The 57,671-nt window shown below is 73.7% G+C and carries 31 protein-coding genes (1 of these 31 running past the window's edge); 15 read left to right on the top strand and 16 right to left on the bottom strand.

Annotated features, from left to right (window positions below):
- The first annotated feature begins 10 nt into the window (after positions 1-10).
- The 10 genes from K4G22_RS27765 to K4G22_RS27720 all read left to right on the top strand — a co-directional run bounded on the left by K4G22_RS27765 (position 11) and on the right by K4G22_RS27720 (position 9,830).
- Positions 11-1,063, top strand: a complete 1,053-nt coding sequence (locus K4G22_RS27765) for an ABC transporter substrate-binding protein (protein ID WP_228083209.1) — start codon at positions 11-13, stop codon at positions 1,061-1,063.
- Entirely contained in the window at positions 1,060-1,860 is an 801-nt protein-coding gene (locus tag K4G22_RS27760; protein WP_228083208.1) for an alpha/beta fold hydrolase, read from the top strand. The genes K4G22_RS27765 and K4G22_RS27760 overlap by 4 nt, the downstream gene beginning before the upstream one ends.
- 70 nt (positions 1,861-1,930) lie before the next feature.
- A complete protein-coding gene (locus K4G22_RS27755; protein WP_228083207.1) occupies positions 1,931-2,809 on the top strand; it encodes an ABC transporter ATP-binding protein in 879 nt (292 codons plus the stop codon).
- Positions 2,806-3,660 (top strand): ABC transporter permease, encoded by an 855-nt coding sequence (locus tag K4G22_RS27750; protein ID WP_228083206.1) that lies wholly within the window; start codon positions 2,806-2,808, stop codon positions 3,658-3,660. Before K4G22_RS27755 ends, K4G22_RS27750 begins: the two co-directional genes overlap by 4 nt.
- A 20-nt stretch (positions 3,661-3,680) precedes the next feature.
- Positions 3,681-4,913, top strand: coding sequence for an FAD-dependent monooxygenase (locus tag K4G22_RS27745; protein WP_228083205.1), 1,233 nt, complete (start codon positions 3,681-3,683; stop codon positions 4,911-4,913).
- A gap of 49 nt (positions 4,914-4,962) precedes the next feature.
- Positions 4,963-5,373, top strand: a complete 411-nt coding sequence (locus K4G22_RS27740; protein WP_228083204.1) for a Zn-ribbon domain-containing OB-fold protein — start codon at positions 4,963-4,965, stop codon at positions 5,371-5,373.
- A 3-nt stretch (positions 5,374-5,376) separates the two neighbouring features.
- The gene (locus tag K4G22_RS27735) at positions 5,377-6,525 is read left to right on the top strand and encodes a thiolase family protein (RefSeq protein WP_228083203.1); all 1,149 of its coding nucleotides are present in this window, start codon (positions 5,377-5,379) and stop codon (positions 6,523-6,525) included.
- 51 nt (positions 6,526-6,576) lie between these two features.
- On the top strand, positions 6,577-7,800 hold the full coding sequence (locus K4G22_RS27730) for a CaiB/BaiF CoA transferase family protein (protein ID WP_228083202.1): 1,224 nt from the start codon (positions 6,577-6,579) through the stop codon (positions 7,798-7,800).
- Entirely contained in the window at positions 7,797-8,618 is an 822-nt protein-coding gene (locus tag K4G22_RS27725; protein WP_228083201.1) for an IclR family transcriptional regulator, read from the top strand. Before K4G22_RS27730 ends, K4G22_RS27725 begins: the two co-directional genes overlap by 4 nt.
- Positions 8,619-8,660: 42 nt before the next feature.
- The gene (locus K4G22_RS27720) at positions 8,661-9,830 is read left to right on the top strand and encodes an MFS transporter (RefSeq protein ID WP_228083200.1); all 1,170 of its coding nucleotides are present in this window, start codon (positions 8,661-8,663) and stop codon (positions 9,828-9,830) included.
- A 13-nt stretch (positions 9,831-9,843) separates the two neighbouring features.
- Here the strand turns inward: K4G22_RS27720 and K4G22_RS27715 are convergent, their stop codons facing one another.
- The 11 genes from K4G22_RS27715 to K4G22_RS27665 all read right to left on the bottom strand — a co-directional run bounded on the left by K4G22_RS27715 (position 9,844) and on the right by K4G22_RS27665 (position 32,625).
- Complete coding sequence (locus K4G22_RS27715; protein WP_228083199.1) at positions 9,844-11,328, bottom strand: AMP-binding protein; 1,485 nt, start codon at positions 11,326-11,328, stop codon at positions 9,844-9,846.
- Positions 11,329-11,395: 67 nt separating this feature from the next.
- On the bottom strand, positions 11,396-12,175 hold the full coding sequence (locus K4G22_RS27710; RefSeq protein WP_228083198.1) for a phytanoyl-CoA dioxygenase family protein: 780 nt from the start codon (positions 12,173-12,175) through the stop codon (positions 11,396-11,398).
- A gap of 69 nt (positions 12,176-12,244) precedes the next feature.
- Positions 12,245-22,354: a non-ribosomal peptide synthetase gene (locus K4G22_RS27705; RefSeq protein ID WP_228083197.1), complete on the bottom strand. Its 10,110-nt coding sequence runs from the start codon at positions 22,352-22,354 to the stop codon at positions 12,245-12,247.
- On the bottom strand, positions 22,341-23,567 hold the full coding sequence (locus tag K4G22_RS27700) for an MFS transporter (RefSeq protein WP_228083196.1): 1,227 nt from the start codon (positions 23,565-23,567) through the stop codon (positions 22,341-22,343). The genes K4G22_RS27705 and K4G22_RS27700 overlap by 14 nt, the downstream gene beginning before the upstream one ends.
- Positions 23,564-24,067, bottom strand: a complete 504-nt coding sequence (locus tag K4G22_RS27695; protein ID WP_228083195.1) for a pyridoxamine 5'-phosphate oxidase family protein — start codon at positions 24,065-24,067, stop codon at positions 23,564-23,566. The genes K4G22_RS27700 and K4G22_RS27695 overlap by 4 nt, the downstream gene beginning before the upstream one ends.
- A complete protein-coding gene (locus tag K4G22_RS27690) occupies positions 24,064-25,302 on the bottom strand; it encodes an aminotransferase-like domain-containing protein (RefSeq protein WP_228083194.1) in 1,239 nt (412 codons plus the stop codon). Before K4G22_RS27690 ends, K4G22_RS27695 begins: the two co-directional genes overlap by 4 nt.
- Before the next feature lie 2 nt (positions 25,303-25,304).
- On the bottom strand, positions 25,305-26,051 hold the full coding sequence (locus K4G22_RS27685; RefSeq protein WP_228083193.1) for a class I SAM-dependent DNA methyltransferase: 747 nt from the start codon (positions 26,049-26,051) through the stop codon (positions 25,305-25,307).
- Positions 26,044-29,427 (bottom strand): non-ribosomal peptide synthetase, encoded by a 3,384-nt coding sequence (locus K4G22_RS27680; RefSeq protein ID WP_228083192.1) that lies wholly within the window; start codon positions 29,425-29,427, stop codon positions 26,044-26,046. The genes K4G22_RS27685 and K4G22_RS27680 overlap by 8 nt, the downstream gene beginning before the upstream one ends.
- The gene (locus K4G22_RS27675) at positions 29,424-30,512 is read right to left on the bottom strand and encodes an LLM class flavin-dependent oxidoreductase (protein ID WP_228083191.1); all 1,089 of its coding nucleotides are present in this window, start codon (positions 30,510-30,512) and stop codon (positions 29,424-29,426) included. Before K4G22_RS27675 ends, K4G22_RS27680 begins: the two co-directional genes overlap by 4 nt.
- Complete coding sequence (locus K4G22_RS27670) at positions 30,509-31,276, bottom strand: class II aldolase/adducin family protein (protein WP_228083190.1); 768 nt, start codon at positions 31,274-31,276, stop codon at positions 30,509-30,511. The genes K4G22_RS27675 and K4G22_RS27670 overlap by 4 nt, the downstream gene beginning before the upstream one ends.
- The gene (locus tag K4G22_RS27665) at positions 31,273-32,625 is read right to left on the bottom strand and encodes an SUMF1/EgtB/PvdO family nonheme iron enzyme (protein WP_228083189.1); all 1,353 of its coding nucleotides are present in this window, start codon (positions 32,623-32,625) and stop codon (positions 31,273-31,275) included. The genes K4G22_RS27670 and K4G22_RS27665 overlap by 4 nt, the downstream gene beginning before the upstream one ends.
- 890 nt (positions 32,626-33,515) lie before the next feature.
- On the opposite strand from K4G22_RS27665, the gene K4G22_RS27660 reads away from it, so the two are divergent.
- The 4 genes from K4G22_RS27660 (at position 33,516) to K4G22_RS27645 (ending at position 41,650) form a co-directional block, all read left to right on the top strand.
- Complete coding sequence (locus tag K4G22_RS27660) at positions 33,516-34,952, top strand: family 43 glycosylhydrolase (RefSeq protein ID WP_228083188.1); 1,437 nt, start codon at positions 33,516-33,518, stop codon at positions 34,950-34,952.
- 106 nt (positions 34,953-35,058) lie between these two features.
- Entirely contained in the window at positions 35,059-37,107 is a 2,049-nt protein-coding gene (locus K4G22_RS27655) for a protein kinase domain-containing protein (protein WP_228083187.1), read from the top strand.
- 83 nt (positions 37,108-37,190) lie between these two features.
- Entirely contained in the window at positions 37,191-39,443 is a 2,253-nt protein-coding gene (locus tag K4G22_RS27650; RefSeq protein ID WP_228083186.1) for an outer membrane protein assembly factor BamB family protein, read from the top strand.
- A 5-nt stretch (positions 39,444-39,448) separates the two neighbouring features.
- Entirely contained in the window at positions 39,449-41,650 is a 2,202-nt protein-coding gene (locus K4G22_RS27645; protein ID WP_228083185.1) for a protein kinase domain-containing protein, read from the top strand.
- Between the two features lie 13 nt (positions 41,651-41,663).
- Here the strand turns inward: K4G22_RS27645 and K4G22_RS27640 are convergent, their stop codons facing one another.
- Both K4G22_RS27640 and K4G22_RS27635 read right to left on the bottom strand, forming a co-directional pair.
- On the bottom strand, positions 41,664-44,438 hold the full coding sequence (locus tag K4G22_RS27640) for an AAA family ATPase (protein ID WP_228083184.1): 2,775 nt from the start codon (positions 44,436-44,438) through the stop codon (positions 41,664-41,666).
- 230 nt (positions 44,439-44,668) lie between these two features.
- The gene (locus K4G22_RS27635; protein ID WP_228083183.1) at positions 44,669-46,159 is read right to left on the bottom strand and encodes an MFS transporter; all 1,491 of its coding nucleotides are present in this window, start codon (positions 46,157-46,159) and stop codon (positions 44,669-44,671) included.
- 125 nt (positions 46,160-46,284) lie between these two features.
- On the opposite strand from K4G22_RS27635, the gene K4G22_RS27630 reads away from it, so the two are divergent.
- Positions 46,285-46,761: a winged helix-turn-helix transcriptional regulator gene (locus K4G22_RS27630; protein WP_228083182.1), complete on the top strand. Its 477-nt coding sequence runs from the start codon at positions 46,285-46,287 to the stop codon at positions 46,759-46,761.
- On the opposite strand, the gene K4G22_RS27625 is transcribed toward K4G22_RS27630, so the two are convergent.
- From K4G22_RS27625 to K4G22_RS27615, 3 genes are all read right to left on the bottom strand, one after another.
- Positions 46,692-47,570, bottom strand: a complete 879-nt coding sequence (locus tag K4G22_RS27625; protein ID WP_228083181.1) for a TIGR03621 family F420-dependent LLM class oxidoreductase — start codon at positions 47,568-47,570, stop codon at positions 46,692-46,694. The two genes, K4G22_RS27630 and K4G22_RS27625, sit on opposite strands and share 70 nt — an antisense overlap.
- Positions 47,571-47,647: 77 nt before the next feature.
- A complete protein-coding gene (locus K4G22_RS27620; RefSeq protein WP_425336818.1) occupies positions 47,648-51,463 on the bottom strand; it encodes a type I polyketide synthase in 3,816 nt (1,271 codons plus the stop codon).
- A 95-nt stretch (positions 51,464-51,558) separates the two neighbouring features.
- On the bottom strand, positions 51,559-57,671 hold the 3' portion of the coding sequence (locus K4G22_RS27615) for a type I polyketide synthase (protein ID WP_228083179.1). 2,314 nt of this gene lie beyond the right edge of the window; the window shows 6,113 of its 8,427 coding nt (coding positions 2,315-8,427); its start codon lies beyond the right edge, outside the window — the gene reads right to left on this strand; the stop codon is at positions 51,559-51,561.

Genomic DNA, 57,671 nt, shown 5'->3' with positions numbered 1-57,671 from the left:
GAGGACCACGATGGGAACACCGGCCAGGGCACGCCTTTACCGACTGTTGATCTTTCCGCTGGCCGCGCTGGTCACCGCCGGCTGCGGGGGCCCGGCCACCGGCGGGGACCAGGACGAGGGCGGGTTGACCACCGTCCGGTTCGGTTCGGTCGGCGGCCTGACCGACGCGGGGCTCTATCTGGCGGACGAGCGGGGCTATTTCGAGGAAGCCGGCATCGAGGTCACCTTCGAGCGGATGGACAGCGGGCCCGCGCTCACCAACGCCATCGCCACCGGACAGCTGGACGCGGCGGGCATCTCGGTGACCCCGGGGCTCTACAGCGCCTTCACCCAGAACATCGACATGCAGATCGTGGGCGACAAACAGAGCCTGCGCGAGGGGTTCTCCGCCACCCGGCTGGTGGCCAGCCCCGAACTGGTCGGCGGGAGCGCCGCGGAGTCGCTGGAGAACCTCAGGGGCCGCACCATCGCCGTCTCCGCCACCGCGTCCGGCGCCTATCTGCTCCTCAACGACCTGCTGGCGGCGCACGGGATGACCCTGGAGGACGTGGAGGTCACCGAGCTGTCCTACGCCAACATGTCGGGCGCCCTGGCCAGCGGCGCCATCGACGGAGCGGTGATGCTGGAGCCGTTCCTCGCCCAGGCGTTGGACTCGGGTGACGCCGAGCTGGCCTCCGATCTGCTGGAGGTGGTGCCGGCCGAGGGCATCACCCTGGTGCCGCTGGTCTACGGCCAGGACTTCATCGACGACGCCGAGACGGCACAGGGCTTCATGGACGCCTACGTGCGCGGGGTGCGTGACTACAACGAGGCCTTCGGCCAGGCCGAGGTGCCCAGGGACGTGATCGAGCTGATCGCCGAACGGGCCGACGTCCCGGCGGAGTTGGTGAGCGAGGCGGCGCCCGGCGGGCTCCACCCCGACCAGCAGGTCAACGTGGACTACCTCTCCCATCTCCAGGACTTCTTCGTCGAGCAGGACCTGCTGAGGGAACCCATCGACGTCGCCAACATGGTGGACGGCAGCTTCGCCGAGGCGGCCGTCGCCGCCCTGGGGGAGTCGTGACCGCCGACGCGTCCGTCCGGTTGGTCGCGCTGCACCCGGTGGGCCTCGACTCCCGGGTCTGGGAGCTGGTGCCGGGGCTCGGCCGCCTGGCCTCGGGGCGGGCGGGGACTTCCCCCTCCTGCACGGCGCTGGATCTGCGGGGCCATGGCTCGGGCCCCCTGGCCGACGGCCCTCCGGAGCTGGAGCGGCTGGCGGACGACGTGGCCCGGACGCTGGCCGCCTGGCCGACCGGCCCCCGCACCGTGCTGGTGGGCCTCTCGCTCGGGGGGATGGTCGCCCAACTCACCGCCGCCAGGCATCCGGAGCTGGTGGCAGGACTGGTGCTGGCGGACACGGTGGCCTGGGCCTCGCCGCCGCTGCGGCGGGCGGTCGAGGCGCGCGCCGAGCGCACCCTGGCCGGCGGGCTCGCTGCGGTGGTCGACGAGACGGAGGAACGCTGGTTCTCCGCCGGGTTCCGCCGCCGGCACCCCGAGAGGGTGGCGCGGGTGCGGGGCTGGCTCGCCGCCGCCGAGCCCCGCGCGCACGCCTGGACCTGGCGGGCGATCGGCGCCTTCGACGCACGCCCCGCCCTCCCGGAGCTGCGCCAGCCGACCCTGGTGGTGTGCGGCGGCGCGGACCGCTCCACCCCGCCGGCGGCGAGCAGGGAGCTGGCCGCGCTGATCCCGGGGGCGCGCTACGCCGAGCTGGCCGGCGCCGGCCATCTGGCCCCGCTGGAACGCCCGGACGAGTTCACCGGGTTGCTCGCCGAGGCCCTCACACCCGGCGGCCTCCTGGCCGCCGGTGACCGTACCCACTGAACGCCGACCAGACGCCGACCCCAACGCAGACCCCAACGCTGACCCCATCGCTGACCGAGAGAGGCATCCCATGGCCGATCCCAACCCCTTTGCCGTGACGGTGAGTGAACTCACCAAGGTCTTCCTGACCCGCAGGGACGAGACAGTGGAGGCCCTGCGCGATATCTCCCTGTCGGTGGAGCGCGGGCAGATCCTGGCCGTGCTCGGGCCGAGCGGCTGCGGCAAGAGCACCCTGCTGCGCATCCTGGCCGGCCTGGACCGGGGCTATGTGGGCCAGGTGGACTGGCGGGAGCAGCAGCCGGCCGGCGCGGCCGACCGGCTGCGCTGCGCCACGGTCTTCCAGACCGACTCCACGCTGCCCTGGATGTCCGTCGCCGAGAACGTCCGGCTCGGCCTGGCGAGCCTGCGGCTCTCCAGGGGCGAGGCCGAGGAGCGGGTCGGCTGGGTGCTCGGCCTGGTCGGCCTCGCCGACTTCGCCGGCGCCTATCCGCACGAGCTGTCCGGCGGCATGCGGCAGCGCGTCGCCATCGCCAGGGCGCTGGCGACCAAGCCGCGACTCCTCCTCATGGACGAGCCGTTGGCCGCGCTCGACGCCCAGACCAGGCTGGTGATGCAGCAGGAGCTGCTGCGGCTGTGGGAGGACACGGGCTCCACCATCGTCTATGTCACCCATGACATCGAGGAGGCCGTGACGCTGGCCCACCGGGTGGTGGTGCTGTCCGCCCGCCCGGGTCGGATCTGTCTCGACCAGAGCATCCCCTTCCCCTTCCCACGGCAGGTCACCGAGGTCCGCCAGCACGCGGAGTTCGGCCAACTCACCATGGGCCTCTGGCAGATGGTGGCCGACCAGGTCGGCCAGTCGCTGGCCACCGACGCCACCGAGGACCCCGACAGCGCCGACAGCGAAGCGGCGTCCGTCGGGTCGGCCGGACGGGTGGCGGCGCGATGACCACGATGACGGCCCGCCGGCCGAAGGCACAGTCGGCCGTGGTGGCGGAGATCTCCGAGGAGCTGCGCCTCGGGCGGCGGCGCGCGCGGGTGACCCGGCTGGTGTTGAGCGTCGCCACCCCGGTGGCCCTGCTGCTGCTCTGGGAAGTGCTGTCCCGCTCCGGGGTGTTGGACGCGCGGTTCTTCCCCCCGCCGACCGAGGTGGCCAGCCAGGCAGGGGCCTTCGTGACCGACGGCGAACAGCGGTCCGACCTGCTGCACAACCTGTCGGTCTCGGGCGTGCGGCTCTTCGCCGGCTTCGCCCTGGGCGCGCTGGCCGGCTTTGTCGTCGGCCTGGCCATGGGCCTGTCCAGGTTCGCCAGGGACGCCCTCGACCTGCTGATCAACGCGACCTACCCGCTGCCCAAGCTGACGCTCTTCCCCCTGATGATCATCTTCTTCGGGATCGGCGACGCCAGCAAGATCGCGCTGGTCGCGCTCGGCGTGTTCTACATGCTGGCCATCAACACCGCCCTCGGCGTACGGCAGTCCAACCCGGTCTACGGGGATGTCTCCATCGCCTTCCGGCTGCCGCTGTGGACCCGCTTCCGCCGGGTCGTGGTGCCGGCCGCGCTGCCGTCGATCCTGGCCGGCATGCGGCTGGGCTTCGGCCAGGCGCTGATCCTGGTCGTCTCCACCGAGTTCCTGTCGTCCAACGACGGCATCGGCTACTTCATCTGGAACTCCTGGCAGGTCCTCGACGTCCCGGCGATGTTCGTCGGGCTGGCCATCGTCGGCGTGGTGGGCGGCCTGTCCGCCTGGGCCTTCAACGCCCTCGGCCAGTGGCTGGCGCCCTGGGCCGAGCAGAAGTAGCCGGGGGAAGGACAGCGGCCATGAGCGGATACCGACAACGAACCAGCGGGGAGCCCCAGGTGAACACCAGCGACCAGTCGCGTCGACCACAGCCGGGAACCGTCCGACCTCGCGGCCGGGGGGACGGGCCCGAGATCGCCATCGTCGGCGCCGGCATCGGCGGCCTGGCGCTGGCCCGGGCGCTGCGCCGACGGGGGCTCGCCAGCACCGTCTACGAGCGCACCGCCCGTTTCGACCGCATCGGCTCGGGGATCAACGTGTCGCCCAACGCCACCGCGGCCCTCGCCGGGCTCGGGGTGCTGCCCACCGTCCGCCGCCACGCCTCGCTGCCGGGATCGTGGCGCAACTACGACGCGGGCACCGGCGAGTTGCGCCACGAGTTCCCGCTCGGCGAGAGCGCCGCGACCGCCTACGGACAGCCGTTCCTCCAGATGCACAGGGGCGACCTGCACGCCGCGCTCAACGCCGCGGTGCCCGCCGAGACCGTCCGGCTGGGCAAGCGCCTGGTGGGTCTTGCGGACCGCGGCGAACGGGTCGAGCTGCGCTTCCAGGACGGTTCCACCGCGGCGGCCGATCTGGTGGTCGGCGCCGACGGCATCCGTTCCCAGGTCAGGGCCGAGCTGTTCGGCCCGGACGCGCCCGCGTTCACCGGCCGGGTCGCCTACCGGGACGTGATCCCCACCGAGGGGCTCGACGTCTCGGGTCTCGACGACTTCGCCAAGTGGTGGGGCGAGGACCGGCACATCGTCCTCTACTTCATCAACGGCGGGCGCGAGATCTACTACGTGACCAGCGTGCCCGAGGACGAGTGGACCGACGAGTCCTGGTCGGCGCACGGCGATCCCGCCGAACTGCGCGCGGCCTTCGGCGACTTCCCCGAGCCGGTGCGCCGGGTCCTGGGGCATGGGACGCGCACCTACAAGTGGGCGCTCTGCGACCGTCCGCCGATGGAGAGTTGGGGCCGGGGCCGGGTGGTGCTGCTCGGCGACGCCTGCCATCCGATGACGCCCTACATGGCGCAGGGCGCCGCCATGGCGCTGGAGGACGCGGTGGTGCTCGGCCGGGCACTGGCCGACTCGCCGGACGACCTCGACGGGGCGCTGCGCGACTACCAGGCCACCCGGATACCGCGCACCGCCTGGATGCAGACCGAGTCCCACAAGAACACCTTCATGCGGGAGGCGGGCCCGGTGGCGGCCGTGTACGGCTACGACGCGTGGACGGCGGAGCTGACCCGGGCGACCACCGGCTGAACCCGCCCCTCCCCCGACCGATTCTCCCCACGAGCAAGGAGCCCTTGCCATGACCGAGGCCCTCGCGTCCGGTACCGACCATCCGACCGACTGGGAGCCGCGCGACGGCGGCTGGTGGCTGCTGGCCTCGCGCTGCGAGCGGTGTGCCAACCGCGCCTACCCGGCGGCCGACCACTGCCACCGCTGCGGCGCCGAAGGGCCGCTCCCGCGGGTGCCGATCGCCGCCAGCGGCCGGGTCTACACCCACACCAGGGTGCACGCCGCGCCCGCCGAGTTCCCCACCCCCTACACCCTGGCCTATGTCGATCTGGACGACGGGCCACGGGTGTTGGGCCGGCTGGCCGAGGAGCCGCCGACGGCGGGGATCGGCGACCGGGTGCGGGCCGTCCCCCGGGTGGTCGGCCGCACCGCCCAGGGCGAACCGCTGCACGCGCCGTACTTCATCCGACAGGAGGTCTGAGCCATGCCGGATCAGGACATCTATGTGACGGCGGTCGGCATGGCCCCGTTCGGCAAGCACCGCGACCGCGACTTCGAGAGCCTGGGCCGGGAGGCGGTGACCAGGGCACTCGCCGACGGCGGGCTGCGCCGGGAGGACATCGACGAGGCGTTCTGCGGCACCGGCTACGGCGGCCCGATGGCGGGACAGCGGGTGCTGGGCCGTCTCGGCCTCACCGGCATCCCGGTGAGCAACATGGAGAACGCCTGCTCAAGCGGCGCCACCGCGCTGCGCGACGCCATCGCCGCGATCCGCTCCGGACGTTCCCGGACCGTGCTGGTCCTGGGGGTCGACCACCTCACCAGGTTCGGCGGCGGCACCCTCCCGCTGGAGACCACCGACCCCGAGGTGCGCGCCGGCATGGTGATGCCGGGCGTCTACGCCATGCGCGCCAACCGCTATCTCCACGAGACCGGCGTCGACGTCACGGCGTTGGCGCGGGTCAGCGTCAAGTCCCGGCACAACGGGGCCCGCAACCCGTACGCGCACTTCCGCAAGGAGAGCACGGTCGCCGAGGTGCTGGCGGCGCGGCCCATCGCCGAGCCGTTCACCCTGCCCATGTGCTCGCCGGTCAGCGACGGCGCCGCCGCCCTGGTGGTGATGTCGGGGACGGCGCGGGACCGGCACGGCGCCTCGGGGCCCAGGATCGACGCCTCGGTGCTGCTGTCCGGGCAGTTCGAGACCGGGTTCCGCGACATGGCACAGAGCGACCTGGCCCGAAGGACCGCCGAGGCCGCCTACGAGCAGGCCGGCGTCGGCCCGGACGACCTCGACCTGGTGGAGCTGCACGACGCCTTCAGCAGCGCCGAGTTGATGTACTACGAGGCGTTCGGGCTCTGCGGCCCGGGCGAGGCCGGCGAGTTGCTGGAGCGTGGGGAGACCGCGCTCGACGGCCGGATACCGGTGAACCCGAGCGGCGGCCTGCTGTCCAGGGGCCACCCCGTGGGCGCCACCGGCGTCGCCCAGATCTGCGAGGCCGTCTGGCAGTTGCGCGGCGAGGCGGGCGAGCGGCAGGTGCGCGCGCCGAGGGTGGCGATGACGCACTGCAGCGGCGGCGGGATCTCCGGCTTCGACCACGGCGCCTCGTGCGTCCACATCCTCACCAGATCCTGAAGCCTCGACGTTGCCGAAGTCCTGACGTCCCGACCGAGCAGAGGAACACTGATGACGACCCAACCGTCCGGGGGGCCGTTGGCCGGCCTTCGGGTACTCGACCTGACCACCTTCCTGTCCGGCCCCTACTGCACGCTGATCCTGGGCGATCTGGGCGCCGACGTGATCAAGGTCGAGTCGCCCTCGGGGGACGCCACCCGGCGGCTGCCACCGCACTTCGTGGCGGAGGACAGCGCCTACTTCCTCAGCGTCAACCGCAACAAGCGCAGCGTGGTGCTGGACCTCAAGTCGGAGGCCGGGCGATCCGCCCTGCTGCGGATGGTCGAGGGGTGCGACGCCGTGGTGGAGAACTTCCGGGCGGGGGTCCTCGACCGGCTCGGCCTGGGCTACGAGACGCTGCGGGCGGCCAACCCCCGCATCGTGCTCTGCTCGATCAGCGGCTACGGCCAGCAGGGACCGCGCCGCGACGCGCCCGCCTACGACGCCATCATCCAGGCGCTCTCCGGCGGCATGAGCATCACCGGCGAGGAGGGCGGGCCCCCGGTGCGGGCCGGGATACCCGTGGGCGACCTGGCCGCCGGCATGTTCGCCACCACCGGACTGCTCGCCGGCCTGTACCGTCGTCAACAGACCGGCGAGGGAAGCAGGTTCGACGTCTCCATGCTGGACGCCCAGGTGTCGATGCTCACCTACCAGGCCGCCTACTACCTGCTCTCCGGGCAGGTGCCGGGCCCGCAGGGCAGGGGGCACCTCAGCATCCCCACCTACCGCTCGTTCACCTGCGGCGACGACCGCGACGTGATCGTCACCGCCAACACCGAGGCCATGTGGCGCGGCCTGTGCGGGGTGCTGGGGCACGACGAGCTGACGGCCGACCCCCGGTTCGTCGACAACGGGAGCCGGCTGACCCACCGGGCCGAGTTGGACGCCCTGTTGGAGGCGGCCTTCGCCGCCCGCGACTCGGCCGAGCTGCTGGCGGAGCTCAGCGCGGCGGGAGTGCCCTGCGCACCGGTCAACTCGGTGGCCGACGCGCTGGCCGACCCCCAGGTGCGGCACCGGGACATGGTGATCGAGCTGGCCGACGAGGCGGCGGGACGGCGGATCGAGCTGGCCGGCAACCCGGTGAAGCTCGCCGACCGCACCGACGAACAACCGCCGCGCTACCCACCGAGGTTGGGCGAGCACACCGAGGAGGTGCTGCGGGAGTTCAAGGTGCCCGACGAGCTGATCGCCTCGGTGCTCGCCCCGGCCACCGCTCCCGGAGGCCGATCGTGACCACCACCGGGCCCGCACGACGCGCGCGCGCCGCCCAGCGGGGGCCCGAGCCCAGGGAACGTGGCCAGAGCCCGGTCGGCCGCGCCTTCCAGGTGCTGCGCTGCCTGGTGGAGACCGGCGACGACTGGGGGGTGCGCGAGCTGGCCGGCCACCTGGGAATGCCGCCGTCCGCCGTGCACCGCGCCCTCGGAGTGCTGGAGGAGGAGGGCGCCGTCCGCCGGGACCCGGCGACCGGCCGCTATCTGCTGGGCTTCGACTTCCTGCGGCTGGCCAGGGTCGCCACCGACAGCTTCCCGCTGTGGAAGACCGCGCGGCCCATGCTCCAGGAGCTGGTCGGCCGGCAGGACGAGACGGCGCTGATGAACATCTACGACTACCAGCGGATGGAGCTGTTCGTCGCCGCCTGTGTGGAGTCCACCCAGCCCATCCGCTACACCGAACAACTCCACAAGTGGCTCCCGGTGCACGCCGGGGCGACCGGCCTGGCCATTCTGGCGTTTCTGTGCGAGTCCGACCGCGAGCGGGTGCTCGACCAACGGGGGCTGCCGGCGCTGACCGAGCGCACCGTGCCCGATCGGGAGACGCTCGACCGCGCGCTGGAGCGGATCAGGGCCGACGGCTACGCCGTCTCCCGAGGCCAGCGGGTGCGCGGCGCCGCCGCCATCGCCGCGCCGATCTTCGACCGCCACCGGGTGATCGGCGATATCGCGCTGACCATCCCCGACTTCAGATATCCGGAGGACGACCTTGAGCGGGTGGCCGCCGATGTGATCCGCTGCGCCAGGGCGGTCAGCAAAGCACACGGCGCGAACGGCTAGCGGGTGTCCCCCGCGACGCGGCGGCCTCGCCCGGGGTGGGGCGTGAACGCCCTGATGCTCGCCGCGGTGATGGTCAGCGCCAGCCTGACCCAGTTCCTGTTGGGGGCGCTCGGCCCCTTCCTGCTGGCCGAGTTCCGTCTCGAACCCTCGGCGCTCGGCCTGCTGACCGCCTGCTACTACCTGGCGGCGGCCGGCCTGTCCCCGTTGATGGGCCGTCTGGTGGCCGCGCTCGGCGGCGTCGGCGGGATGCTGCTCTCCGCCGGCCTCGGCGCGGCCGGCACCGCGCTGCTGGCCGGTTCGACCGGGCTCGGCTGGCTGATCGCCGGACTGCTGATCGCGGGCGCGGCGGCAGCCGCCGCCAATCCGGCGACCAACCTGGTCATCGTGGCCCTGCCCAGGCCGCACGGCTCGCTGATCGGGATCAAGCAGTCGGGCGTGCAGGCCGCCGCCTTCCTCACCGGGGCCCTGCTGCCCGCCGTGGCGCTCGGCCTCGGCTGGCGCGCCGCCGTGCTGTGCTGTACGGGCGGCTGCCTGCTGGCCCTTGCGCTGGTGCTGACGCGCCGCGCCGCGCTGGGTGCCGGCCGGCCGGCGCGGCGGGGAGCGGACGCCCGCCCCGGGCGCGCGGCGAGACGGCCCTGGCTGACGCCGCTCACCGGCTACGCGGCGCTGATGGGCGCCGGCGCGGCCAGTGTGAACACCTACCTGGTGGTCTACGGGCACCAGCGGCTCGGCCTGGACATCCGGGTGGCCGGCGCCCAGTTCGCGCTGGTCGGGCTGGTCGCCGTGGTGGCCAGGATCTGCCTGCCGCTGGTCGCCGACCGCTCGCCCGGGCCGGCGGTTCGCGGCCTGGCCATGCTGCGCGATCTGGCGTGCGGCGCCACCGTCGCCGCGCTGGTGATCGCCGGCGCGCCGGGGGCGGGGCCCTGGGCGCTCTGGGTGGGCGCGGTGCTCGCCGGGCTCAGCTCGGCGTCCTGGAACGGCATCGCCATGCTGGTGGTGGTCCACGACAGCCGGCCCGACGCGGTGCCGGCGGCCTCGGCGCGCGTCCAGGGCGCCTTCTTCCTCGGCCTGATGCTCAGTCCACTGGTCTTCGGCGGGCTGCTCGCCGGCTTCGGAAGCTATCTCGCCGGCTGGCTCTGGACCGCGGGTTGCTTCCTCGCCGCCATCCCGCTGGCCCACCGCGCCCTGACCCGCACCCGCGCGGCGGGGTGACGGCCCAGGGCGGTCAGCCGCCGAACATCTGGCGGAGGGTGGCGCGGTCGACCTTGCCGTTCCGGGTGAGGGGGAAGTCCTCGACCTCCCAGAAGTGGACCGGGATCATGTACTCGGGCAGTTCCGCGCGGCAGACCGCGCGCAGGTCGTCGGCGGAGACGGCGCCGCCCTGGTCCCTGGCGTAGCAGACAGCGAGTCGAAGGCTGCTCAGCCGGTGCAGGCCGAAGGCGACCGCGCGTCGTACCCCCGGCACCGCGGCGAGGACCGCCTCGACCTCGCCGGGCTCCACCCGGTAGCCGCGGATCTTCATCTGATCGTCGACCCGGGTCAGGAAGTGGAACTCCCCCTCCCGCAGGCGGACCAGGTCGCCGGAGAAGTAGCAGCGGCGGTCGACGCCGTCCCGGTGCGGGAGCGTTCGGAACTTCGCGGCGGTCAGCTCGTCGTCGCCGAGGTATCCGAGGGCGACGCAGTCCCCGGCGATCACCAGTTCGCCCTCCTCCTCCTCGTGGAAGGGGCGCAGCGCGCCGTCGGCCCAGCGCAGGAGTTCCGCGCTCGCCACGGCGGAGCCGATGGGCGGGTGCGCGACCCAGCCCTCGGGGGCGTCCGGCAGGCGGTACGCGGTCACCACATGGGTCTCGCTCGGGCCGTACTGGTTGATCACCGCGATGTCGTTGGTGGCGCAGAACGTCCGCACCTCGTCGTTGACGACCAGCCGTTCGCCGGCCACCGGCAGCTCCAGGAGAGCGGGCAGCCGCGCGTCGTCCACGACGGCGGCCAGCGCGAGTCCGTGGAGGGAGGCGACCGGGAGGAAGCAGCGGGCGACCCCGTGGTCCCGGAGGACGCTGATCAGCGCCGGATAGTCCCGTCGGGTTTCGTCGTCCACCACGATCAGCGCGGCGCCGGCCAGCCAGGTGGCCACCATCTCCTCGTAGACGGGGTCGAATCCGACGGAGGCGGCGTGCAGGGTGTGCGGCGCGGCGGCGTGCCGCCAACGGTCGACGTGCCAGCCGCCCAGGTCGTCGAGGACGACGGGCGGCACCGCGACGGCCTTGGGGTCGCCGGTGGTGCCCGAGGTGGGGATGACATAGGCGATCGGCCCGTCGGCCGACTCGTCCAGCGGCTTCGCCGCGATCGCGTCGATGGCGTGTTCGGGGATGCCGAAGGGAGCGGGCGGTGCGGTGGCGTCGCGCAGCACCAGCCGGGCGCCGGCCCCGACAGCCACCTTCACGGCGCGCGGCGCGGGGAGGTCGGGGCCGATCGAGACGACCCCGGCGCCCCGGCGCCAGGCCGCCAGCACGGCCGCGCAGCGCGGCCAGCCCCGTCCGGCGTGCAGCGCCACCACATCGCCGGGCACCACGCCCTGCTCGGCGAGCCCGCCGGCCAACTCGGCGGAGAGGCGGTCGAGTTCCTCGTAGGTGTGGCGCCGGCCGTCGTCGACGACCGCCGTGGCGCCTGGGTTCCGCCGCGCCGAGGCGAGGAGGCGGTGGATCAGCGGCATGTCGGTCTCCTTCTCCGAGTTGCGAGATGGTGGGGGGCGTTGGGCGTGGCACTCCCCCGGCCGGTGGTCACAGTTCGTCCAGGGCCGTCAGGGGGGTGTGGTCGGGCTCGGCCAGGAACGCGGGCCGGCTCCCGCCGGTCGGCGGGTTGTGCACGCTGTTGTAGGTGAGGAGCAGCAGGGTGCGGTCGACCGGCGACATGTTGGTCCCCGAACCGTGGATCAGCCGGGGGTCGAAGAGCACCATGCTGCCCGCTGGCCCCGTCGCGGCCTCGATGCCCAGCCGTTCGGCGAGCGGCGCCAGTAGTTCGGCGGTCAGCGAGTACGCCAGGTCGGCGGAGAGATGGCTCTCCCAGCCTCCGTCGCCGTCACGCCTTGGGACGTCGACGACGTCCAGCCGGTGCGAGCCGGGCAGGAACAACAGCGGGCCGTTGTACGGCGTCACGTCGTCGAGGAAGAGGGCCGCGTTGGTCACCCGTGGTTCGCGCATGCCGTCCTCGCGCTCCCAGAAGACGTAGTCCTGGTGCCAGGGCCACAGATCGCCCTGGAAGGCGCGTTTGGCGTTGACCTTGCTCTGGTGCACATAGACCTGGCCGCCGAGGATCCGCTCGGCGGCCGTCAGCACCGGCGTGTGGCGGGCCAGCCGGGCGAAGAGCGGGCTGACCTGGTGGCAGCCGTGGATGCCGCGGACCGTCCGGCCGTCCTTCTCCAGGACCCGACCCGGATGGTCCTGGGTGAAGAGGTGCTCGACCTCCCGGCGGACGCGTCCGGTCTCGGTGGGTGAGAGCACCCCGGGCACGATGACGTACCCCGTGGTCTCGTAGGTCTTGAGCTGGGATGGGCTGAGCATGTGGCCTCCCTGCCTGCGGATGGTCGGATCCGGTTCGTTCCGGTGGCCTCACGGGTCAGGCGTCCCGAGTCATGGACCGGCGAGGCGGGCGGTGATGGGGGCGACGAGGTCGGGCAGCGTCTCGGGACGCAGGAGGTCGTAGTGGCCGGCGGACAGCGGGTGGACGCGCAGCCTCCCCTCGATGTGCCGATGCCAGCTGGCAGGTCCCGAGCGCGCTCCCGGCTGCTCGTCCCGCTCCGCGCTGAGGTAGACGACATCCCCGTGGAAGACGCCGGGGGTGTGCCGCCGGATCAGGGCGACATGGTGGGCGGTGACCCGGGCGATGCCGGCCAGGCGGTCCTCGTCGAGGCTGCCCAGCGCGCCGTGCCGCAGATGGAGCCGGGCCAGTTCACGGCCGTCGTCGGGCGCCGGGTCCCCCGGGCCCGGCTCGGGGGCGTAGCTGTCCAGCAGGGCGAGCAGCGGCACGTCCTCGCCCTCCTGCTGGAGCAGCACGGCCACCGCGTGGGCGACGACACCGCCGAAGGACCAGCCCAGCAGTTGGTAGGGGCCCCTCGGCTGCTCGGCGCGGACGCGGTCCCGGTACTCCCGCACCAGCGCGTCCGGATCGGCGGGCAGCGGCCCTTCGTCCTCGAAGCCGAGCGCCTGGAGCGCCAGCACCGGGACGCCCTCCGGCAGGTGCCGGGCCAGCCCGCCGTAGGACCAGCCGAGGCCGATGACCGGCGGGAGGCAGAACAGGGGGGGCCGCCCCGAGCCGGCGCGCAGCCGCAGCAGCGGGCCGAACGGGCCGCCGCCGTCCCCTTCGAGGTGCCGGGCCAGCCGGGCGACGGTGGGGGCCTGGAAGATGTCGCCGAGCGTGAGCGGGGCGCCGGCCACGCCGCGCACGCGGTGGACGAGCCGGACGGCGAGCAGGGAGTGGCCGCCGAGGGCGAAGAAGTCGTCGTCGACGCCGACCGTCGGCACGCCGAGCACCTCGGCGAAGAGGCCGCACAGCAGCTCCTCGCCCGGGGTGCGCGGGCCGGCCCGACCGGTGGCGGCGGCGCGGTCGGGGGCCGGCAACCGGTCGCGGTCCACCTTGCCGTTGGGCCGGAGCGGCAGCTTCTCCAGCGCCACCACGTCGGCCGGCAGGAAGTGGCGGGGCAGCACTCCCGCGAGCCGGCGCCGCACCTCGTCGGGGGCCGGCACGGCGGCGGGGGCGGCGGGCACCAGATAGGCGACGAGGCGCTCGTCGCGCGCGACGACGACCGCACGCGCGATCTCGGGCCAGGCGGCGAACTCGGCCTCGACCTCGCCCGGCTCCACCCGGAAGCCCCGGAGTTTGACCTGGTCGTCCGCCCGGCCCAGGAACTCCAAAGTGCCGTCCTGGCGCCAGCGGGCGCGGTCCCCGCTGCGGTAGAGCCGGCTGCCAGGGGGGCCGTAGGGGTCGGCGACAAAGCGTTCCGCGGTCAGTCCTGGACGGTTGTGATAGCCCCTGGCCAGCTGGTCCCCGGCGATGTACAACTCCCCGGGGACGCCGACCGGGACGGGTCGCAGGGCGGCGTCCAGGACGTGTGTCCTGGTGTTGGCGACCGGTCGTCCCAGGGGCGCCTGTCCGCCGTCGAGCCCGTCAGCGGTGCCCGCCCAGGAGGTGACCAGCACGGTGGTCTCGGTGGGGCCGTAGAGGTTCACCACGCGGCCGAGGGTCCCCACCAGGGCGGCCGGCAGCGCCTCGCCGCCGGCGAACACGGTCAGCCGGTCGCGTTCCGCAGAGGTGAGGAAGGGCAGCAGTCCGGCGAGGGCCGATGGCACCATCAGGGTGTGGGTGACGCCCTGTTCGCGCAGGTAGTCCGCCAGCAGGTCCATCCGGCCCGCCACCGGCTCGGGGGCCACGGACACGGTGGCGCCGCAGACGAGCGCGGCCCAGATCTCCCACACGGAGGCGTCGAAGCCGACCGGGCTGCGGGACAGCATCACCTCCCCTGGCGCCAGCGGGTGGGTGCGCCGGAGCCACGCCATCTGGTTGGCGATGCCCCGTCCGGTGACGACCACCCCCTTGGGCCGGCCGGTGGATCCCGAGGTGTGGATGAGATAGGCGGGGTGGTCGGGCCGCCAGGGGGCCGGCGTGTGCCGCGGCGGCCCGCTGGACGCGGGCGGGTCAGCCGTCGCCGCCGGCACGGCCTCCAGCACGACCACCGGCTCGACCTCGGCGAGTATCCGGGAGATCCGTTCGGCGGGCTGGTCCCGGTCGATGGGCAGATAGGCGGCGCCGCTCTTCAGGACGGCGAGCATCGCGACGACAAGCCCCGGATCGCGCGGCAGGGCGAGGCCGACGAAGCGTTCGGGTCCCGCGCCTTCGGCGGCGAGCCACCGCGCCAACGCGTCGGCGCGCTCGTTCAGTTGGGCATAGGTCAGCTCCTCGGCGCCGCAGCGGACCGCGATCGCCGACGGGGTGCGCGCGGCCTGCTCCTCGACCAGCCGGGTCAGCGAGACCTCGCCGAGCGACACCTCGGTGCTGTTCCACTCCGTCAGTCGGGCCCGGTCCTCGTCGGTGAGGATGTCGACCTCGGTGAGCCGTCGGTCCGGGGCGGAGGCGACCCGCTCCAGGAGCCGGTGCAGCGTGGCGCCGAGCCGGGTGGCGGTGCCCGGCGCGAAGAGCCGGGCGCGGTGGCCGAGCCGGCACTCGATGCCCGCCGGCCGGCCCTCGGCGGTGCGGCGTTCCACGAAGTCGAAGAGCAGGTCGAACTTGCTGCCCTCGGCGTGGACCTCCTGGAACGACGCCTGGAGGCCGGGTAGTCGGGGCGGTTCGGGGGGTTCGGCCGAGACCGAGAACATGACCCGGAAGAGCGGGTTGTGCCCGGTCTCCCGGCCCGGGTTCAGCTCCCTGACGACCAGCTCGAACGGCACGTCGGCATGGCTGAGGGCGGCGCTGTGGGTGGCCCTGGTCCGTGCCACCAGATCCCGGAAGGTGGGGTCCCCCGAGACGTCGGTGCGCAGCACCAGGGTGTTGACGAAGAAGCCCACCGCGTCGTCCAGCGCACCGGGGTCGCGTCCGGCGACCGCGGTGCCCAGCACGATGTCGGTGCCCGAACCGAGCCGGCTGAGCAGGGCGGCGACGGCGGCGTGCAACACCGTGGAGAGCGGCGCCCCGCAGGCTCTGGCCAGCCGCGCCAGCCCCGCGTGCGCCTCGGGGCCGCAGCGCACCGTGAGATGGCCGTCCTCGGCCGGGGCCGCGGAATCCGTGGGGGCGGTCCCGTGGCGCTCCCCCGGCAGCGGCTGCCAGGTTGGCAGATCGGCCAGGGCCGCACGCCAGTAGGCGAGTTGACGGCCGATCAGGCTGTCGGGGTCAGCGTGGCCAGCGACCAGTTCCCGCTGCCACAGGGCACAGTCGGCATAGCTCACCACCAGCGGCTCCCAGCCGGGTGCGGCCCCACGGCAGCGGGCCGCGTACGCCTCGGCGAGATCGCGCCAGAGCGGTGCCAACGACCAGCCGTCCACCGCGATGTGGTGGACGACCAGCGAGAGCACGTGCTCGGCGGGGCCCAGGCGGTACAGCACGGCACGCAGCGGCGCCCCGGTCTCCAGGTCGAACCGGTGGGTGCGGTCGGTGTCCAGCCGCGCGGGCAGCTCCGCCTCGGCGATGTCGGCGATGGCGAGGTCCGGCGGCTCGTCAGGGGCGAGGACACGCTGGACGGGGGCGCCGAGGTGCTCGGGGAGGACGGTCCGCAGCGTCTCGTGGCGGGCGGTCAGGTCGACCAGCGCCGCGCGCAACGCCGGCACGTCCAACTCGCCCCGCAGCCGTAGCGCGAAGGGGATGTTGTAGGCGACGCTCCCGCCGTCCAACCGGTGGAGGAACCACAGCCGTTCCTGCGCCGGGGACAGCGGCAGCCTGGCCGGCCTGGCCCTGGGGCCGAGCGGGGGGCGTCGTCGGCCCTCGACGGTCGCGTCGAGCAGCGGGCGCAACTGGGCCACGGTCGGCCCCGCGAACACGTCGTGGGCGGTGAGCTGGACGCCGAGCTCCTCGCGCACCCGCGCCACCAGCCGCATCACCAGCAGCGAGCTCCCGCCGAGACCGAAGAAGTCACCGTGCGCCGGCACGGACGGCAGGCCCAGCACCTCGGCGAAGAGGCGGGCGAGGACGCGCTCGGCGTGGCTGGTGGCCCGGTCGTCGTCCTGGCCTTCGGTGGCTGAGGCGGCGGGCGGGGTCGGCAGCAGGGCTCGGCGTACCGCGCCGTCGCCGGTCAGCGGAAGGCGGCCGAGCACCATCACGCCGACCGGCGCGAAGGGCTCCGGCAGCGCGCGCCGCACCCACCGCACCAGTTCGTCGGGGTCGAGCTGCTGGCCCGCGCGGGCCACCACGGCGGCGACCATCCGACGTTCCCCGTCCGCCAGTTCGCGCACCATGGCGGCGGCCTGCGCCACGCCCGGGTGCTCGGCCAGGGCCGCCTCGGCCTCGGCCGGGCGCGGCCTCGGCCCCCGGCGGGGTCCGAACCCGTCGGCCTGGCCGCGGAGTTCGAGCACCCCGTCGAGACGGTGTCGGGCCAGCACGCCGGGACGGTACATGCGGCTGCCCGGATCGCCGCACGGGTTGGCCACCCAACGGGTCGCGGTCCCGGCCCGATCGTCGGCGAGACCACGGGCCAGCCCCTCGCCCGCCAGATACAGCTCTCCCGTCACCCCGGGCGGGACCGGGCGCAGCGTCCCGTCCAGCACATAGGCGTGGACCCCCGCCTCGGGGCGGCCGGCCGGCAGCGGCCCCGGGGCCTGGCCCGACCTGGGCACCGGGTGGGTCAGGGCGAATCCGACATGACCGCCCCAGCCGGTGGTGTGCACGATCCTGGTGGCGGGGCAGTGCTCCCGAAGCCGCTCGACCACGGCCGCCGGGACGGTGTCGCCGCCGGTTCTGAGCTCGCGCGGCCCGGCCAGCCGCGCGGGCCGCTCGGCGACGAAGCGCGGGAACAGCCCCGCGGGCAGCCAGAGATGGGTGAGCGCCGCATCGTCCGGGAGTGCGTCCTGCTCGATGCCGCCCGGCGGCGCGAGCAGCACCCGGCCGCCGGTGAGCAGCGGCTCCCACAGCTCGTGCGGCGCGGCGGCGGAGCCGGGCGGGGCGTGCAGCAGATAGCCGCGCCGGGTGGGCGGCGTGGCGTCGGGCGTGGCCGACGCGAGCCGGGCGAGGTTGCGGTGGGTGACGGCGACGGCGGGCCCGGTGCCGAAGCCGTCGACCGGGGGCGTCAGACAGGCCAACTGGTCGAGGTGCACGGGGGGTTGGGGCGGTGTGGGCCGGGTGTCGCCCTGCTGCTCGACCATCCGCACCGGCAGCCGGGTCTCCCCCGCCGGGATCTCGCCATCGGTGAGGAGGAGAACGCAGCCCAGCCGCTCCGCCGGGTCGCCGGAGTCGGCGGCCGGGTCGAGCAGCGCGTAGGCGGCGCCGGCCTTCAGCACCGCCAGGGCCGCGACGACGGCGGTGTCCTGGCGGGCGCACCGGATCGCGACGCGCTGCTCGGCGCGCACCCCGTCGGCGAGCAGGGCGCTGGCGAGCGCGTCGGTGCGCCGGTCGAGTTCGGCGTAGCGGATGAGTTCCTCGCCCCGGGCGAGGGCCACCGCCGTGGGGGTGCGCGCCGCCTGGGCGCGGAACAGCTCGGGGACCGTTCGCGGCGTGGGCCGGGGGGCGGCGTGGTGGTCCTCGTTCCAGGCCCGCAGGACGCGGTGGCGTTCCTCGGCGTCGAGGAGGTCGATGTCCCCGATCCGCCGCCCCGGGTCGGCGGCCACCGCGCGCAGCAGGCGTGTCAGCCTGCGGGTGAGGCCCACCACGGTGTCGCGGTCGAACAGGTCGGTGCTGAACTCCACTTCGCCGAGCAGCCCGCCCGGATCGGCGCCGTCGGGGCCCTCCGTCGCCGCCTCGCCGAACTGGAAGGCGAGGTCGAACTTGGCGATCCGGTGCTCCAGCGGTTCGCGCTCCACCCGCAGCCCGCTCAGCCCGAACGGGGCCACCGCCTCGGCGCTCCGGAAGACGAGGAGCACCTGGAAGAGTGGGTTGTGGGAGAGCGAACGGGTGGGGTTCAGCCGGTCGACCAGTTCCTCGAACGGCAGGTCCTGGTGGTCGAAGGCGGCGAGGTCCGTCTCCCTGACCCGGGCCAGCAGCTCGCGGAAGGTGGGCTCCCCCGAGGTGTCGGTGCGCAGCGCCAGGGTGTTGACGAAGAACCCGACCAGCTCGTGCAGCGCCGCGTCGGGGCGACCGGCCACCGGGGTTCCGATGGGGATGTCGGTGCCCGCCCCGTGCCGGGTGAGGAGCGCCGCGAGGGCGGCCTGGAGGACCATGAACACGGTGGCGTGTTGGTCCCGGGCGAGCGCGGCCAGCGCGCGCCGCAGCGCGGGGTCGAGGCGGAAGGTCACCACCTCGCCGACGAAGCGGGACTCGGCGGGCGGGCGCCGGTCCCAGGGCAGTTCGAGACGCTCCGGCAGGTCGGCCAACCGCTCCGTCCAGTAGGCCAGTTGACGGGCGCGGAGGCTCCCCTGGCCGTCCTGGGACCCGAGCACATCCCGCTGCCAGATCGCGTAGTCGGCGTACTGGACGGGCAACGGTCCCCACGAGGGTGACCGGCCCGCGCGGCGTTCCCGGTAGGCGTGGGCGAGGTCGCGCCAGAGCGGTCCGGCCGACCAGCCGTCGCCCGCGATATGGTGCGCGGTCCACACCAGGACATGCTCCTCGGGCCCGAGGGCGAGGAGGTCGACGCGCACCGGGATCCCAGAGCTCAGGTCGAAGGTGTGCCGTTCGCAGTCGGTGAGACGGGCCGCGAGCCGGTCCGCCGGCAGTGCCTCGACGCGCAGCCGGGGGGCGCACTCCTCGGCGTCCAGCACCCGTTGGTGGGGGACGCCCTCGTGCTCCAGGAAGACCGTGCGGAGGATGTCGTGCCGGCGCAGCACGTCGCCGACGGCTGCCTCCAGCGCCTGGACGTCGAGCGGTCCGCGCAGGCGCCAGGGGTAGCACTGGTTGTAGCCGGTGCGTGAGCCCTCCATCTGGTGGAGGAACCACAGGGCCCGTTGGCCGCCGGAGAGCGGCACCCGCTCGGGGCGGGCCATGGGGCGGACGGGTGGACGTCCGCCGTGCGGGGCGAGGAAGGGGGCCAACTCGGCGGCCGTGGGGGCGTCGAAGAGCATCCGGACGGTCATCCGCAGGCCCAGCGCGGAGCGGATCCTGGCGGCGAGTCGGGTGGCGAGCAGGGAGTGCCCGCCGAGGGCGAAGAAGTCGTCGTCGACGCCGACCGTCGGCACGCCGAGCACCTCGGCGAAGAGGTCGCGCAGGATCTCCTCCCGCAGCGTGCCGGGCGGGCGGCGCGGCGCCGCCCGCCGTGGCCCGGCGGGCAGGGGCAGGGCCCGCCGGTCGACCTTGCCGTTGGGGGTGAGCGGCAGCCGGTCGAGCAGGACGAACTCCGCGGGGAGCATGGGGCGGGGCAGCAAGGTCCGGGCGGCGGCCCGCAGTTCCTCGACGGTCGGGGTGGCGCCGGCCGCCGGCACCACCCAGGCGCAAAGGCGCGGTTCCCGGCCGCCGCCGACGGGCTGGGCGTGTGCGGCGGCGACGCCCGGCAGGGCACGCAGCGCCGCCGCGACCTCGCCGGGTTCGACGCGGTGGCCGAGGATCTTGACCTGATCGTCGACCCGGCCGAGGAACTCCAACATCCCGTCCGCCCGCGCCCTGACCCGGTCCCCCGTCCGGTAGTGACGTGTTCCGTCCGGCCCACGGCGGAACGCGGCCTCGGTGCCCGCGCGCTCCCCGAGGTAGCCCCGGGCGAGGGTGGGCCCGGCGATCCACAGCTCGCCCGACATCCCGCCTGGCAGCGTCCTGCCCTCGGGGTCGGTGACCCGGCAGACCACGCCGGCCAGCGGGCGGCCCAACGGCACGCCGCCGTGCCGGCGTTCCTCCGGGATCGCGTCCACATCGCAGGTGAGCACGGAGACGGTGGTCTCGGTGGGCCCGTAGGAGGTCTGCACCGCCAGCCCGGGGGCGGCTCGGCGGATGCGGCGGACCAGGTCCCAGGAGCACGCCTCGCCGCCGAGGATCAGCAGACGACGCGGCAGCAGGGTGGCGAGCTCGGCATCGGCGGCCAGCATCTCCAGTTGGCTGGGCACCATCTTGATCGCGTCCACCTGATGCTCGCCGAGGTAGCGGGCGAAGCGCCGCGGGTCGACGGCGGTCTCGGCGTCCAGCAGATGGAGGACCCGGCCGGTGGTGAGGGCGCCGAGGACGGCGGTGAGGCCGAGGTCGGCCGCCGGGGTGGAGACGAGGGCGAAGGAGCGGACGCCGGGCACGGCGGCGTCCAACTCGGGGAAGAGAGCGCCGAGATAGTGGGTGATCTGCCGGTGCTCCACGGCGACGCCCTTGGGCTGCCCGGTGGAGCCCGAGGTGAAGATGGTGTAGGCGAGGGAGCCGGGGTCCACATCGGGCTCGGGCTCGGTGCCGGCCGGCCAGTCGGCGACCTCGTCCAGCAGCAGCACCCGGGGCCCGTCCACGGGGAGGCGGGGCGCCAACTCCCCGGTGGTGAGCACCGCCTGGGCGCCGGAGGCGGCCAGCAGCGCCCGGAGCCGTGCGGCGGGGAGGGTCTCCTCCAGCGGCAGGTAGCAGCCGCCGGACCGCAGCACCCCGAGCAGGGCCGTGGCGAGCGCGGTGCGGCGGTCGCAGAGCACCGCCACCGGCTGGTCGGGCACGACGCCGACGGCGCGCAGCCGCGCGGCCACCCGCCCGGCGAGCTCGCCGAGTCGGCCGTAGCTCAGCGCCCCGTCGGGTCCGACGACGGCCGGCGCGTCCGGGGTCCGGGCGACCGACCGTTCGACGAGGGCGTGCAGCGGCCCGGTCGCCACCTCGCGGTGCGGCCCGACGGCGGCGGGCCCGGGTTCCGGGCCGAGGGGCAGTTCGAGCACCGGGCGGTCGGCGGTCGCGGTGAGGCCGGCCAGCAGGGCGAGGTACCAGTCCCGCCAGCGCTGCGCGGTGTCCGCCTCGAAGAGGTCGGCGCGGTAGGCGAACCGGCAGCGGATCGCTCGGCGTTCCTCGACGAGGTGCAGGGTGAGGTCGAACTTGGTGGTGCCGTTCTGGACTTCGTCGACCCGGCAGCTGACCCCGGGGCCCCAGTCGGTGGCCGGCGCGGCGGCCGTGTGGTTCACCATGACCTGGATCAGCGGCGTGCCGCCCGGGCTCCGCTCCGGGCGCAGCCGCTGGACGACCTGTTCGAACGGCACCTGGGCGTGGTCCAGGGCACGCAGCACGGCGGCGCGGACCCGGCCCGTCAGCTCACGCCCGGAGAGCGAGCCGTCGAACGCGGTGCGCACCACCACGGTGTTGACGAAGCTGCCGACGGTCTCCTCGAAGTCGGGGTGGTCCCGTCCCGAGACCGGGATGCCGACGGCGATGTCCTCGCCGCCGCCGACCCGGGCGAGCAGGGCCTGAAGGCCCGCGCAGAGCACGGTGAACGGGGTGGTCCTGGCGGCGACGGCGAACCGTCGCACGGCCGTGGTCAGTTCGGCGGGCAGTTCGAAGGCGAGGGAGTCACCGGCCGGGCCGGCGACCGGATCGCGCGGCCGGTCCACGGGCAGCGCCGACGGTGCCGCCAGGCCCGCCAGTTCGTCGGCCCACCAGTCGAGGCCGGCCGTGTGGTCCTGCTTCCGTTCCCAGGCCACGAAGTCGGCATAGCGGGCCCTGGGGGCGGGCGGCGCGGGGCCGGTGCCGAGCAACGCGCGGTAACGGGCGGCGAGTTCGGCGGTCAGCAGCCCGAAGGACCACGCGTCCATGGCGATGTGGTGGAAGGTGAGGACCAGCAGCCACTCGCCGTCGGCGACCCGGTGCGATGCCACCCGCAGGGGTGGCTCGGTCCGCAGGTCGAACGGTCGCCGGGCCTCGGCGGCCAGCGCCTCGGGCGTCGGCGCCCCGGCCACGGGGACCGACGCGGCGAACGGCACCTGGTCGACCGGCACCGAGCGCGGCTCCCCCTCGGTGTCGTCGACGACGCTACGGAGCACCTCATGGGCGGCGATCACCTCGCGCACGGCCGTCAACAGCGCGGCCTCGTCGAGCGCGCCGGCCAGCCGCAGCAGATACGTCTGGTTGTACGCCGGACTGTCCGCGTCGTACTGCGCGGCGAACCACATCCTCGACTGCGCCGAGGAGAGCGGTCGAGGTCCGTCGCCCACCAGGTCGCTCGCATCAGCCGCTGACACTGACCGGTCCCTCCTTGGGCGTGCGGAGTTTGCGTCCCGCCACCACGGCGGGGACCACCAGGGACACGGTCAGCGCCGCCGACAGGTACATCCCGCCCCGCGTCCCGAGCAGCGCGACGAGGGGCGCGCCGCAGAGCACCCCCAGCGGGCCCGCCAGGTTGTATCCGGAGCTCCAGAACGTGAGGACGGGCTGCTGGTCGCCCTCGGGCACCCGGCTCTGGATCAGGGTGTACATCACCGGCACGAACGGGGCCCAGACCAGGCCGCCGAACGCGATGGCGACAAAGGCCACCGGGATCTGCTGGGCGGTGGCGAGCAGGCCGAGGGAGAGCCCGAAGCTCACGATCAGCCAGGTCAACACCTGTGCGGGCGGGTACTTGCGGAGGTAGGCCGCGCTGATCGAGCCCACCACGGCGCCGACGCCGAGCGAGGTCATCAGGAACCCGTACGCCGCCTCGCTCCCCCCCAGGTCCTGGCGGACGAAGAGCGGCAGGATGACCTCGACCGGCCCCCACAGGAGGTTGAAGCAGAAGGCCACGAAGAACAGCGGCCAGAGGCCGGCCGTCCGGCGCAGGATCTCCCAGCCCGACTGGACCCGCCCGCCGGCGGGGGCGGTTCGCTCCGGCGTCGGAAGGCCGATCAGCGAGCCGGCGAGCAGCAGGAACGACATCCCGGCCAGCAGCATCGGCAGCCATGAGCCGGTCATCACCACCAGGATGCCGGCGACGCTGGGCCCGAGGATGTAGACGGCCGTGCTGTCGTTGGTGCCCAGCACGCTGTTGACGGCCAGCCGGTCCTTCTGGTCCATCATCGAGGTGGCCAGCAGTCGCCGCGAGGCGCCGGCGATCGGCCGCAGGACGGACCCGAAGAGCATGGCGAAGAAGAGCGGCCACAGGGTCAGCACCTCGCGCAGCGCCAGCACCGAGAGGGTGGTCAACACCGTGGACCGCACCAGGCAGTCGATGGCGATGACCTTCTTCGGATCGGGCCGGTAGCGGCTCAGCCCGACGCGAAGACCGATGGGGAGGGAGAGCAGGGTCGGCGCGGCGAGCACCAGCGACACGGCCAGGGCCTCGCTCAGCGGCCCGTGGATGTCCAGCGCCAGCAGCGGGAGCGCGACCAACAGCATGCCGTCGCCCAGCTTGGAGGCGAAGTCACCGAAGAGCAGCAGACTCAGCCTGCGGTGCCTGAGCACCGACCGGTAGGGGTTCAATGGGGTACCTCTCCATCCCGGTTCTCGGGATCGGGCAGGGACGGGTGGAACGACATGTCGTGCAGGCTCATCACGTCCGGCGCCAACCGCGCCAGCCGCAAGCCGCGCGCCTCGGTGTCCCCGGCCAGCGAGAAGCGGGGATCCCACCGCGTCTCGTCGGGCCCGAGGTAGCGGACCAGCTTGCGCCGGGCCAGGTGCACGTCGAACGGCTCCACCGTGCCCGTCCCCCGGGCCCTGACCTGCCGGACGGTCCCGGTGTGGACGTCGCAGACGTCGACCACCAGGTTGAAGTCGGGGGTGCGCGGGAGTTGGCCGAGCAGCCGGGACCACGGGCCGATGAACACCCAGAAGGCGCTTCGTTCCCACAGGTACCAGACCGGCCGCACCACGGGGCCCGGGCTGGCGACCCGGGCGACCAGCGGCTCGGCCAGCATGCTCTCGGCGTCGAAGGGCGCGTCGGCGGGGAACGTGATGCGCCCGTCGGCTGCCTTCACGATCATCCGCCGCCCCCTTCGGACGGCCCGTCGGCCGCCGCCCCGCGCAGCGCCAGGGCCAGCCGGCGAGCGGCCTCGTCGGCCAGCTCGGGCGGCAGGCCCGAGAAGGCCAGCCGCGCGGTCGAGGGGTCGGGGCGCGAGGGGTAGAAGCCGTCCCCGGGAACGTAGGAGACACCGTGTCGGAGCGCCTCGGGCAGCAGCCGGGAGCTGTCCACACCGGGGCCGAAGCTGGTCCAGAGGAAGAAACCGCCCTCGGGCAGCCGGAACCGGGCGTCCGGCAGATGGCGGCCGAGCGCGGACGCCAGGGCGTCGCGGCGCTCGCGGTAGAGCGCCCGGAGGACGGCCAGCCGCTTCTCCAGGAAGCCGTCGCCGGTGACCAGATCGAGGACCAGGGCCTGCAACAGCTCCGAGTTGCCCAGGTCGGCGGCCTGCCTGACCAGCCGGATCGCGGACAACACCGGGGCGGGCCCGGTCAGATGGCCTATTCGGCAGCCGGGAAAGAGGGACTTGGAGAAGCTGCCCAGATGCACGGTGCGATCGGTCAGCCGGGCCAGCGCGGGGAGCCCCGGCGGCTCGTCGCCGAGGTGGATCGCCCGGTAGGGGTCGTCCTCGACGAGCAGGAACCCGTACCGTTCGGCCAGTTCGGCCAGCAGCCGGCGCTGACGGGCGGTCAGTACCGCGCCGGTGGGGTTGGCGTAGTTGGGCACGGCGTACAGCAGCCGGGGGCGGAGCCCGGCGGCGAGGGCCACGGTCAGCTCGACGAGTTCGGGGTCGTCGGCGAGCGGGATGGCCCGGATGTCGGCCTGGAAGAGCCGGAAGACCTGGAGGGCGCCCAGATAGCTGGGCCGGTCCACGACCACCACCTGGCCCGGGTCGAGCAGCGCCTTGCAGACCAGGTCGATGCCCTGCTGCGAGCCATGGGTGATCACCACGTCCGCGGGATCGTGACGTAACCCCAGCTCGTCGCGGAGCTGTTCGGCGATCCAGGCGCGCAGCGGGGGCAGGCCGAGGGTGTCCCCGTACTGGAGCCCGGGCAGCTCCCCCGCCAGCGCACGCGCCAGGAACGGCCTGGCCTCGGGGCAGGACATGCCCTCGTTCGCCGGCAGGCCGCCGGCGAGGGAGATGACGTCGGAGCGATCGCCAAGGCGCAGGACGGCGCCGATCGCGGACGGCGCGACCCCGGCCATCCGCGCGGCGAGGACGGGGAGTTGGGCCGTGGCCTCCGAAGGCTGAGGGGCCATGGCTAGGCCGCCCCCGCGCGGTAGACGGAGATATGCCGCCCGGTGCCGTTGAACGCGCCGCCGGCCCAGCCGGACTGGCGGGAGACCGGGGTGAGCCCGGCCAGGGCGGCCATCAGATCCAGTTCGGACGGCCATATGTAGCGGAAGGAGATGGGGACCAGCCGGGTCCGCCGCTCGTCCATCACGATCTGCTGCCGGTCGACGCGCTGCGCCAGCGGGTCGTGCAGGGACAGGAAGAACGCGGCCTCGCCGGCGTCGACCTGGAAGGCGTCCACATACTGCCGTTCGTTCATCCGACGGTAGGGCGGACAGCCCAGCTCCAGGACGAAGTGCCCGCCGGGCCTGAGGTGGGAGGCGACGGCCCGGAAGCACCGCACCTGGTCCTCCTGGCTACGCAGGAAGTAGAAGGTGCTGCACAGGGCGTAGACGAGGTCGAAGGCCCGGTCGTCGCCGAGGCCGGCGAGGTCCAGGAAGTCGCCCTGGAGCGGTTCGACGGCGTCGCCTGCCGGCTTCTTCGCCATCTCGGAGAGCATCGCCGCCGAGGAGTCGATGCCGGCGACCCGCAGGCCGGCGCGTGCCAGGGGGATGGCGACCCGCCCGGTGCCCACGCCGAGTTCGAGGGCGTCGCCCTCGGGGACGAGCGAGGTCAGGAACGCCACGGCGGGCTCGGGCGGTTCCCCGCCGCCCATCAGCACGTCGTACTCGGCCGCGGCCCGGTCGCCGTAGGTGGAGATCCCGTAGTCATGCATGGCTGGCCGCCTCCCGATCGGTTCCGGCCTCGCCGGACGTGTGCACGGCCGCGACACGGGCCGCGAAGTCGGCGAAGTCCTCGCTGTCGAAAAGTTCGCGCACGGGTATCCAGACTCCCAACTCTTGCTTGATCCGGGCGAGGACGCGGGCCGCCTCAAGCGACGCTCCACCGAGCAGGACGAAGTTGTCCTCGTCGGCCGGTGGCCCCGTCTCCAGCACCGTCGACCACGCCTTCTCGACGACGGTCCTGAGCTGTTCCGGCACGGGCACCCGGGCCGTCGAGGCCCCGGTCGCCGGCGTGCCCCGCGCGGCGGGGACCCGCGGCGGTGGGGGGAAGGGCGCGTGCGGCTCCCGGACGAGCAGCAGGGCGTGGCGCTCGACGTCCTGGACGAACGCGGCGGCGCTCTCCCCGGTCAGGCGCCGGTGGTCGTACTCCAGCCGCCCGATCCAACCGTCGGCCGTCTCGTTCCACATCATCGCCAGCCGGAACTTGGGCGCCCGGCTCGGCAGCCACTCGGTGCGCCAGCGGACGCCGTCGGAGGTGACACGGGCCTTGGGGAGCCGGTTCACCTCGAACAGGAACTGTCCGTAAGGGGTTTCGCCGCCGGTGCGGTCCGGGCGCAGCGCCCTGACCACCTCGGCGTAGGGCACGGCGGCGTGCGCCATTCCGGCGTGGAGCGTCTCCGTGGTGTCCCGGAGCGCGGCCCGCGCGGTGGTCGGGCCGCCGAGGCGGACCGGGAGCGGGATCATGCTCAGATACGGTCCGACGGTGCCCTCCTCCGCGGGGCGGCGCAGCGAGACGGGGATCAGCAGGACGGGGTCCGTCTCCTGGTCGTGTTCGCGCAGCGCGGTGGCGAAGGCGACGGCGCCCAGGGCGAACACGGTGGCGCCGGCCCCGGCCGCGGCCCGCCCCATGCCGGCGACCAGTTCGTCGGACAGCGTCCAGGTCAGCACGCCCAGCGGGTCGGCCCCCTCCGGGGCCGGCGCGGTCGCGGCGAACGCCGGGCTGGACGCCGGCAGGCCGGCAAGCGTCTCGCGCCAGTGCGCGACGGCCGCGGCCGGTTCTGGGCCGGCGAGGACGCGGCGTTCCCTGGCCAGATAGGAGTGGTAGCCCACCGGCCCTGCCGGCTCGTCCACCGCACGGGCGCGACGGGCACGGTCGTAGCCGGCGGTCAGCTCGTCGAGCAGCGCGGGGACCGAGCCGCCGTCCCAGAGCAGATGGTGCACCACGAGGACCAGCACGTGCTCGGTGGGGGTGTGCCGCCGCAGCAGCAGCCGGAAGAGGGGGCCTTGGAAGAGGTCGAACGGGCGGGCGAGCTCGGCGTCGCCCGTGCCGTCCGCGTCCACGACGGGCAGCACCACGCAGGCGGTGGGACGCACCAGCAGCCGGGGCTCGGGCTCGTCGGGGGTCAGGGCGGTGCGGAGCAGTTCCTGCCGGTCGACCAGCCGGGCCAGGGCCGACTGGAGCGCGCCGAGGTCCAACGCGCCGTCGAGGTGGATCTCCAGGGTCTCCAGATACGCGGTCCCGGTGGGGTCGTCCCGCTCCTCCAGCCAGATGCCCCGCTGGATTCCGGAGAGCGACAGCGTGGCGCGCCGCGTCGCCTGATCCGCCGCGTCGGCCGGCGCTTCGTCGGTGGCCCGTTCGCCGGCTGGCCCCTCGTCGCCGGTGACGACCAGCTCGGCGATCTCCCGGACCGTCCGCGCGGTGTACAGCTCCGGCAGCTCCCCGACCGAAGCCCGTCCGAACGCGTCCCGCAGGGCGGTTCGCAGGCGCGCGAGCCCCAGGGAGTCGCCGCCCAGGGCGAAGAAATCGTCGAGGACGCCGACCTCGGGACGGCCCAGCACCTCGCCGAAGAGCCGCCGCACCCGTTCCTCCACCGCGTCCCGGCCCGTGATGTGCGGGTCCGTCAACTCCTCGGCGTCGCCCGGGCCCGGCAGCGCGGACCGGTCGAGCTTTCCGCTGACCAGAGTGGGTGGGGCGGTCAGCGGATAGAACCGGGTGGGCACCGCGTGGCGGGGCAGCCGGCCGGCGAGCGAGGCCCGAAGCTCGTGCGGTGCGGGCGCCGCCCCTTCGGCGCGACCGACATAGGCGAGGAGCTCGGCGGTTCCGGCCAGCTCCCCGACGGTGGCCGCGGCCCAGTCGACGCCCGGGTGCGCCAACAGCGCGGCCTCCACGGCGCCGAGGTCCACGCGGGCACCGCCCACCTTGGGATCGGCGCCGGCGCGCGCCACATAGGCCAGTTCGCCGGTCGGCGTCTCCCGCACCAGATCGCCGGTGCGGTACATCCGGCCCTCGCCGTCCCGGAACGGGTCGGGCGGGAAACGTTCGGCGGTGAGCCGTGGGTTGCCGACATAGCCGTGTGCCAGGCCGACGCCGCCGATGTGCAGCTCCCCGGTCTCGCCCGGCGCCACCGGCCGGCCGTCCCCGTCCAGCACGTAGGCGGTGGTGTTCGCGATGGGGCGGCCGATCGGGGGGAGCCCCGAGCCGTCCCGGCTCAGCGTCGAGGTGAGCCGGGCCCCTGACGTCTCGGTGGCACCGTAGGAGTTGACCACGGTGAACGGCACCCGCCCCGGCCAGCGCCGCAGTTGCTCGCCGCCGAGCACCATCAGCCGCAGCGCGCAGCGCTCCGGCCAGGGCAGCCCGAGGGCGCGTTCGCCCAGCCCGGTGACCAGGATCGTGGTGCTGGCGCGGCGTTCCAGCAGCCAGTCCCGCACCGTCTCCGGGCTCCACTCCACGCCCTGTTCGGCGATCACGACGCCGGCGCCGCAGGTCAGCTGGGGCCACAACTCCCAGCGGGAGATGGCGAAGGCGGGCGAGGAGAGCCAGGTCCCGACGTCCTCGGGGGTGAGGGAGAACGCCCGGTGGGTCCAGTCCGCCTCGTTGAGCACGCCCCGGTGGGGCACGGCCACGCCCTTGGGCGCGCCGGTCGATCCGGAGGTGAAGAAGACATAGGCGGTGCGGTCCCGGCTGCCGTCGTTCCAGGCCAGCGAGGAGGCGCCGGCCGGCTGGGCACCGGCGCCCGGCAGCGGCCTGACGGAGTCCGGCGCCTCGATCAGGGTGGCCGCGCCGCCGGCCCCAAGCAGCCGCTCCGTCCCCTCCTCCGGGAGGGCGGGGTCGACCGGGAGGCAGGCGCTCCCCGCCTTCCAGACGCCGAGCACGCACGCCACATGGTCGGCGCCGCGCGGCATCCGCACGGCGACCGGCGCCCCCGGCGCGGTGCACTCCCGCACCCGCCGGGCCACCGCGTCGGACGCGTCGTCGAGCGCGCGGTAGGTCAGCGCGGTGTCACCGTCGCGCAGCGCCGTCCGGGTCGGGAGGCGCCGGGCGACAGCGGCAAACCTGGCGTCCGTCGTCTCGGCGGCGGCTGGGCTCATGCCTGGCTGCCCGACTCCGTGGCGACCATCGGCAGCCGGGGCAGGACGCGTTCGCCGAGCAGTCGCACGGTGCGCAGCGCCTCCGAGTGACTGGTGTCGCCGTACCGGACGTGCACGCTGACCTCGGCGCCCGGGTAGCGGCGGCCCACCTCCCTGAGCTGCTCGGTGACCGCGTCCACACCGCCGGCGATCACCTTGCCGGCGGCGTGCAGGTCAGCGAAGGTCGTGGACCTGACCGCGTCCAGCATCTTCTCGTAGCCGGGATACTGGTCGGACCGCACCCCGTCCCAACTGGCGTACGCCGCCAGCTGCTTCTCCTGGTAGGCCGTGTAGTGGGCGGCGGCCCTCGCCATCGCCTCGGCGGCGTCCTCGGCCACGTAGAGGTGGTAGCTGACGTGCATCCGGGCGGATTCCAGGGAGTGCCCGGCATCGGCCCGCGCCTCCCGGTAGCGGTCCAGCAGGGCGCTCAGCCGCTCGTGACTGGCCACCAGCGGGATGATCATGAGGTGGTATCCGTGCCGGCCGGCCCACTCGAAGGACTCGGGTGAGACGGTCGCGGCGACGAAGATCGGCGGGCCCGGGCTCTGCGCCGGCCGGGGCAGCAGGGGCGGCAGCGGTCCGAAGCGGTGGAACGTCCCGTCCCAGCGGAACCGCTCCGCCGTCCACAGCTGTTCGACGGCGCGCACGCCCTCCTCGAACCGGGGCCTGCTCTGGGACAGGGGCACGTCGAACGCCTCGAACTCCGCCGGCAGGAAGGCCCTGGCGAAACCGGCGTCCAGGCGCCCGTCGGAGAGGTTGTCCAGCACCGCCAGGGAGGCCGCCTGCCGGATCGGGTGGGTGAAGGCGGGAATCACCGCCCCGGTGACCAGCCGAATCCGGCTGGTCACCGCCGAGACGGCGGAGAGAAAGGCGACCGGGTCCGGGCTGTAGCCACCCCATTCGGTGAAATAGTGCTCCACCGCCTTGACATGGCTCAGGCCCAGGTCGTCCGCCAGGACACACAACTCCAGGCATTCCCGGTAGTACTCGGCCGCGCTCGCTTCCTTTGGCCCCACGGTGGGAAGGAAGTTAAGACCTACCTTCATGGGGCCACTCCCCGCCGTGCGGAGTGCGGCTTTTCCTCGTCTGACGCCCCGAAGAGCGAAAGATAGAGATTCTCGAACTGGATTTCCGCGTACTCTGCCGAGGCCAACGTGTCGCCCGTTGCACGCGCGACCTCCTCGTCAATGAGCAGCGGAGTTCCGGCCGCCTCCGCCAACAGTTGCGACTGGGCGCATCGCTCCATGACGACAAACCACCAGATGGCCTCCTCGACGCTGCCACCTCCGGCGAGGAAACCGTGGTTGACGAGAATGAGGCCCGTGTTGTCCCCATAGGCGGCGGAGATCTCCTTGCCCTCCTCCACCTCCGAGATAAGGCCCCGGAAATTCCGGTACACGGCGTGCCGTCGGTAGATCGCACACGCGTCCTGGGTGATCGGGTCGAGGAGCCGCCCCAGCGCGGACCAGGTCTTCCCGTACATCGAGTGGGAGTGCACGAACGCCGCGAGGTCGGGCCGGGCCCGGTGCAGCTCGCCGTGGAGCGGGTGCACCGACGGGTTGAGCCGCCCCTCGCCCTGCACGATCTGCCCGTCCGGGCCGAAGAGTTGGAGGTCGGCCGCGGTGACCGCGCTGAAGTCCACGACGAACGGGTTGACCCAGTAGTGGTCCGGCAGGTCGGGGTCCCGGACGGTGATGTGGCCGGCGATTCCCTCGGTCATGCCGAGCCGGGACAGCAGCCGCAGTCCGCGCAGCAGACTCCGCTGCCGCGCCAGGCGCTCCGCCGACGGCTCCGCTTCGCTCGCACTCATGTGGTCGTCCCCTCCGCGGCGTAGACACATCTGAAACCGACCTCGTTGTGCCGGTCGGTGAGCAGGTCACGTCCCCTGTAGAACGTCGTCACACAGACCGAGGGAGAGGTCCACGTCCCGCCCTTGAGCACGTGGAACGCCTCGGGCCGGTTCATGAACTCGCTGCTGCGGCGCCCCTTGAAGAACGGGGACATGTCCTCCCGGGTGAAGAAGTTGGTGCGCGTCAACTCCCAGACGTTGCCCGCCATCTGTAGGGCACCGTAGGGGCTGGCACCGGCCGGCAGGGCATCGGCCGGCAACACCGGGTCGGGCGGCCAGTGGAGGGTGGTCCTGACCAACAGCGCCTCCAGCTCCTCCAGGTTCTTCGGGGCGGCCACCCCGTAGGCGCGGTGGATCCCGTTCACCCGCTCCTGGTCCCAGTCCTGGCCCCACGGATAGCTCCGGCCGTCCGTGCCGCGCGCCGCCTTCTCCCACTCGTCCTCGCTGGGCAGTCGCCCGCCGGCCCACTGGGCGAAGGCGTAGGCGTCGTACCAGTCGACGCCGACGACCGGCTGTTCCGGGTGGTTGAAGCGCGCCTCCCGCCAGTGCGCCGGGGTGTAGTCCTTGCCCACCGGCTCGTCCGGGTGCGCGAAGTCCCGTGCGGTGCCGACATCCTTGAGGAACTCCGCGTACCGCCGGTTGGTCACCGTGGTGCGGTCGATGTGGAAGGACGGCAGGTCGACGGCGCGCAGCGGATTGTCGGTGTCGTCCATCTGGAAGGGGCCCACCTCGCGCTTCGCCGAACCGAGCACGGCGGGACCGCCGGGGACCAGCACGACGTCCCGGAGGTCCGGGTCCCGGCGCCGGGCCGCCACCTCGGCGCGCATCCCGGCGAAGTGTTCGTCCTCCAACTCCCGCAGCCGCTCGGGGTCCTTGGTTCCGAAGAAGGCCCACAGGGCCTGTTTGGTGAACGCCGCCCCGCAGCCGACGGGCTTGCGCGCGTAGCCGGGACGGCTGAAGTTGCTGGGCCATCCGGAGATACGGATCAGATGCTCCACCGCCTCCGGCAGCTTCGCCTTCCGCACCGCCTCGATGGCGCTGAACGCGACCCAGTCGACGTCGTCGTGGGTGGCGGCGCACATCGCCTCGCGCGCCTGCGGCGAATCGACGAACCGCTCGGCCATCGCGGTGACCGCGATTCTCCGCACGTGCCAGTCGCCGTGCGAAACGGCCAGCGTCGCGAGATCGCGTGCGAGCGTGTCGGTCTCCTCGACGTCCGCCACGAACTTCTCGATCTCCCGCAGGCGGGCGTGGTAGGCGGTCTCGTCGAGGCCAGCGAGAGTTGACTCGTCCGCTAGTTCTTCCAGCATTCTCCACTCCCGGGGAAGGGCGTGGGCGCTGGCCGCATCATGCGAATGCGGCCAGCGCCACGTCAGCCAGATCGGCCAATAGAATTACCACTTGGTGGCGGTCTCGCCGGCCTCACGAGAAGCGAGGAAGTCCTGGTTCGTCATTATCTTCACCCCCCTCCGAAGATCGATTTACGATCAGGGGAAACCATGAAGCACGCATGCCAACCGGAAGAAAAGGACAGCCTGCGTCCATTTGCTCAACATCCCGGCTGCACAGCATGGGCCGCAAGCGACCCATAAGAGAGTTTGGACCAGCTGCCAGGGACGGGCAAGTACGCGAGCACGCTCGATTTGCATCTGACAATGTGACACATGTCACACCATCAGACGCATGACGCGCATGCCATTCGGGTACCGCGCGGGCAATTCCGACTGATCGATTAACGACCCCGCTCGACATTCGCGGCAATCGTTCGAAGAGCCCACGTCGAGGCAATTCACGAAGAAGGAGAGAGAAACGGTGCAGCGTGTTGACAATTTCGATCACACTGTCGCCGACGAAACGACTGGCAATGCCTCCTCCGTGGTCAATCCGGCTTATGCGGATAAGAAGGGACGGAGTACCGACCCCGTTCTGTCCCCCGTAAAACCTCGCACCGGGAGACGAGCGCGGACGGGGCGGCCTCCTCCCGGCCCTGCGGGTGGTGGCCACGCCGCCCGAGCGGGAGCGCACGCGCCCGGGCGTGCGCGCGCACGGCTGGAGCGGGCGCGCGCGGCCGGGCGAACGGTCAATGGAGGGCCGGGCCGCGAGGGCATTTACATCGCTGTAAGCATCGTGATGCCATAGGCAACCGTCAGCGGACGCCGGCGCGGCGTTCATGGACGTGCTCAGACGAGGGAGCCAGACGATGCGCGCCCGATCCCGAACCACCCTGGTCGCGGCGGTGTTCGCACTGCTCATCGGCCTGGCCTGGATGCCCCAGGCCACCGCAGGAGACTCGATGCCCACAGCAGCCGGAACCTTCCGCAACCCACTGAACACGGGGCCCGACCCGTTCCTCACCCACGCGAACGGCAACTACCACCTCGCCACCACCCAGGGCGACGCCATCAGGATGTGGAGCTCGCCCTCCCTGGCCACCCTGTTCGCCGCCGACCCCGTGACGGTCTGGACGGACACCGACCCCTCGCGCGACCAGCACATCTGGGCGCCCGAGTTCTACCGCTTCGACGGCCGCTGGTACCTCTACTACACGGCCGACGACGGCGTGGACGAGCACCACCGGCTCTATGTCCTGGAGTCCGAGGGCGACGACCCGCGCGGCCCCTACCACTTCAAGGGCAAGCTCGAACCGCCCAACCACGTCGACGACTTCGCCATCGACCCCGGCATCCTCCAACACGGCGGGCGGCTCTACCTCGCCTACAGCGGGCTCAACGAGTACCAGCACAACGGGCTGAACATCGCGCCGATGTCCAACCCCTACACCGTCTCGGGCGACGCGGTCCCCCTCGACGGCGCCGGCGGCTGCCCCGAGGTCCGCGAGGGGCCCGCGTTCCTCTACCGCAACGGCCACACCTGGATGACGTACTCGACCTGCGACACCGGCAAACCCGACTACCAGGTGTGGATGATGTCCCTGCCGGACGACGCCGATCCGCTGGTCCCGGGGAACTGGACCCAGCACGAGGGACCGCGCTTCGCCAGGAACGACGCCGCCGGCGTCTACGGGCCAGGACACCACACGTTCTTCCAGTCGCCCGACGGCACCGAGGACTGGATCATCTACCACGGCAAGACCACGTCCGTGAACACCTACACCGACCGCACCACCCGCGCCCAGCGGATCGGCTGGCACGCGGATGGCAGCCCGGACCTCGGCACCCCGCTCGCGCTGGGCGCCACCCAGGACCTGCCGTCCGGCGACCCGGGGTCGGGCACCTACTGGATCAACGACGACGGCCGCTCAAGCGGCGCCGGGACCGTCACCTTCGACGGCTCCTGGAACGCGGGCGCCGGCTGCGCCACCCAGTGTTTCTGGGGCGACGACCACTGGACCGACCAGGCGGGCGCCACCGCGACGTTCTCCTTCACCGGCACCAGGATCGCCCTGCTGTCCGTGCGCGACACCGGCAACGGCATCGCCGCGATCAGCGTCGACGGAGGGCCCGAGCAACGCGTCGACCTGCACGGACCGATCCGGGTGGGCGAGACACTCCAGTACCTCAGCCCCCGACTGCCGCACGGCGAGCACACGTTGACGGTCCGGGTCACCGGGGAGCACAACCCCGACTCCGGCGCGGCGTTCGTGAGCGTGGACCGGGCCGAGGTCTACACCGACTGAGCCACCGGCTCAGGACCCGGGTGCGGGGCCAGCGGCGCCCCGCACCCGGCGCACCGGGCGTGGACGCGGCTGCGGAACCCTCGCGGGGGTTCCTACGATGCGGTCCATGCCCGACGACATCGCTCCCACCACGCCCGACGATCCCGCCGCCCTCGGGCCCTATCGGCTGGTCGGTGTCCTGGGTGCCGGCGGGATGGGGAAGGTGTATCTCGCCCGCCGCCGCTCGGGCCCGCGACCGCGACCGGTCGCGGTCAAGGTGCTGCTGCCCGAGGTCGCGCACGACGAGGAGCTCGTGCGCCGGTTCGCGCGTGAGGCGGTCGCGGCCTCGGCGGTGCGCGGCGCCCGTGTCGCGCGGGTCGTCGGCCATGGCACGGACGGTCAGCCCTGGATCGCCACCGAGTACCTGGCGGGCCCCTCGCTCGCCGCGCACCTCGGGCGGCACGGCCCCCTGCCCACGGCCGCCCTGCGGCAGCTCGCCGCCGAACTCGCCGCCGCTCTCGACGACGTCCACCGCGCGGGTCTGGTGCACCGGGACCTCAAACCCGCCAACATCGTGGTGACCGCCACGGGTCCACGTCTGATCGACTTCGGTATCGCCCGGCCCGAGTACGGGATGACCCTGACCACCGCCGGCATCCCGGCCACGCCGGGATACGCGGCCCCCGAGCAGCTGACGGGCCGTCGGGCCGGTCCCGCCGCCGACGTGTTCGCGCTGGGCGCGGTGCTGGTCATCGCCGGCACCGGGCATCCCGCGTTCCCCGCCACCGATGTGCACTGGGCGAACTACCAGGTCGTGCACGGCGAACCCGAGCTGGACGGGGTGCCCGCCGAGCTGCGTTCCGTCATCGCCGCGTGCCTGGCCAAGGAGCCGGGCGACCGCCCGGCCCCCCGTGATCTGCTCGGCCTGGCCGACGGGGTGGCGGCCCCCGGGTTCTGGACCGTGGAGCCGGTGGCCGGGGATATAGCCGCCCGCGCGCGGGCCGCGCGGACCGCGATCCGCGGCGGCGGGCGCACCGGTACGGCCACAGGTCCGACGCGGCGCCGCGCGCTGGGGGTCGCGGGCGCCGCCCTGGTGGCCGCCGGTGGCGCCGCGTGGTGGCGCGGCGGGCCGAACGACGACGCGGCCACCGGCGGCCTGGACTCGGACGCGGCCCCGCTGACGGACTACCAGCCGGGTCTGGCGCCCGACCCCTACTGGACGCGGGAGGATCTGGCGGAGGAAGGCCCGGCGCCGCTGCCCGCCGGGGACGTCGTCCTGGCCGCCGCGGCCTCCGGTGGCCTGGCGGCGTTCGGGGTGGTGGACGGTGCGCCGGTGTGGTCGGACGAGTCGGCGCTGCCCGCCTCGGGGATGGCGGCCGGCGGCGCGGGGCGCACGGAGCTGGTGCTGGTCGCCACCGCGAACGACGAGGTGCGGGCGCTGCGTTCCACCGACGGGACGACGCTGTGGAGCAGCTCGGTCGCGGTGGAATCGATCCTCACCGCCGACACGGAGACGGGCCTCGTCCTGGCCACCGACGGCACCCTGACCGCACTCGACCTGCGGACCGGCGAGGAGCGGTGGCGGGCGGCGACCGCGCTGGCCGGCGAGCGGCCGGGGGCGGCACTCCACGAAGGCACGGTGCTCCTGGCCACCGCCGACCGGCTGGCCGCCTACGACGCGGCCGACGGCGGCGTCCGCTGGAGCCGGGACGGGCGCTTCGCCGACACCGCGGGCGCGCCGGCCGTCATCGACGGACGGGTCGTGGTCGGTGGGGAGAGCCTGCTCGCGCTGGAGGTCGGGGAGGGGGGCGAGGCGTGGTCCCTGCCCGGGCAGGGCGCCGAATGGCGACAGCCGGTCGCCGCCGACGACGGGGTGTGCGCCGTCCATGGCTGGGATCTGGTCCGGGTCACCGCGGCCGACGGCGAGCAGCTGTGGTCGGCGCGGCTGGACGTCGAGGACGAGCTGCCCCCCGAGCCGCCGGTGTGGGAGGGCGCCAGCGTCTGGACCACGCTGGGTGGTCCGGGCACGAAGGGCGTCTCGACCTGGCTGGCGCACAACGGCACTTCGCTGTGGGCCGTCTCCGACGGGCGCCGCGGCCAGTGGCGTCTCGCGGGCTCCGGCTATCGTGTCTTCCTGCTGCGCGCTGGGCAGTTGATGGCCATGCCCGTCCCCTGAGCAGGGGAGGTCGGGCGACCGACCGCCGCCGGGCGGGGGCGGGAACCACCTGCGGAAGGACCACGACAGCGAAGGGGGCTGGCATGGCGGACGGCGGTCTCGCCGATCACGGGACGGGGACCCCCGAGGGTTACCGGCTGTCGGCGGAGGGCCCCGGAGGGGCCCCGCCCGGCATGCGGCGCCACTGGGCGTGGCAGGTGACGACGGGAACGACGGTGGGTCTGACCGTGGTGGCCCAGGACACGGCGGTCGTGGAGGCCCACCGGCAGTGGGTCAGGCACGAGGCGCGGGTGGCTCGGGCGATCGGGCCCGCCGCGCGGCGCGCTCTGGTCGCGGACGATCCCGACGCCCCGCTGCCGTGGCTGGTGACGGCCCCCGCCACCGGCCCCTCGCTGGCGGACGCCATCGGTGGCCGGGGGGCGCTCCCGGCGGCGGGGATACGGGAGTTGGGGGTGGCGCTCGCGCACGCGTTGCGTCCGCTCCACGACGAGGGGGTCGGCCATGGCGCGCTGTCGAGCGCCACGGTGGAGCTGACGGACGAGGGCCCCGTACCCCACACGGGGTGCGGTCTGCTGCACCCCGTGGGTGCGGCGCCGACGCCCGACGGGGATGTCGGGGATCTCGCGGCCCTGCTGCTTGAGGCGGCGGGCGGCCCGCGGGCGCTGCCGCCGGAGCTCGCGGCGTTCCTGACCGGCTGTGCGGAGGACGCGGGTGGGCGTCCCGGGGTCGGCGAGGTGGCGGACCGGCTGGCCGACGCGCTGCCGGGGGAGTTCGCCTGGCCGGGGGCGGCCGACGCCGCCGCCCCTGGAGAAGGGCGGGGCGCTCTTGCCGGGCCCCCGCCCGCTGACGGAGCGTCCGACCTCCGGGCGGCGCCCGACGACCCGGACTCCGCCACCAGTTACCGGCTGCCAGCGCCGGCTCCCCTCCCGCCGACGCCGGCGACGGTGCCGCCCGTTCCCCGGGGAAGCGAGGGGGCGCCGCCCGGCGACGACCAGCGGACCACGTGGAGCGCCCCGGTCTCCCCCGCCGGACCGCCGGCGCCCGACCGGGGTGCGGCTCCCGAGAAGGCGCCGTCCCGGCGCGCGCTGCTCGGGGTCGCCGCCGCGGCGGGCGCCGTGGGCGCGTTGACGGGCGCGGCGGGCGTGGCGGGCTGGGTGGTCGGCCGGGGCGGCGGGAGCCGGGCGCTGTTCTCGCCCTACCCGGAGCCCCGTCCCCTTCCCTCGGGCGTCGCCCCGGCGCCGGTCTGGCGCTATGACGCGCCCGGTGAGTCCCCGTTCAGCCCCCGGGTCCAGGAGAGCGGGACGGTGCTGGTGTCGAGCACCAACCGGATGACGGGGCTCGACCTCGCCACCGGCGAGGAGCTGTGGACACGCGGTGATCTGGGGGTGGACGCCAGCCTGCTCCAGGACGTGGCGCCCATGAGGCTCGGGGAGGACCGGATGGCGTTTCTCCACCGGGGCGAGCTGGTGGTGATCGACACCGAGACCGGGGCGCGGGTGTGGACCGACACCCGGTATCTGCCGGAGGATCCCGACTATGTGGGGCATCGGATCGACCATGTCCACTGGGACGCCGAGGACGGGCAGACGCTCCTGCTGTGGACGCGGACGGTCAAGGACGACGTCGGCGACACGCACGGCATCGCCCTGTACGACGCCGCCGAGCGGGAGGAACGCTGGCATGTACCCGTGCCGATGGACGCCTCGGACGCGCTGTTCTTCGTCCACGGCGAGTCGGTGCACACGGTCAGCGTCGTCGACGGCGGCTTCCGTCATGCCTCGTATCGGCTGCGGGACGGTCAGGAGGAGCAGGTCCGCGCTCTCGACGATGTGATGACGTTCAGCTGGCTGACCCCGCTTGAGAACCGCGGTCTGCTGATCAGCGGACTGGAGGGCGACATCCAGGTCCATGACGCGGTCACGCTCGACCTGCGGTGGGAGCGGCCGATCGGCACGGCGGAGTCCCGGCTCGGCAACCCCCGGGTGGAGATCCTGCGTTTTGACGGGGAGGAACGCGAAGTCCTGTTGGTCAACGACCGGGATACGCAGGTCATCGCGCTCGACCTCGGCTCCGGTGAGGAGCTGTGGCGCGCCGCGCTGCGGGACGAGAGCGCCTATGCCGGGATCATCCACCCGCGCATGGCGCTCAGCCCGTCCGGGTCGACCCTCCTGGTCGGGGGTCTTGAGGTGATGGCGCTGGACGCGCGTACCGGCACGGTCCAGTGGGCCTTCCGGCACGCGGAGCGCGCCGACCTGGCCACGTACTCGGTGTTCGCTGGGCCCGACGCGATGCTGGTCTGGGACGGCACGACGGCCTTCGGCCTTCCGGTGGAGTGAGCGGCATGCGACGACAGCCCGAGCACCGCGCCGGCGGTCCGCGTCCCCTGACGGCCGCCGACCCCGCCCTGGTGGGCGGCTGGACGCCGCTGGCCCGCCTGGGCGCCGGCGGCGCCGGGGTCGTCTATCTGGCGAGGGACGACCAAACGCGCCTGGCCGCGCTGAAGGTTCCGCACCGCGACGACGCGGAGTCGCTGCTCCGTCTCGCCTCGGAGGCCAGGACGTTGGAGCTGCTGGACGCCGCCGGCACCCTGGTGCGCGGGGTGCCGGGGCGACTGGACGCGGCCCTCGAAGGGCCCGCCCCGCACCTCGCCACCACCTACCTGCCGGGGCCCACGCTGCGCCGCTGCGTCGAGAGCGCCGGCCCCCTGCCGGAACCGGCCCTGCGGCGCTGTGCGGTGTCCCTGGTCGACACCGTGCTCGGGCTGCACGCCACGGGGACCGTCCACCGGGACGTCAAGCCGTCCAACGTGCTTCTCACGGCCGACGGGCCCCGGCTGGTGGACTTCGGGATCGCCAGGGCCAGTGGCACCGCGCCCCCCGCGACACCGTCGGGGCCCGAAGGGTCCCCCGGGTACACCCCGCCCGAGCGCGGGGAGGCCGTGACCGACGAGGCGGAGGACGTCTTCGGCTGCGCGGCGACGCTCGCGTTCGCGGCCACGGGGCGGGACCCGTTCGGCATCGGCACCCCCGACGAACTGGCGTACCGCGTCCGGCACTCGGCGCCCGACCTGACGGGAGCGCCGGCCGCCGTGCGCGCGGTGCTGGAGGCGGGGCTCGCCGCCGACCCGGCGGCGCGGCCCTCCCTTGCCGAGCTGGGTTCCCTGCTGGGGGAGGCGGGTCCGCTGGTCGAGGTGCTGCCGGCGTCCGCGCGGCAGGAGTTGCGGGCGTTCGCCGACACCGACTGGGCGCGCCTCCCGCCCCTGCGCGACGCGCCACCGGCGTCGTCCGACCCTCGGCGGCGCGCGCTGCTCCTCGGGGCGGCCGGCTTCGGCGGCGTGGCCGCGACCGGGTTCGCCGGGCATCTGCTCGGGCGGCGGGCGAGGTCGGCGTCCACTCCCCGGCTGTCCTTCGCCCCGGCGGCGGCGTCCGATATCAGCGCCAGGGAGCGGTGGGCCAGGGCGGCTGAGGTGCCGCCCGTCGGCCGGGCCGTGCTGGCCGACGGCGCGATCTTCGTCCCCGGGCTGCTCAGCAGCGCGTTCGACGGACGCACCGGGGAACTCCTGTGGTCGCGTCGGGGCCTGGTGGGCAATGCCCCCGTCGCGGTGGACGAGGGGCGGCTGCTGGCGCATCACCAGATGGTGGGCGGTGGCGGGCAGCAGCTGGGCCTCACCCAGACGCGGACCGGGCGGAGTTGGGCGTCCCGGCCGCTGGGCATCGCGCTGCGCACGATGAGAGCGACGCCGGTGGTGGGGAGCAGGGGGGCGGTGCTGTTCGTGACCGGTCTCGACCCGTCGGCGGATCCGGAGGAGGCGGAGGCCGAACGCCGTCCGCTGCTGGCGTACGACACGGCGGGTGACGAGGTGCTCTGGAGCACGACGTTCCCCGCGGTCGGCGGGGACGAGGTGGCCGGCGCGGTGTCGGACGGCGTCGTCCTGGTGCTGGCCGCGGACTCGGTGCACGGGTTCGACGCCGACAGCGGCGCGGAGCTGTGGACGCGTGAGCTCGGCGCCGAGCTGACGGACGACTCCTGGACGGGGATGCCGTCGCGGCGGGTGGTGACCGACGGCGCCGGCCGCGCCGCGGTCACCGGCCGGGGCATTCTGGTGTTGAACGCCGCTGACGGCTCGACGATCTGGTCGGTCGAGCCCGACTCGGACCCGGACCTCGCGGAGGCGAGCGAGGAGAACGAGACGGACGGGATGGCGCTCTACGGCGCGGCGGCGTTCGCCGGCGACTCGCTGTTCCTCGCGGAGGCGCGCTGGGGGGTGCGCGCGTTGGCCACGGCGGACCGCTCGGCGCTCTGGCAGTGGGAGGCGGAGGACCCCTTCGTCTCGCCGCCGGCCGGGTGCCTCGCCGCCGGCGGTCTGGTGTTCCCGCCCGCCGGACAGTTCGACACGGCGGTGACGGCGCTGGACGCGGCGACCGGCGAGGTCGCCTGGCACCTGCGGGACGGCGAGGCGACCGGCGGCGACCCCCAACTCCTCGCCGACGACACGGGGGTGTACCTCCTGCGCAACGACCGCCTCCGCGCGCTCGCGCTGTGAGGGCCGATATTCCCTAGCCGGCGTTGGCGACGGGGTCGGTGGTCATGGCCGGATGGGCGGAGGTGACGTGGAGCGCGCGCAGGTTGGTGGGGAGGTCGCGGCGGCGTTTGACGTTGAGTTTGCGGTAGACGCGGGTCAGGTGCTGCTCGACGGTGCTCGGGGTGACGCTCAGCTGGGTGGCGATGTCGCGGTTGGTGTGGCCGAGCGCGGCCAGCCTGGCGACGCGGTGCTCCGCGTTGGTGAGGTGCACGACGCCGGCGCCGGGTGGGCGCTCGGGCACGAGGGCGGTGGATGTCCGGGCCGTGCCCCTGCCGTGCCTGACCCGGGCGGCGCGCTCCAGCACCACGCGGGCGCGGCCGTTCTGGCCCAGTTGCTTGAGTGTGTGGCCCAGGCTGCCCAGGGCCCGGGCCAACTCATGGACGTCGCCGGCGACATCCAGCAGGTCGACGGCCTCCTCCAGGAGCCGCCGCCGGGTGTGGGGCGGGTGGGTCGCGGCGAGCACCCGCAGGGTGGTGCCCCGGGCCCGTTCGTCCCTGAAGCTGGGGAGCCGGAGCTGGCGCGTCACCAGATCGCGGGCTCTGGCCGGGTCGTGCAGCCTCAGACACGCCTCGGCGGCGCCGGCTCGCCACGGCACGAGCCCCGACTGCTGGAGCCCCCACTCGCGCAGCGACTCGCCGCAGCCGAGGAAGTCGTCGAGCGCCTCGTTGGGCCGGCGGGTGGCGAGGAGCAACTGCCCGCGCGCGTACTGGTACTGAACGCCGAAGCGGCTGGCGAACATCGCCTTGGGCACGCACTGCTCGACCCAGCGGACGGCCTCGTCGTACCGTTTGTCGGCGACCAGCGCGAGGATCACGCTGGAGAGCGGGGAGCCGATCGAGATCCCCCAGTTGCGGGGCGGGATGAGCGTCATCGCCGCCCGTGCCTGGGCCTCGGCGCCGAGCATGTCGCCCTGCCGCAGGGAGATCTCCGCCCTGATGGCGGCGAAGAGCGCTTCCCAGGCGGTCGCGCCGGCCGCCGAGGCCCTGGCGTGGTAGCGGTCGCACCACTCGGCGGCGCGCGCGGTGTGCCCGGCGTAGAGCAGGGCCTGGAGGGCGAGTTGCGCGGGTTCCAGCAGCGGATCGCTGTCCCGCGCCCGGTCGAGCACGCCCTCAGCCGTCGCGGTCGACGTCTCGTCGGCCCGGCCGCCGATCGCGCTGGCCAGGGCGGCCGTGACGGGCAGCATCGACTCGCAGGTGGCGAACGGCGGGATGTCGTCCGGAACGTTCGACGCGTCGGCCAGGGAGGGGAAGGTGCACGTCAGCCACAGCTCGGTGACCAGGAGGTCGGTGGACGCCGGCCCTGGGCCGTGGTGGGCGCCGCGGGCGCGCGCCAGCACCTCCCGCGCCTCCCTGGTGCGCCCGTGCCAGACCATGGCCCGGGCCAGCAGCGCCAGATCGGCGGCGGACAGCAGTCCGGCGCGGCTCGCGGCGACCATGCGGACCAGCCGCCGGGTGCTGCCGACCGGGTTGGTCCGCCACTCCATCCGGGCCAGCAGGACCAGGATCTCGGCGCGCTGCCGGTCGTCGGCGCAGATGCCGTAGGCGTGCTCCAGATAGCGGAGGGCCTGGTCGACGTCGCCGGTGGCCAGCACGTCCTCGGCGGCCTCCCTGAGGACGAGCGTGGCGCATCCGCTCTCGACCTGCCCGGCGATGATGTGCTCGGCCAACGCGACCGCGCCGGCTCCGGCCGCGTTGAGTGCCGAGTAGGCGGCCCCGTGCATCGCCCCCCGGTGGGTGAAGTCCGGGTCGGAGAGGACGGCTTCACGGGCCGCCGGGTGCCGGAAGAGGCCGTCGCGCAGGAGCCCGATCGCGGTCAGCGCCTCGATGGCCCACTCGGTGGTGGGATGGTCGATCCTGAGCAGCCGGCTCACCGTGCCGGACGAGCCGCCGCCGTCGCCGAGCAGCGCGACGGCGCGCCCCACCTCGCGGAGCTGTGGGTGGCCGCCGCGCAGGCAGCGCAGCACGGCCTGCCGGAAGATCTCGCCGGCGGCCGGCTCGAAGCCGCCCGCCTCGGCGATGCGGTAGTCCTCCACGAGTGCCCGGATGAGCAGCGGGCTGCCGCCGCTGGCCTGGAGGCACCGCCGGGCGAGCCGGGTGGCGGTCGCGGGGCCGAGGTAGGCGGCCAGGAAGTCGGCGGTGTCCTGCTCGGAGAGGCCGGCGAGTTGGACGCAGTGGGCGTGTGGCTGGCTCAACAGGTCGATATGCGGCACCGAGTGGGCGACGCGCGATGTGGTGCACTCGGTGAACGCCACCAGCAGCGGGGCCGACCTGGAGCGGCGCACCAGCTCCAACAGGCACCGCAGGGACGGCTCGTCGGCGTGCTGGACATCGTCGATCGCGAGCACCACGGCCCGCCGGTCGGCCAGCGCGTGGAGACGGCCGGCCAGCCCGCGCAGCCGCTCGAAGGAGATGTCCTCGGCCGAGCCCGAGCCGGAGGCCGCCGGGTCGATGGGTAACTCGCCGCCGCTCAGGAGCAGTTGGGAGATGACGCCGAGCGGGCCGCTCTGGTCCTGGGCCGAGCAGGTCGCCGTCAGGGTCAACGCGCCCGAGTGCGCCGCCCGTTGCGCGAGGGCGTTCAACAGCTCGGTCTTGCCGCTGGCGAGCGGGCCGTTGATCCATGCGACGCGTCCCGTCCCCCGGAGAGCTTCGGAGAGCAGGGAGTTCAGCGCCGTGAATTCTCTTCCGCGGGCGGCCGGATGAGGCGGGCCACCGCGGCCATTCCGGTCAATCTGATAATGGCCGGCATTCACCAGTAAACATCCTCCTAGGCTGCGTTCCTGTTACCCCCGACCCCGCCCCGCCGCCGCCCGGACGCCTCTCCGGATTTTCCGATTCCCCGTTCTTCCATGCTCGCACGAAGTGCCTGCCGGTTACACGCCGCCTTGGTGGGGACATGAGCCGGGACGCGGTTTCGACCCCGGTCCGGGGCATGCCGAGAGACCGCCCGGCGGTCGGGCGGTCTCTCGGCTCGACGGGTGCGTCAGCTCACACGTCGACCGCTTCCGGTCACCTCCCCGGCGCCCGGTTCGTCCGGGACGGCCGCGGGGGCGTCAGGCACGGGGGCCGGCGCCGGCGCCGCCGGCGGCCTGATGGCCAGCGCGATCAGCGCCCCGGCCACCGCGATGCCAGCGCCGACAAGACCGGCCGTGCGCAGCCCGTCGACCACCTCGCCGGTCGGGAGGTCGGACGCCCCGGTGTCGAGACCGGCGTTGGCCACGGCGACGATCACCGCGAGCCCGACGGCGGCGCCGATCTGCTGCGCGGTGGAGGCCATCGCGGAGGCGATGCCCTGCTCCTGGGGGGCGACGCCCGAGGCCGCCGAGACGAACAGGGTGGTCAACGCCACACCGCCGCCCAGCCCCCAGACCACGATGCCGGGCAGCAGGGCCAGGAAGGAGCCGTCGGCGCTGAAGGCGAGGGCCACCATGGCCAGTCCGACGCCGGTGATCAGCATGCCGATCGTCAGCGTCGTGCGGGTGCCCAGGCGGTTCACCAGCCAGGCGGCCACCGGGCCGCCGCCCAGGGCGCTCAGCAGCCCGGGCGGCAGGAACGCCAACCCGGCGGCCAGCGCCTCGTAGTCCAGGACGTTCTGGAGGTAGGTGGTGAAGAGGTAGTACTGGCCGCTGGTGACACCCAGATAGAGGAAGATCACCAGCATCGCCGCGACCAGGCTCCGGTTGCCGAACATGCGCAGCGGCACCAGCGGGTCCCTGGTGCGGCGCTCCACGAGCAGGAACACCCCGAGCAGCGCCAGCCCGGCGACCAGCGAACCGGCCCCCCGGACCGAGAGCCAGCCCGCCTCGGGGCCGCTGACCAGGCCGAGGACGAGCAGGGTGACACCGGCGGTGGCGATCAGCGCGCCCGGCACGTCGAAGCCGCTGCCCCGCTCGGCGGGCGAGTCGGGCCGCAGCCAGCGCGGCGCGGCGAAGGCGGCGGCCAGGGCGAGGGGCACGTTCACGAAGAACACCCACGCCCAGCCGAGGTACTCGGTGAGCACGCCGCCGAGCAGCGCGCCGAAGGCCAGGCCCGCGCTGCCCGCCGCACCCCAGGTGGCCAACGCGCGGTTGCGCGCCGGGCCTTCGTCGAAGGTGGTGTTGATCAGTTTGAGCGTGGCCGGGAACAGGAAGGCGCCGCCCAGGCCCTGCACCGCCCGGGCGGCGACGAGCACCTCACCGGAGGTGGTGAGCCCGCCGACCAGCGAGGCGACGCCGTAGACGAGGAGGGCCGAGAGGAACATGCGCCGTGGGCCGAGCCGGTCGGCGGCACGCCCGCCGAGCAGCAGCAACCCACCGAACGCGACCGCGTAGGCCGTGACCACCCACTGTAGGGACTGTGCGGAGAAGTTGAGTTCGCGGCCGATGTCGGGTAGGGCGACATAGACGATGTTGTAGTCGATGGCGACGATGAACTGGGCGAAGGCCAGCAGCCCCAGGGCCCGGCCGGACCCCTGTCGAGCGGGAGTTGGGTTCACGGAGAAGTCTTTCAGTGGGGAGTCTCACGTCGGTGCCCGGCGTCAGAGGCGGGCACACTTCGGGTACGACTTGTGACAGAGGACATTTTCTGTGAGCAGATGGCCCGCTGAAAGGGGGAATTTTCATGTTCCAGAGGAACACCGATGTGCCGGTGAGCGACGTCCCTCCGGAAGCCTGTCCCTTACGCGAGGTAATCGGTCAGGTGGGTGGAAAGTGGAGCGCGCAGATCATCGTGGCGACCGCTGACGGCCCGATTCGCTATACCGAGCTGGAGCGCAGGGTCGATGGCATCAGCAGACGCATGCTCACGCTGACCCTGCGGCATTTGGAGCGTGACGGCCTGTTGGTCCGCACCGTCTATCCGACGGTGCCGCCCAAGGTCGAGTACACGCTCACCGACATGGCCGTCGAACTGCATGCCTCGCTCGCCGCGCTGATCGCCTGGGCGGAGCGGCACGGGACGGCCATCAGCAGGGCGCGCGAGGCGTACGACAGCAGGGAGGACACCGTCACGGAGGCGGTGGTGGCCCCTCAGGTGCCGCGCAGGGCCTCCACCACCGGAGCGAAGGAGTCGATGAACGGCTCAAGAACGCTGATGTAGGAGATGCCCCAGCGCTCCCGCATCTCGCGCACCTCGGCGATGATCTCGTCGACGGTGCCGATCAGCAGCACCGGCGCGTGACGCACCTCGTCCACGGTCAGGAACGGGTACTGGGGCGCCAGTTCCTGGACCGCCGCCTCCCGGTCGTCGGTCACGATGACGCGCTGGACCAGGAAGTTGCGTTCCACGGCGGGGCTGCGGTGCGCGGAGACCCGGGAGAAGTACGCGACCCGCTCGTCGAACACCTCGTAGGACACGGCGCGCAGCCCCTCCGGGCTGTCGGGGTCGTACGCCCCGCCGATGAAGCCCACGATGTCGGCCTTCTCGGCCGCCAGCCGCAGCACCCGGTTGCCGTTGCCCGCGATCAGCAGCGGCACCGAGGGCTGTGCCTTGGCCGGCTCGGTGGCCGGATCGTTGAGGGTCGCGTCGAGCGCCTTGACGGTGCGCTCCAGCTGGTTGACCCGGTCGCGCGGGCTGCCGGGGTCGAGGCCGAGGGCGTGGAACTCGGGGTGCGCGTAGCCCGTGCCCAGGCCCACCTCAAGGCGTCCGCCGGTGAGTTGGTCGGTGGTGGTGATGTCGCGGGCCAGCATGTCCGGGTGGTAGAAGCCGGTGTTCAGCACGAAGCTCCCCACCCGCAGCGAGGTGAGCTGGGCGGCGGACACCAGCGAGGGGAAGGGCGAGGGCTTGCCCAGATGGTCGGGCACGAGGATGACGTCATAGCCGAGCGACTCGATCTGGCGGCAGGTGTCCGCCCATTCCTTGGCGCCTGATACCTGGAGCAGGGTGACCGCGAACCGGAAGGGATGCATGCGACGTGGCGTCCTCTCTGTGGGTGTTCTCGGGGTCGGGCACGGGGGGGCCGGGCCGGGGGCGGCCCGGCGGGGACTCAGGCGGGCGTCGACAGGCCGTCGAGCCAGTCGGCGACCGCGGCGGCGGTGGACTCGGAGTGGTCCTCCAGCACGGTGAAGTGGTCGCCCGGGACCTCGGCCGCGTCGTGTGGCAGCGGCCAGAACGCCCGCCACTCCGCGCTCGGGCCCTGCGCCGGCAGCGCGCCTGGCAGCGGCTGCGCGGCCCGGACCAGCAGGGTCGGCACCGTGCTGGGCTTGGGCTGCCAGCCGGCGAAGAGCCGCTGGTAGGCGCCCATCGCGGTGAGGTTGTGGCGTTCCAGGGGTGGGCCGAACCTGTCGATCCGGTCGAGCGTGCCCGCCGTCATGGCGGGCAACCACCAGTCCATGCCGTCCTGTTCGCCGGCGTCCACGGGATAGGTGTCGATGAGGACGACGCCGGCCGGAGCCGGTCCCGACTCCTCAAGCGCACCCGCCACCGCGTGCGCCACACAGCCGCCGATGGAGCGGCCCACCAGGACGAAGGGTTCGTCCCCCACGGCGCCACGCACGGCCTCGGCCAGGAGCAGGCGGTAGGTCTCATAGCTGTCCGGCGGCTCCTCGTGCGCCGCGAAGCCGGGGGACGGCAGCGCCAGCACCTCCCGCGCCTCCTGGAACGAGCGGCCGAACCGCGCGTACTCGTGCGGCCCCGAGGCCGCGCTGAGCGACGGCAGGCAGATCAGCCGGGGCCGGGCCCGCCCCTCGCTGAGCCGGACGGGGATCGGCCGGTGATCGCCGGCGGACTCCGCGCCGAAGCCGGCCCGGAGGGCGGAGGCCGCCGTCAGCACCTGGGCGGCCTCCTGGAACCGGTCGGCCGCGCACAGCTCCCGGTAGAGGGTGGCCAGCGCGTCGCCCTCACCGCCGCCGACCGGCCCTTCGGGCCGCGCGTCGCCGGAGGCGCGCAGGGCCTCCAGGTGGGCGGCCAGCGCGCGGGGGGTGGGGTGATCGAAGATGGTGGAGACGGGAAGCCGCAGCCCGGTGGCGGTGGCCAGCCTGGCGCGCAGCTGGGCCGCCGTGAGGGAGTCGAAGCCCATTTCGAGGAACGGCCGTTCCGGGTCGAGCCGTTGGGCGTCGGGGTGGCCGAGCACGGCGGCGGCCTCGGCGCGGACCAGCGTGGGCAGGTCGGCGGCGGACATGGGCCCGGCCACGGGGGCGGTGCGGGCGCCGTCGGCCTCGGGTGCGGGGGACGCGACCGCGTCGAGCCAGTACCGCTCGCGTTGGAAGGGGTACGTCGGCAACTCCACCCGGGCGCCGGTCGGGCGGCCCGTCTCGGCCAGCACCCGCCGCCAGTCCACCGGTGTGCCGCGCGCATGCAGCTGCCCGAGCGCCGCCAGCACCGTCTCCACCTCGGGCCGGTCCCTCTGGAGCGTGGCGGCGAAGGCGGGCCCGGTCGGAAGCGCGTTCTGGGCCAGGGTGGTGAGGACGGGGTCGGGGCCGATCTCGATCCAGCCGCTGGTGTGCGGGGCGAGGGCCTGGACGGTGTCGTGGAAGCGGACGGGCTCGCGGATATGCCGCACCCAGTGATCGGGATCGGTGACATCCCCACCCGCCACCAATGGAATACGCGGCGCGTGATACGTGAGCCGACGGGCCGTGGCCGCGAACTCCTCAAGAATCGGATCCATCAACGGCGAATGGAAGGCATGCGACACCTTGAGCGACGTGGTCTTCCGCCCCAGACCCCGAAAATGCTCACCCACCGCCGCAACCGCCGCCGCCTCCCCCGAAACCACCACCGCACGAGGCCCGTTCACCGCCGCGACACCCACCACCGACGAAAGCAACGGAAGAACCTCCTCCTCCACCGCCTCAACCGCCACCATCGCACCACCCGACGGCAGACCATCCATCAACCGAGCCCGCGCCGACACCAATGCCACGGCATCCGCCAACGACAACACACCCGCCACATGCGCCGCCGCGATCTCCCCCACCGAATGACCCGCCACCGAATCCGGAACCACACCCAGGCTCTCCAACAACCGGAACAACGCCACCTCGATCGCGAACAACGCCGGCTGCGTGTGGATCGTACGGTGGACGGCATCCGGCTCCCCCACGTCGAACACCACCTCCCGAAGCGAACGAACCGCCAACCCGGCCAACCGCCCGTCCACTTCGGCACACACCTCGTCAAAGACCCCGGCGAACACCGGGAACACACGGTGGAGTTCAGCCCCCATCCCGACACGTTGACTGCCCTGACCCGTGAAGAGGAACGCGACCTCTCCCTCCGTCACCCGTCCGGTCACCAGCCGGGCGGAGGGGAGCCCCGACGCCAGGGCGGCCAGCCCCACGCGGAGTTCGTCGAGGTCGTTGCCGATGACCACCGCCCGATGCTCGAACGCGGTCCGGGTGTCCAGCAGGGTCGCCGCGATGTCCCGGGGGTCGGCGTGGACCTCCCCGAGCCGCGCGGCCTGCGCCGCCAGGGCCTGGGGGCTGCGGGCGGAGAGCGTCCAGGGGATCACCGCTGGCGCGCTCGGCGCCTCGTCGGATGGCGCCGACTCCGGTGCGGTCGGGGGCTGTTCGAGGATGAGGTGGGCGTTGGTGCCGCTGACGCCGAACGATGACACGGCGGCGCGGCGCGGCCGGTCGGCCTCAGGCCAGGGCCGCGCCTCCGTCAACAGCTCGACGCTGCCCGCCGACCAGTCCACATGCTCGGACGGCTCATCGACATGCAGGGTTCGGGGCAGTAGCCCCGCGCGTAATGCCATGACCATCTTGGTGATCCCGGCGACGCCGGCGGCGGCCTGGGTGTGCCCGATGTTGGACTTCAACGACCCCAACCACAGCGGCACTTCACGATCCTGGCCATAGGTGGCCAGCAGCGCCTGCGCCTCGATCGGATCGCCCAGACGCGTCCCCGTCCCATGCGCCTCCACCGCGTCCACCTCATGAGCCGCAAGCCCGGCATTCGCCAACGCCTGCCGAATCACCCGCTGTTGGGCAGGACCGCTCGGGGCGGTCAGGCCGTTGGACGCGCCGTCCTGGTTGACCGCACTCCCCCGGATCACCGCGAGCACCGGATGACCGTTCCGCTGGGCGTCGGAGAGCCGCTCCAACAGGAGCAGCCCCGCGCCCTCGCCCCACCCCGTCCCGTCGGCCGCCGCCGAGAACGACTTGCACCGCCCGTCAGGAGCCAGCCCCCGCTGCCGCGAGAAGTCGACAAAGGCGGTGGGCGTCGCCATGACCGCCGCCCCGCCGGCCAGGGCCAGGTCCGACTCGCCCGAGCGCAGCGACCGGGTGGCCAGATGCACCGCGACCAACGACGAGGAGCACGCCGTGTCCACCGTCACCGCCGGCCCCTCAAGGCCCAACGTGTAGGCGATCCGGCCGGAGGCCACGCTGGTGGCGGCTCCGACGATCAGATATCCCTCCAACTCGGCCGGCAGCCGGTGGAATCCGGTGCCGTAGTCGCGCCCGGCGACGCCGGCGAAGACCCCGGTGCGGGTGGAACGCAGCGCCCTCGGGTCGATCCCGGCCCGCTCGACGGCCTCCCAGGCGACCTCCAACAGCAGCCGCTGCTGCGGGTCGGCGGCCAGCGCCTCCCGAGGGCTGATGCCGAAGAACTCCGCGTCGAACCCGGACGGGTCGTCGAGGAAGCCTCCCTCGCGGGTGTAGGAACGGCCGGGCCGGTCCGGGTCCTCGTCGTAGAGCTCCGGGTCCCAGCCCCGGTCGGTGGGGAAGCCGGTGACGGCGTCGCGGCCCTCACGCACCAACTCCCAGAGCCTCTCCGGGGTGTCGGCGCCGCCGGGCAGCCGGCACGCCATCCCGACGATGGCGATCGGCTCGCCGGCGGCGGCCTCCAGCTCCGCCACGCGTCGGGAGGCGGACCTGGCGTCGGCGAGCGCGCGCCGCAGATAGTGCCGCAGCTTCTCCGTCTCGGCCGTGGCCTCGACTCCGGTTCCGGCGGTCATCGGCTTCCCTCCTTGCGGTCCATCAGCTCGAACAGCTCGTCGTCGGTGGCGGTGGCCAGGTCGAGTTCCGTGTCCTCGACTCCGGCCGGGAAGCGGTCCCAGCGCGCCAGCAGCGCCCTGAGCCGGATCACCGCCTCGTCCTGTGCGGGGTCGTCGGCGGCGAACGACGCCTCAAGGGCCGCCACCGCCTCCAGCAGCGGATGCCCGGCCCCGTCGGCGGAGAGCGCGTCGGCCAGATGCGCCGAGAGCGCGAGGGGCGTGGGGTGGTCGAAGACCACAGTGGCGGGCAGCGGCAGGCCGACGAGGGTGCCCAGCCGGTTGCGGAGGTCCATGGCCGCCAGCGAGTCGAAGCCCAACTCGCGGAAGGCCAGGGTCGGTTCCACGGACTCGCCCGGCTCGTAGCGCAACACGTCCGCCGCCTGGCCGCGCACCACATCGAGGAGCCGTTCCGCGCGTTCGGCCGGTTTCAGGCCGGCGAGCTCGTCGGCCAGGCTCGCTGCCGCCGCCTCGTCCAAGGGCTCCGGTTCCTGGTAGGTCGCGGTGTCGTCCGCCCTGCGGGTGGGTGCCTCCAGCCAGTAGCGGCGCCGCTGGAACGGGTAGGTGGGCAGCTCCGCCAGGGGCGTGGCGCGTGGCCCCACCACCGGGGTCCAGTCGACGGGTGTGCCCTGGACATGGGCCTCGCTCAGGCTGGTCAGGAAGCGTTGCCGCCCTCCCTCGTCCCGGCGCAGCGTGCCCACCACATGCCCGTCGGCGAACCCGGCGGCGTCCATGCTCTCCCGGACGCTCATGGTCAGCACCGGGTGGGGGCTGGCTTCGATGAAGGTGTTGTAGCCCTGGTCGAGGAGGGTTTCGACGGCCCGCTGGAAGAGCACCGGCTGACGGAGGTTGGCATGCCAGTACTCCGTGGTCAACTCCTCGGGCGCCACCCAGTCCCCCGTCACCGTCGACACCATCGGCACCCCACCCGCCAACGGACGAACCTCCCCCAACACCGCCCCGATCTCCTCCCGCACCCCATCCACATGCGCACTGTGCGACGCGTAGTCCACCGGCACCCGCCGCGCCCGCACCCCCCGCGCCACCACCACCGCCAAAAACTCCTCCAACGCCACCGAATCACCCGCCACCACCGTCGACCCAGGACTGTTCACCACCGCAACCCCCAACCGACCACCCCACGGCACCAACGCCACCTCCACCTCCGCCACCGACAACGCCACCGACGCCATCCCCCCAGAACCCGCCAACGACAACAACGCCGCAGAACGCCCCGTCACCACCCGAGCACCATCCTCCAACGACAACACCCCCGCCACACACGCCGCCGCGATCTCCCCCTGCGAATGACCCACCACCGCATCAGGACGCACCCCATACGCACCCCACAACGCCGCCAACGACACCATCACCCCCCACAACACCGGCTGCACCACATCCACCCGCTCCAACCCCGGCGCACCCACATCCCCACGCAACACCCCAGCCAACGACCAATCCACAAACGGAGCCAACGCCACCTCACACTCAGCCACCGCCCGAGCGAACACCTCCTCCCCCTCCAACAAACCCCCCGCCATCCCCACCCACTGCGAACCCTGCCCCGGAAACACCAACACCGTCCGACGCCCCTCCACCGCACGACCCCGCACCACACCAACCCCCAACCGCCCCCCAACCAACCCACCCAAACCAGCCACCAACCCCGAAACCCCCACACCCAACACCACCGCCCGCTCCTCAAACACCGCCCGGGAGTGCACCAGGCCACGGGCCACCTCGGCGGGTTCAGCGCCTTCGCCCAGCAGGGCGGCGACCTGCCGGGCCCGTGCCGCGACCGCGCCGGGTGTCCTGCCGGAGATCACCAGGGGGAGCGTGCCGTCGGTCGTGCCGTCGGGTGCCTCGGCCGGTGGGGCGGGCTCCGCCGGCGCCTGCTCCAGGACGACATGGGCGTTGGTGCCGCTGACGCCGAACGACGACACGGCGGCGCGGCGCGGCCGGTCGGCCGCCGGCCAGGGCCGCGCCTCCGTCAACAGCTCGACGCTGCCCGCCGACCAGTCCACATGCTCGGACGGCTCATCGACGTGGAGGGTCCTGGGCAGCAGCCCCGCACGGAGCGCCATGACCATCTTGGTGATGCCGGCCGCGCCGGCGGCGGCCTGGGTGTGCCCGATGTTGGACTTCAACGACCCCAACCACAGCGGCACTTCACGATCCTGACCGTAGGTGGCCAGCAGCGCCTGCGCCTCGATCGGATCCCCCAGACGCGTCCCCGTCCCATGCGCCTCCACCGCGTCCACCTCATGAGCCGCAAGCCCCGCGTTCGCCAACGCCTGCCGAATCACCCGCTCCTGCGCCGGACCGCTGGGCGCGGTCAGGCCGTTGGAGGCGCCGTCCTGGTTGATCGCGCTGCCGCGCACCACGGCGAGGACGGGATGGCCGTTGCGGCGGGCGTCGGAGAGCCGCTCCAGCAGGAGCAGCCCCGCGCCCTCGCCCCAGCCCGTGCCGTCGGCGGCGGCGGCGAACGACTTGCACCGCCCGTCGGGGGCCAGCGCCCGCTGCCGGGAGAACTCCACGAAGGTGGTCGGGGTGGCCATGACGGTGACCCCGCCCGCCAACGCCATCTCGGACTCACCCGAACGCAACGACTGCGCCGCCAGATGCACCGCCACCAACGACGACGAGCACGCCGTGTCCACCGTCACCGCCGGCCCCTCAAGGCCCAACGTGTAGGCGATCCGCCCTGATCCGACGCTGCCCGCGCTGCCGTTGCCCAGATAGCCCTCAAGGCCCTGGGGCACATCGTGGAGCCGGGAGCCGTAGTCGTGGTACATCAGCCCGGCGAAGACGCCGGTCCGGCTGCCGCGCAGGGTGGCCGGGTCGATCCCGGCCCGCTCGACGGCCTCCCAGGCGACCTCCAACAGCAGCCGCTGCTGCGGATCCGTCGCCAACGCCTCACGCGGCGACATCCCGAAGAAGGACGCGTCGAACTCGGCCGCCTCGTAGAGGAAGCCTCCCTCGCGGGTGTAGGAACGGCCGGGCCGGTCCGGGTCCTCGTCGTAGAGCTCCGGGTCCCAGCCCCGGTCGGTGGGGAAGTCGGAGATGGCGTCGCGGCCCTCACGCACCAACTCCCAGAGCTTCTCGGGGGTGTCAGCGCCGCCGGGCAGCCGGCACGCCATCCCGACGATGGCGATCGGCTCGTCGGCCGCCGCGCCGTTCGCGACCGCCACCGGCGGCGGCGCCGCCGCGCCGCGCTCGCCGAGGAGGCGGGCGCGCACATGGGTGGCGAGCGCGGTGGGCGTCGGGTGGTCGAAGACGACCGTGGCGGCGAGCCGCAGGCCCGTGACGGCGTTCAGCCGGTTCCGCAGCTCCACGGCGGTCAACGAGTCGAACCCGAGGTCCTTGAACGCCCGGTCGGCGCCGACGGCCGCCGCGCCGGTGTGCCCGAGCACCGCGGCGGCCTCCGTGCGCACCACCTCGGCCAGCGCGGCGGTGCGCTCCGTCTCGGGCAGGGCCGCCACCCGTTCGGCGAGGCCCGACGGGTGCCGTCCGGCAGCCGCAGCCGTCGGGCGGGACGGCCGCACCAGGCCCCGCAGCAGCGGATGGACGTCATCGCGGCGGGTGGCCAGGTCGAACGGCGCGAGCAGCGGGGTGGCCGACTCGGTGCCGAGGGCGGCGTCGAAGAGCGCCAGGCCCTGGTCGGCGGCGAGGGGGCGCATCCCGCCACGGGAGAGCCTGGCCCGGTCGGCGTCGGTGAGATGGCCGGTCAGGGCGCTGGCGTCGGCCCACAGGCCCCAGGCCAGCGAGCGGGCGGGGCGGCCCTGGGCCCTACGGTGCTCGGCCAGCGCGTCGAGGAACGCGTTCGCCGCCGCGTAGTTGCCCTGCCCCGCCGTGCCGAAGACGCCGCTCGCTGAGGAGAACAGCACGAACTCGGCGAGGTCCAGATCGGCGGTCAGCTCGTGCAGGTGCCAGGCGGCGTCGGCCTTCGGCCTGAGCACGGCGTCCAGCCGCTCCGGTGTGAGGGCGCTCACCATGCCGTCGTCCAGCGCCCCGGCGGTGTGCACGACGGCGGTGAGCGGGTGCTCGGGCGGGATGTCCGCCAGCAGCGCGGCGAGTTGGGCGCGATCCCCCACGTCCACCGAGGCGCCCGTGACGTGCGCGCCCAGCGCCGTCAGCTCGTCGAGCAGCTCGGCGGCGCCCGGGGTCTCGGCGCCGCGCCGGCCGGCGAGCAGCAGCCGTCCGGCGCCGTGCCGGGTGACGAGATGCCTGGCCACCAGCGCTCCGAGCACGCCGAATCCGCCGGTGATCAGCACCGTCCCGTCCTGGCGCCAGGCCGGCTCGGACGCCGGCTCCGCCCGCCGCAGCCTGGGGACGAGGGCCCGGCCGTCGCGGAGTGCCAGCTCTCGTTCCCCGGCGGCGACCGCCGTGGCGACCACGGCCGCGAGCGCGCCGGCTGAGGCGGGCGTGTCGTCGGTGTCGACCAGCAGGACGCGGTCGGGGTGTTCGGACACGGCGGAGCGCACCAGTCCCGAGGCCGCGGCCTGGGCCGGGTCGGGGGACTCGTCGGGGCCCACGGCCACCGCGCCCCTGGTGACCAGGGCGAGGCCGCCCTCCCCTGCGAGCCGGTCGCGCAGCAGCGCCAGGGCCGCGCCGGTCGCCGCCCGGGTGGCGGCCAGGGGATCGCGGCCGGGGGCGTCCGCTTCGGTGACCGGCACGATCTCCCAGCCCTGGGCGTCCGCCGCCTGGACGCCGGCCGGCAGCGGCGTCCACTCCGTCGCGAAGCGCGCGTCCGCCTGCCCGGGGCGCCCCTGTTCGAGCTGGTCCCGCGACACCGGCCGCAACGCGAGCGAGCGCGCCGTGAGCGCCGGGGCGCCCTCGGGGTCGGTGGCGCGCAGCGTCAGGGCGTCGGGTCCGGCGGGCGAGATGACGACGCGGAGGGCCGTGGCGCCCGAGGCGTGCAGGGTGACGTCGTTCCAGGCGAACGGCAGTCGGACCGAGCCGGCGGGCGCCGGCGGCAGCACGCCGCAGCCCGCGGCGTGCAGCGTGGCGTCCAGAAGCGCCGGGTGGATGCCGAACTCGCCTACCCGCGCGCCCTGTTCCTCGGGGAGCTCGATCTCGGCGAACACCTGGTCCCCGGCGCGCCAGGCGGCCCGCAGCCCCTGGAACACCGGGCCGTAGCCGAGCCCGTCGGCTTCGAGCGCCGGGTAGAACCCGGTCAGGTCGACGGGGGTGGCGTCCGGGGGCGGCCAGACGCCGGACGGTGCGGGGTCGTGCTCATCGACGGCGGGCTCGGGGAGCAGCTCGCCCCTGGCGTGCCGCCGCCAGGCTTCGTCGCCCGATGTCCGCGAGTGCAGGGACACGGGCCGGGCGCCGTCCGGGCCGGGTGCGCCCACGACGACCTGGAGCCTGACCTCACCGCCCGGCGGGAGCAGCAGCGGCTCCTCGATGACGAGCTCGCCCAGCACCGGGGCGCCCACCTCGTCCCCGGCGCGGACCGCCATCTCGACCAGGGCCGTGCCGGGGACCAGCGTCGCGCCGAGCACGACATGGTCCAGCAGCCAGGGCTGGTCCCTGGCGCTGAGCCGGCCGGTGAGGAGGACGGCGCCCGGCGTCGCCGGGTCGAGGGAGGCGGCGAGCAGCGGATGCCCGGCGGCGGTCAGGCCGAGCGAGCTGGCGTCGCCCGTGCCCGGCTGGGGGTCGATCCAGTAGCGGCTGCGCTGGAACGGGTAGGTGGGCAGCTCGATCCGCTCCGTCGGGGCGTCGGCGAACGTGGCGCCGAAGTCCACGTCCACGCCGTGCACATGGGCTTCGGCGAGGGAGCGCAGGAACCGGGCGGGGCCGCCCTCGTCGCGCCGCAGCGTCCCGATGGCGACGGCGTGCCGGGCGCCGAACTCCTCGGCGGTCTCCTGCACGGGTGTCACGAGCACGGGGTGGGGGCTGGCTTCGATGAAGGTGTTGTAGCCCTGGTCGAGGAGGGTCTCGACGGCCCGCTGGAAGAGCACCGGCTGACGGAGGTTGGCATGCCAGTACTCCGTGGTCAACTCCTCGGGCGCCACCCAGTCCCCCGTCACCGTCGACACCATCGGCACCCCACCCGCCAACGGACGAACCT

This window comes from Streptomyces profundus (genome assembly GCF_020740535.1).
GTDB classification, from domain to species: Bacteria; Actinomycetota; Actinomycetes; order Streptomycetales; family Streptomycetaceae; genus Streptomyces; species Streptomyces profundus.
This window is presented reverse-complemented; position numbering and strand designations above follow the sequence as displayed.

Coding starts and splice junctions, on each gene's coding strand:
- K4G22_RS27740 (WP_228083204.1), top strand. CDS start 4,963: ATGACCGAGGCCCTCGCGTCCGGTACCGACCATCCGACCGACTGGGAG.
- K4G22_RS27685 (WP_228083193.1), bottom strand. CDS start 26,051: ATGCATGACTACGGGATCTCCACCTACGGCGACCGGGCCGCGGCCGAG.
- K4G22_RS27695 (WP_228083195.1), bottom strand. CDS start 24,067: ATGATCGTGAAGGCAGCCGACGGGCGCATCACGTTCCCCGCCGACGCG.
- K4G22_RS27715 (WP_228083199.1), bottom strand. CDS start 11,328: ATGCCGCTGATCCACCGCCTCCTCGCCTCGGCGCGGCGGAACCCAGGC.
- K4G22_RS27735 (WP_228083203.1), top strand. CDS start 5,377: ATGCCGGATCAGGACATCTATGTGACGGCGGTCGGCATGGCCCCGTTC.
- K4G22_RS27730 (WP_228083202.1), top strand. CDS start 6,577: ATGACGACCCAACCGTCCGGGGGGCCGTTGGCCGGCCTTCGGGTACTC.
- K4G22_RS27710 (WP_228083198.1), bottom strand. CDS start 12,175: ATGCTCAGCCCATCCCAGCTCAAGACCTACGAGACCACGGGGTACGTC.
- K4G22_RS27655 (WP_228083187.1), top strand. CDS start 35,059: ATGCCCGACGACATCGCTCCCACCACGCCCGACGATCCCGCCGCCCTC.
- K4G22_RS27765 (WP_228083209.1), top strand. CDS start 11: ATGGGAACACCGGCCAGGGCACGCCTTTACCGACTGTTGATCTTTCCG.
- K4G22_RS27750 (WP_228083206.1), top strand. CDS start 2,806: ATGACCACGATGACGGCCCGCCGGCCGAAGGCACAGTCGGCCGTGGTG.
- K4G22_RS27650 (WP_228083186.1), top strand. CDS start 37,191: ATGGCGGACGGCGGTCTCGCCGATCACGGGACGGGGACCCCCGAGGGT.
- K4G22_RS27675 (WP_228083191.1), bottom strand. CDS start 30,512: ATGAAGGTAGGTCTTAACTTCCTTCCCACCGTGGGGCCAAAGGAAGCG.
- K4G22_RS27660 (WP_228083188.1), top strand. CDS start 33,516: ATGCGCGCCCGATCCCGAACCACCCTGGTCGCGGCGGTGTTCGCACTG.
- K4G22_RS27745 (WP_228083205.1), top strand. CDS start 3,681: ATGAGCGGATACCGACAACGAACCAGCGGGGAGCCCCAGGTGAACACC.
- K4G22_RS27665 (WP_228083189.1), bottom strand. CDS start 32,625: ATGCTGGAAGAACTAGCGGACGAGTCAACTCTCGCTGGCCTCGACGAG.
- K4G22_RS27645 (WP_228083185.1), top strand. CDS start 39,449: ATGCGACGACAGCCCGAGCACCGCGCCGGCGGTCCGCGTCCCCTGACG.
- K4G22_RS27625 (WP_228083181.1), bottom strand. CDS start 47,570: ATGCATCCCTTCCGGTTCGCGGTCACCCTGCTCCAGGTATCAGGCGCC.
- K4G22_RS27690 (WP_228083194.1), bottom strand. CDS start 25,302: ATGGCCCCTCAGCCTTCGGAGGCCACGGCCCAACTCCCCGTCCTCGCC.
- K4G22_RS27755 (WP_228083207.1), top strand. CDS start 1,931: ATGGCCGATCCCAACCCCTTTGCCGTGACGGTGAGTGAACTCACCAAG.
- K4G22_RS27680 (WP_228083192.1), bottom strand. CDS start 29,427: ATGAGCCCAGCCGCCGCCGAGACGACGGACGCCAGGTTTGCCGCTGTC.
- K4G22_RS27670 (WP_228083190.1), bottom strand. CDS start 31,276: ATGAGTGCGAGCGAAGCGGAGCCGTCGGCGGAGCGCCTGGCGCGGCAG.
- K4G22_RS27630 (WP_228083182.1), top strand. CDS start 46,285: ATGTTCCAGAGGAACACCGATGTGCCGGTGAGCGACGTCCCTCCGGAA.